The 57,671-nt window shown below is 53.1% G+C and carries 54 protein-coding genes; 29 read left to right on the top strand and 25 right to left on the bottom strand.

The window, feature by feature from the left end; all coding sequences use genetic code 11:
- The first annotated feature begins 74 nt into the window (after nt 1-74).
- The 4 genes from PsAD37_RS10895 (at nt 75) to pobA (ending at nt 4,431) form a co-directional block, all read left to right on the top strand.
- A complete protein-coding gene (locus PsAD37_RS10895; protein WP_063292848.1) occupies nt 75-1,109 on the top strand; it encodes a TRAP transporter substrate-binding protein in 1,035 nt (344 codons plus the stop codon).
- A 2-nt stretch (nt 1,110-1,111) separates the two neighbouring features.
- Entirely contained in the window at nt 1,112-1,624 is a 513-nt protein-coding gene (locus PsAD37_RS10890) for a TRAP transporter small permease (RefSeq protein ID WP_057461489.1), read from the top strand.
- Nucleotides 1,624-2,979 (top strand): TRAP transporter large permease, encoded by a 1,356-nt coding sequence (locus PsAD37_RS10885; protein ID WP_063296168.1) that lies wholly within the window; start codon nt 1,624-1,626, stop codon nt 2,977-2,979. Before PsAD37_RS10890 ends, PsAD37_RS10885 begins: the two co-directional genes overlap by 1 nt.
- Nucleotides 2,980-3,213: 234 nt before the next feature.
- Nucleotides 3,214-4,431, top strand: coding sequence for a 4-hydroxybenzoate 3-monooxygenase (gene pobA, locus PsAD37_RS10880; RefSeq protein WP_063296167.1), 1,218 nt, complete (start codon nt 3,214-3,216; stop codon nt 4,429-4,431).
- 55 nt (nt 4,432-4,486) lie between these two features.
- Here the strand turns inward: pobA and PsAD37_RS10875 are convergent, their stop codons facing one another.
- The 6 genes from PsAD37_RS10875 to PsAD37_RS10850 all read right to left on the bottom strand — a co-directional run bounded on the left by PsAD37_RS10875 (nt 4,487) and on the right by PsAD37_RS10850 (nt 9,697).
- Nucleotides 4,487-5,380 (bottom strand): alpha/beta fold hydrolase, encoded by an 894-nt coding sequence (locus PsAD37_RS10875; RefSeq protein ID WP_063296166.1) that lies wholly within the window; start codon nt 5,378-5,380, stop codon nt 4,487-4,489.
- 134 nt (nt 5,381-5,514) lie between these two features.
- Nucleotides 5,515-6,186, bottom strand: coding sequence for an HAD family hydrolase (locus tag PsAD37_RS10870; protein ID WP_063296165.1), 672 nt, complete (start codon nt 6,184-6,186; stop codon nt 5,515-5,517).
- 143 nt (nt 6,187-6,329) lie between these two features.
- Nucleotides 6,330-6,887 carry a hypothetical protein gene (locus PsAD37_RS10865; protein WP_063296164.1) on the bottom strand — a complete coding sequence of 186 codons (558 nt, stop codon included), beginning with the start codon at nt 6,885-6,887 and terminating at the stop codon, nt 6,330-6,332.
- A gap of 120 nt (nt 6,888-7,007) precedes the next feature.
- Nucleotides 7,008-7,814 (bottom strand): gamma-glutamyl-gamma-aminobutyrate hydrolase family protein, encoded by an 807-nt coding sequence (locus tag PsAD37_RS10860; protein ID WP_063296163.1) that lies wholly within the window; start codon nt 7,812-7,814, stop codon nt 7,008-7,010.
- Nucleotides 7,815-7,881: 67 nt separating this feature from the next.
- A complete protein-coding gene (locus PsAD37_RS10855) occupies nt 7,882-8,856 on the bottom strand; it encodes an amino acid ABC transporter permease (protein ID WP_063296162.1) in 975 nt (324 codons plus the stop codon).
- A 4-nt stretch (nt 8,857-8,860) separates the two neighbouring features.
- Nucleotides 8,861-9,697 carry a transporter substrate-binding domain-containing protein gene (locus tag PsAD37_RS10850; RefSeq protein WP_063296161.1) on the bottom strand — a complete coding sequence of 279 codons (837 nt, stop codon included), beginning with the start codon at nt 9,695-9,697 and terminating at the stop codon, nt 8,861-8,863.
- Nucleotides 9,698-9,822: 125 nt separating this feature from the next.
- Between PsAD37_RS10850 and PsAD37_RS10845 the strand changes: the two genes are divergently transcribed.
- From PsAD37_RS10845 to PsAD37_RS10805, 9 genes are all read left to right on the top strand, one after another.
- Complete coding sequence (locus PsAD37_RS10845) at nt 9,823-10,758, top strand: LysR substrate-binding domain-containing protein (protein ID WP_063296160.1); 936 nt, start codon at nt 9,823-9,825, stop codon at nt 10,756-10,758.
- 655 nt (nt 10,759-11,413) lie between these two features.
- Complete coding sequence (locus PsAD37_RS10840) at nt 11,414-12,346, top strand: LysR family transcriptional regulator (RefSeq protein WP_063288028.1); 933 nt, start codon at nt 11,414-11,416, stop codon at nt 12,344-12,346.
- 182 nt (nt 12,347-12,528) lie between these two features.
- Nucleotides 12,529-13,227, top strand: a complete 699-nt coding sequence (locus PsAD37_RS10835) for a glutathione S-transferase family protein (protein ID WP_063296159.1) — start codon at nt 12,529-12,531, stop codon at nt 13,225-13,227.
- 414 nt (nt 13,228-13,641) lie between these two features.
- Nucleotides 13,642-14,292, top strand: a complete 651-nt coding sequence (locus tag PsAD37_RS10830) for a hypothetical protein (RefSeq protein ID WP_063296158.1) — start codon at nt 13,642-13,644, stop codon at nt 14,290-14,292.
- Entirely contained in the window at nt 14,273-14,707 is a 435-nt protein-coding gene (locus PsAD37_RS10825) for a thioesterase family protein (protein WP_057461502.1), read from the top strand. Before PsAD37_RS10830 ends, PsAD37_RS10825 begins: the two co-directional genes overlap by 20 nt.
- A 32-nt stretch (nt 14,708-14,739) precedes the next feature.
- Nucleotides 14,740-15,936 carry an acyl-CoA dehydrogenase family protein gene (locus PsAD37_RS10820; RefSeq protein WP_063296157.1) on the top strand — a complete coding sequence of 399 codons (1,197 nt, stop codon included), beginning with the start codon at nt 14,740-14,742 and terminating at the stop codon, nt 15,934-15,936.
- 61 nt (nt 15,937-15,997) lie between these two features.
- Nucleotides 15,998-16,546, top strand: a complete 549-nt coding sequence (locus tag PsAD37_RS10815; RefSeq protein ID WP_063296156.1) for a hypothetical protein — start codon at nt 15,998-16,000, stop codon at nt 16,544-16,546.
- Nucleotides 16,543-17,214 (top strand): M23 family metallopeptidase, encoded by a 672-nt coding sequence (locus PsAD37_RS10810; RefSeq protein ID WP_063296155.1) that lies wholly within the window; start codon nt 16,543-16,545, stop codon nt 17,212-17,214. The genes PsAD37_RS10815 and PsAD37_RS10810 overlap by 4 nt, the downstream gene beginning before the upstream one ends.
- An 80-nt stretch (nt 17,215-17,294) precedes the next feature.
- Nucleotides 17,295-17,846: a gamma-glutamylcyclotransferase gene (locus PsAD37_RS10805; protein WP_063296179.1), complete on the top strand. Its 552-nt coding sequence runs from the start codon at nt 17,295-17,297 to the stop codon at nt 17,844-17,846.
- Nucleotides 17,847-17,884: 38 nt separating this feature from the next.
- On the opposite strand, the gene PsAD37_RS10800 is transcribed toward PsAD37_RS10805, so the two are convergent.
- Genes PsAD37_RS10800 through tsaA form a run of 5 tightly spaced genes read right to left on the bottom strand, consistent with a single transcriptional unit; the run spans nt 17,885 to nt 23,348 of the window.
- Complete coding sequence (locus tag PsAD37_RS10800; RefSeq protein ID WP_063296154.1) at nt 17,885-19,384, bottom strand: ABC transporter ATP-binding protein; 1,500 nt, start codon at nt 19,382-19,384, stop codon at nt 17,885-17,887.
- Nucleotides 19,371-20,255, bottom strand: coding sequence for an ABC transporter permease (locus tag PsAD37_RS10795; protein ID WP_208991825.1), 885 nt, complete (start codon nt 20,253-20,255; stop codon nt 19,371-19,373). Before PsAD37_RS10795 ends, PsAD37_RS10800 begins: the two co-directional genes overlap by 14 nt.
- A complete protein-coding gene (locus PsAD37_RS10790) occupies nt 20,221-21,279 on the bottom strand; it encodes an ABC transporter permease (protein ID WP_244272515.1) in 1,059 nt (352 codons plus the stop codon). Before PsAD37_RS10790 ends, PsAD37_RS10795 begins: the two co-directional genes overlap by 35 nt.
- Complete coding sequence (locus PsAD37_RS10785) at nt 21,272-22,834, bottom strand: ABC transporter substrate-binding protein (protein WP_063296152.1); 1,563 nt, start codon at nt 22,832-22,834, stop codon at nt 21,272-21,274. The genes PsAD37_RS10790 and PsAD37_RS10785 overlap by 8 nt, the downstream gene beginning before the upstream one ends.
- A gap of 55 nt (nt 22,835-22,889) precedes the next feature.
- Nucleotides 22,890-23,348: a tRNA (N6-threonylcarbamoyladenosine(37)-N6)-methyltransferase TrmO gene (tsaA, locus tag PsAD37_RS10780; protein ID WP_063296151.1), complete on the bottom strand. Its 459-nt coding sequence runs from the start codon at nt 23,346-23,348 to the stop codon at nt 22,890-22,892.
- A 263-nt stretch (nt 23,349-23,611) separates the two neighbouring features.
- Here tsaA and PsAD37_RS10775 point away from each other — a divergent pair, with 263 nt between their 5' ends.
- The 3 genes from PsAD37_RS10775 to PsAD37_RS10765 all read left to right on the top strand — a co-directional run bounded on the left by PsAD37_RS10775 (nt 23,612) and on the right by PsAD37_RS10765 (nt 27,116).
- A complete protein-coding gene (locus PsAD37_RS10775) occupies nt 23,612-25,063 on the top strand; it encodes an SLC13 family permease (protein ID WP_063296150.1) in 1,452 nt (483 codons plus the stop codon).
- A 113-nt stretch (nt 25,064-25,176) separates the two neighbouring features.
- Entirely contained in the window at nt 25,177-26,442 is a 1,266-nt protein-coding gene (locus PsAD37_RS10770; RefSeq protein ID WP_063296149.1) for a vanadium-dependent haloperoxidase, read from the top strand.
- 143 nt (nt 26,443-26,585) lie between these two features.
- Nucleotides 26,586-27,116, top strand: a complete 531-nt coding sequence (locus PsAD37_RS10765; protein WP_063296148.1) for a DUF2938 domain-containing protein — start codon at nt 26,586-26,588, stop codon at nt 27,114-27,116.
- Nucleotides 27,117-27,191: 75 nt separating this feature from the next.
- Here the strand turns inward: PsAD37_RS10765 and PsAD37_RS10760 are convergent, their stop codons facing one another.
- A complete protein-coding gene (locus PsAD37_RS10760) occupies nt 27,192-27,791 on the bottom strand; it encodes a flavoprotein (RefSeq protein ID WP_063296147.1) in 600 nt (199 codons plus the stop codon).
- Nucleotides 27,792-28,117: 326 nt separating this feature from the next.
- Between PsAD37_RS10760 and PsAD37_RS10755 the strand changes: the two genes are divergently transcribed.
- Nucleotides 28,118-29,131: an NAD-dependent epimerase/dehydratase family protein gene (locus PsAD37_RS10755; protein ID WP_208991824.1), complete on the top strand. Its 1,014-nt coding sequence runs from the start codon at nt 28,118-28,120 to the stop codon at nt 29,129-29,131.
- 7 nt (nt 29,132-29,138) lie between these two features.
- On the opposite strand, the gene PsAD37_RS10750 is transcribed toward PsAD37_RS10755, so the two are convergent.
- Nucleotides 29,139-30,167, bottom strand: a complete 1,029-nt coding sequence (locus PsAD37_RS10750) for a LacI family DNA-binding transcriptional regulator (RefSeq protein WP_063288016.1) — start codon at nt 30,165-30,167, stop codon at nt 29,139-29,141.
- A 152-nt stretch (nt 30,168-30,319) separates the two neighbouring features.
- Between PsAD37_RS10750 and PsAD37_RS10745 the strand changes: the two genes are divergently transcribed.
- The 4 genes from PsAD37_RS10745 to PsAD37_RS10730 are packed head-to-tail and all read left to right on the top strand — an operon-like array spanning nt 30,320 to nt 35,490.
- A complete protein-coding gene (locus PsAD37_RS10745) occupies nt 30,320-31,345 on the top strand; it encodes an ABC transporter substrate-binding protein (RefSeq protein ID WP_063296146.1) in 1,026 nt (341 codons plus the stop codon).
- A 58-nt stretch (nt 31,346-31,403) separates the two neighbouring features.
- Nucleotides 31,404-33,614, top strand: a complete 2,211-nt coding sequence (locus PsAD37_RS10740) for an iron ABC transporter permease (RefSeq protein WP_193775937.1) — start codon at nt 31,404-31,406, stop codon at nt 33,612-33,614.
- Nucleotides 33,611-34,672: an ABC transporter ATP-binding protein gene (locus PsAD37_RS10735; protein ID WP_057461516.1), complete on the top strand. Its 1,062-nt coding sequence runs from the start codon at nt 33,611-33,613 to the stop codon at nt 34,670-34,672. The genes PsAD37_RS10740 and PsAD37_RS10735 overlap by 4 nt, the downstream gene beginning before the upstream one ends.
- Nucleotides 34,669-35,490, top strand: a complete 822-nt coding sequence (locus PsAD37_RS10730) for an inositol monophosphatase (protein WP_063296145.1) — start codon at nt 34,669-34,671, stop codon at nt 35,488-35,490. Before PsAD37_RS10735 ends, PsAD37_RS10730 begins: the two co-directional genes overlap by 4 nt.
- 76 nt (nt 35,491-35,566) lie before the next feature.
- On the opposite strand, the gene PsAD37_RS10725 is transcribed toward PsAD37_RS10730, so the two are convergent.
- The 3 genes from PsAD37_RS10725 to PsAD37_RS10715 all read right to left on the bottom strand — a co-directional run bounded on the left by PsAD37_RS10725 (nt 35,567) and on the right by PsAD37_RS10715 (nt 39,264).
- A complete protein-coding gene (locus tag PsAD37_RS10725) occupies nt 35,567-37,324 on the bottom strand; it encodes a TRAP transporter fused permease subunit (protein ID WP_063296177.1) in 1,758 nt (585 codons plus the stop codon).
- Nucleotides 37,325-37,393: 69 nt separating this feature from the next.
- A complete protein-coding gene (locus tag PsAD37_RS10720) occupies nt 37,394-38,347 on the bottom strand; it encodes a TAXI family TRAP transporter solute-binding subunit (protein ID WP_063296144.1) in 954 nt (317 codons plus the stop codon).
- Nucleotides 38,348-38,565: 218 nt separating this feature from the next.
- Nucleotides 38,566-39,264: a YafY family protein gene (locus PsAD37_RS10715; RefSeq protein WP_063296143.1), complete on the bottom strand. Its 699-nt coding sequence runs from the start codon at nt 39,262-39,264 to the stop codon at nt 38,566-38,568.
- Between the two features lie 113 nt (nt 39,265-39,377).
- Between PsAD37_RS10715 and PsAD37_RS10710 the strand changes: the two genes are divergently transcribed.
- On the top strand, nt 39,378-39,746 hold the full coding sequence (locus PsAD37_RS10710; RefSeq protein WP_063288009.1) for a VOC family protein: 369 nt from the start codon (nt 39,378-39,380) through the stop codon (nt 39,744-39,746).
- A 174-nt stretch (nt 39,747-39,920) separates the two neighbouring features.
- Nucleotides 39,921-41,405: a metallophosphoesterase gene (locus PsAD37_RS10705; protein WP_063296142.1), complete on the top strand. Its 1,485-nt coding sequence runs from the start codon at nt 39,921-39,923 to the stop codon at nt 41,403-41,405.
- Nucleotides 41,406-41,475: 70 nt separating this feature from the next.
- Here PsAD37_RS10705 and PsAD37_RS10700 read toward each other — a convergent pair whose 3' ends face one another.
- The 4 genes from PsAD37_RS10700 to PsAD37_RS10685 all read right to left on the bottom strand — a co-directional run bounded on the left by PsAD37_RS10700 (nt 41,476) and on the right by PsAD37_RS10685 (nt 45,103).
- Nucleotides 41,476-42,771 carry an amidase family protein gene (locus PsAD37_RS10700; RefSeq protein WP_208991823.1) on the bottom strand — a complete coding sequence of 432 codons (1,296 nt, stop codon included), beginning with the start codon at nt 42,769-42,771 and terminating at the stop codon, nt 41,476-41,478.
- A 204-nt stretch (nt 42,772-42,975) separates the two neighbouring features.
- Complete coding sequence (locus tag PsAD37_RS10695; protein WP_063296141.1) at nt 42,976-43,287, bottom strand: hypothetical protein; 312 nt, start codon at nt 43,285-43,287, stop codon at nt 42,976-42,978.
- Between the two features lie 224 nt (nt 43,288-43,511).
- Nucleotides 43,512-44,726 carry an HlyD family secretion protein gene (locus tag PsAD37_RS10690; protein WP_063296140.1) on the bottom strand — a complete coding sequence of 405 codons (1,215 nt, stop codon included), beginning with the start codon at nt 44,724-44,726 and terminating at the stop codon, nt 43,512-43,514.
- A complete protein-coding gene (locus PsAD37_RS10685) occupies nt 44,723-45,103 on the bottom strand; it encodes a hypothetical protein (RefSeq protein ID WP_153039717.1) in 381 nt (126 codons plus the stop codon). The genes PsAD37_RS10690 and PsAD37_RS10685 overlap by 4 nt, the downstream gene beginning before the upstream one ends.
- 193 nt (nt 45,104-45,296) lie before the next feature.
- Here PsAD37_RS10685 and PsAD37_RS10680 point away from each other — a divergent pair, with 193 nt between their 5' ends.
- Nucleotides 45,297-46,304 (top strand): AraC family transcriptional regulator, encoded by a 1,008-nt coding sequence (locus PsAD37_RS10680; RefSeq protein ID WP_208991822.1) that lies wholly within the window; start codon nt 45,297-45,299, stop codon nt 46,302-46,304.
- A gap of 70 nt (nt 46,305-46,374) precedes the next feature.
- On the opposite strand, the gene PsAD37_RS10675 is transcribed toward PsAD37_RS10680, so the two are convergent.
- The 4 genes from PsAD37_RS10675 to fucU form a co-directional block, all read right to left on the bottom strand.
- Nucleotides 46,375-47,319, bottom strand: a complete 945-nt coding sequence (locus tag PsAD37_RS10675; RefSeq protein ID WP_057461523.1) for an ABC transporter substrate-binding protein — start codon at nt 47,317-47,319, stop codon at nt 46,375-46,377.
- Between the two features lie 112 nt (nt 47,320-47,431).
- Nucleotides 47,432-48,442 (bottom strand): ABC transporter permease, encoded by a 1,011-nt coding sequence (locus PsAD37_RS10670; RefSeq protein ID WP_063288001.1) that lies wholly within the window; start codon nt 48,440-48,442, stop codon nt 47,432-47,434.
- Entirely contained in the window at nt 48,439-49,965 is a 1,527-nt protein-coding gene (locus PsAD37_RS10665) for a sugar ABC transporter ATP-binding protein (RefSeq protein ID WP_063296138.1), read from the bottom strand. Before PsAD37_RS10665 ends, PsAD37_RS10670 begins: the two co-directional genes overlap by 4 nt.
- 218 nt (nt 49,966-50,183) lie before the next feature.
- Nucleotides 50,184-50,603, bottom strand: a complete 420-nt coding sequence (gene fucU / locus PsAD37_RS10660) for an L-fucose mutarotase (RefSeq protein WP_063296137.1) — start codon at nt 50,601-50,603, stop codon at nt 50,184-50,186.
- A gap of 485 nt (nt 50,604-51,088) precedes the next feature.
- On the opposite strand from fucU, the gene PsAD37_RS10655 reads away from it, so the two are divergent.
- Nucleotides 51,089-51,379, top strand: coding sequence for a DUF1330 domain-containing protein (locus PsAD37_RS10655; protein WP_063292884.1), 291 nt, complete (start codon nt 51,089-51,091; stop codon nt 51,377-51,379).
- Nucleotides 51,380-51,454: 75 nt separating this feature from the next.
- On the opposite strand, the gene PsAD37_RS10650 is transcribed toward PsAD37_RS10655, so the two are convergent.
- Nucleotides 51,455-52,099 carry a GntR family transcriptional regulator gene (locus PsAD37_RS10650; RefSeq protein ID WP_057461538.1) on the bottom strand — a complete coding sequence of 215 codons (645 nt, stop codon included), beginning with the start codon at nt 52,097-52,099 and terminating at the stop codon, nt 51,455-51,457.
- Between the two features lie 547 nt (nt 52,100-52,646).
- Here PsAD37_RS10650 and PsAD37_RS10645 point away from each other — a divergent pair.
- The 4 genes from PsAD37_RS10645 to PsAD37_RS10630 all read left to right on the top strand — a co-directional run bounded on the left by PsAD37_RS10645 (nt 52,647) and on the right by PsAD37_RS10630 (nt 57,234).
- Complete coding sequence (locus PsAD37_RS10645; RefSeq protein WP_063296136.1) at nt 52,647-53,999, top strand: FAD-dependent oxidoreductase; 1,353 nt, start codon at nt 52,647-52,649, stop codon at nt 53,997-53,999.
- Between the two features lie 48 nt (nt 54,000-54,047).
- Nucleotides 54,048-54,425, top strand: a complete 378-nt coding sequence (locus PsAD37_RS10640; RefSeq protein ID WP_063296135.1) for a hypothetical protein — start codon at nt 54,048-54,050, stop codon at nt 54,423-54,425.
- A gap of 146 nt (nt 54,426-54,571) precedes the next feature.
- Nucleotides 54,572-54,913 (top strand): enolase C-terminal domain-like protein, encoded by a 342-nt coding sequence (locus PsAD37_RS10635; protein ID WP_208991821.1) that lies wholly within the window; start codon nt 54,572-54,574, stop codon nt 54,911-54,913.
- 728 nt (nt 54,914-55,641) lie between these two features.
- Entirely contained in the window at nt 55,642-57,234 is a 1,593-nt protein-coding gene (locus PsAD37_RS10630; protein ID WP_063296134.1) for a M10 family metallopeptidase C-terminal domain-containing protein, read from the top strand.
- Nucleotides 57,235-57,671: the final 437 nt, after the last annotated feature.

The raw sequence follows: 57,671 nt of genomic DNA, 5'->3' as shown, positions 1-57,671 counted from the left end.
ATGAGACTGCCCCAAGTAGCAGGATCAGGAAGGCTTGTCTGGTTTCGACCATTCTTCAGGAGGGTCACATACTTATGTTTGGTAATTTCAAAGGCTTCTGCGCTTCTACGGCACTTTTGCTTGCCAGTGTTTCCATGGCAGGTGCAGCAGAATACACATTTAAGCTCCACCACTTTCTAAGCCCCAAAGCGCCAGCGCAGACCAAAATGCTGGAACCATGGGCAAAGGCCGTTGAAGAGAATTCCGGCGGCCAGGTCAAAATCGAGATTTACCCGTCCATGTCACTTGGCGGTCGCCCACCAGAGCTGGTCAACCAGGTTCGTGACGGCGTTGTTGATCTCGTCTGGACCCTGAACGGTTACACACCGGGCTTGTTTCCACGCACTGAAGTGATGGAACTACCGTTCGTATTCCTGGATGATCCACGCGCGGCAAACCTTGCACTGTACGACATGTTCAAGAGCGATCTTGAAGTTGAATACAAGGGCTTGGAAGTCATGTTCCTGCACGTACATGCAGGTGCAGGCCTTCACACACGCGACAAGGAAGTCCGCAGTCCGGCTGATATGGCAGGTATGCGCATTCGTACGCCATCGCGTACCGGTGCATGGGTTATTGAAGCGCTTGGCGCGTCTCCTGCAGCGATGCCGGTTCCTGAGCTGCCGACAGCTTTGCAAAAAGGCGTGATTGATGCGGCGTTTATTCCTTGGGAAATCATTCCACCGCTGAAAATTCAGGAACAGACCGAGTATCAGATCGAAGGTGCTGGCAAAGCGCGCTTTGGTACTTCTGTCTTCCAGGTTTCCATGAACAAAGAGCGCTGGGAAGGGTTGCCTGAAGACATTCAGAAAGCTTTCCGCGATGCATCTGGTCCTGAATGGTGGGCAAAGGTTGGTGAAGTTTGGCGTGCGACAGATGACTTTGGCATCGGCCTCGCTGTAAAGTCAGGCAACAAACACATCACTCTTTCTGAAGAAGAAACAGCTGTCTTTAGAGAAGCTCTGGCTCCGGTCGTTGACAAATGGACCTCAGAAGTCGCCAAAAAAGGCATTGATGGCAACGCGATTGTTGCAAAAGCACAGGCATTGATTTCCAAGCACAGCGAGTAGCTATGGGCGCCTTTCAAAAACTCGGACGCACCGGCATTGCCGGTGCATTCGAAAAACTTATTGTAGCATGGGCACTTACCGGCGGCGTGGTTCTGCTGGCGGTGGTCGCGATAAACATCTACTCCACCCTTGGCAACATATGGGCAGCTCCCTTTCCCGGAGATTTCGAGCTCACTGAGATCGGCGTTGCTATTGCAGTCTTTTCCTTCCTGCCCTTCTGTCAGATCACTGATGCCAATGTCACAGCGGACATATTTACCAGTAAGGCTGGACCTCGTTTGAAAGCGTTTCTGGCGTTGATCGCATCACTGATTGCGTTTGGGTTTGGGTTGCTGCTGTTGTGGCGGATGTACCATGGTATGTCTGATCAAAGGGAATACGATTACACCACCGCAATTTTGCAGATTCCCGTTTGGTATGCGTATGTGCCTGTTTTGATTTCGCTTTTTCTGTTGAGCATTGGAGCAATCATAACGCTGAGTGAAAACACCAGAGATCTGACTCGGAGAACCTGATGGCGGCAAGTCTTTTCATGGGCTTTGGAGCCCTCGCCATTCTGGTGTTCCTCATTGTCATCCGTATCCCGATTGCCTACGCGATGATCCTTGTCGGCGGCATTGGAATTGCGCTCGTCAACGGCCCAATGCTGCTGCTTAGTCAGTTGAAAACATTGGCGTATGGTCAGTTCGCCATTTATGATCTCTCCGTCATTCCGCTGTTTATTCTGATGGGTGCGCTCGCCTCTAAAACCGGCTTGAGCCAGTCCCTGTTCAGAGCAGCAAACGCATGGCTTGGCTGGATGAAGGGTGGCACGGCCATGGCAGCGATTGCCTCCTGTGCCGGGTTTGGCGCTGTTTGCGGATCATCACTCGCGACCGCCTCAACCATGGGTAAAGTCGCTCTGCCAGAGCTGAAGCGTTATAATTATTCAGGCGCTTTGGCCACCGGCACGCTCGCAGCTGGCGGAGTTCTGGGCATTCTCATCCCTCCAAGCGTTGTTTTGATCATCTATGCGGTGATTGTGGAGGCGAACATCGTTACTATGTTCGTTGCTGCGTTTATTCCGGGTATTTTGGCCGTTCTTTTGTTCCTCGCGGTGATCGCGCTCTACGTTTTCGTCAGTCCCTCATCTGGCCCTGCAGGTGGTGCCGGAACGCGAGAAGAGTTCCTCGCAGCCTCCCTCGGCGTGCTGCCTGTACTGACCGTTTTCGGACTTGTCATCGGCGGCATTTATTTCGGCTTCTACAATCCAACACCAGCAGCTGCTGTGGGTGTGTTTCTCGTCATGCTGTTTGGACTGCTCCAGCGCAATCTGTCCCTCAGCGATATGATCGAAGCGTTGAAGGAGACAGCAGCGACTTCCGGCATGATCTATCTGATCCTGCTGGGTGCGGAGCTGCTCAAGATCTTCATGTCTCGCATTGGCTTGCCGCAGGAGACAGCGGCGTGGATTGCAGGCTCCGGTTTGGAACCCATGACCGTGATGCTGCTGATCCTGCTGGCACTCATTGCGCTTGGTTGTTTGATGGACAGCATGTCCATGATGTTGCTGGTCATCCCGTTCTTCTGGCCTGTGCTTATGGAGCTGAACGGCGGCATGTATCAGGGAGCAGATGGTGCCGGGTATGGCATGAGCACCGAAGACCTGAAGATCTGGTTCGGTATTCTGGCGCTGATTGTCGTCGAGCTTGGGCTGATTACGCCGCCAGTGGGCATGAATGTCTTCGTGATTTCAGCCTTGGCAAAAGACACGCCAATGATCCAGACCTTCAAGGGGGTTGCGCCATTCTTTGGCGCCGAGCTGGTGCGTGTCGCCATTCTGGTGAGCTTCCCAGCGCTAACCCTTTGGCTGCCCAGAGTGCTTTCCTAAACGCAAAACAACAGGTTGTCTTGGCAGGACTGATTGCTGAGACAACCGAATGGATCAAAGCGCTCACATAGCAGTTTTGCTATAATTTCTGCCTATAAATCAATTTTACATATCAATCATAAACAGCAACACTGAACACCATTCAAACGTGTATTCGCAATCCATTTTACTTCTGACTTAGCGCATACCCCATTGCCGCGATCTGCCAGATGTTTTGAACCTAAGGAATTTTTCATGACCCACCATAGAGATCGTACTCAGGTTGCGATTATCGGCGGCGGTCCTGCTGGTTTATTACTCTCTCACATCCTGAGCGAAAACGGCGTGGACAGCGTTGTCCTGGAACAGCGCAGCAAAGACTATGTTCTCTCTCGCATTCGTGCTGGTCTTTTAGAGACCGGCACAGTCCAACTGCTCCGCGATTATGGCCTTGCGGAGCGTATGGATAAGAATGGTAAGAGCAAAAAAGGCTCATGGATTACGCGGCAGGGCTTTGAAAGTCATTTCATTGATACGCACAAATGGACTGGCAAGGAGATGATGGTCTACGGCCAGACCGACATTACCGAAGATCTGTATGAGGCCCGGAAACGCGCTGGCGGCAACATCATCAACGAAGCAACTGATGTAACCCTGCATGATGTGACCTCTGACAAGCCTTCTGTGACCTACGTGAAGGACGGGCAGACCTGTCATCTGGACTGTAACTACATTGCTGGCTGCGATGGCTTCCACGGTGTCAGCCGCAAGACCATTCCTGACGACATTTTACGCACCTACGAGCGGGCTTATCCGTTTGGCTGGCTTGGCATCATGGCAGAAGTGCCACCCCTGCCGGATTTGGTCTATGCCTATCATGAACGTGGGTTTGCACTTGCTTCGCAGCGAAACCGCCTGCTCAGCCGCTATTACATTCAGTGCCCGTTGACAGACAGCGTTATGGACTGGTCCGATGAGCGGTTCTGGGAAGAGCTGATCGCCCGTTTCCCTGCGGATGTGGCGTCAGATATCGTCACCGGACCCTCTATTGAAAAATCCATCGCACCACTCCGCAGCTTCGTGGCTGAGCCAATGCAATACGGACGTATGTTCCTCGCAGGCGATGCTGCTCACATTGTGCCACCAACCGGAGCGAAGGGGCTCAATCTCGCAGCCTCTGATGTGTTCTATCTCTCACGCGGATTGATTGAGCAGATCAAGAGCAATCAATCCACTCATCTGGAGCGTTATTCCGAGCTAGCTCTACGCCGTGTGTGGAGCTCTGAGAGTTTCTCGTGGCGGATGACGCAGTTGATGCACGTCTTCCCGGACATGAACGGGTTCGATGCTAAAATCCAGCAGAACAGCTATGAGCTTCTGCTGCAAAACGAGACCCAGCAAAGAGCGCTGGCAGAAGAGTATGTAGGCTTGCCGTTTGAAGAGCTGGACGCGCTGACCCTGTCAGCCGCTTAATCCAGCGATTGGAGAGAGGCCCTTCCCTCTCCCCCCACCACGTGAACGCGGCTGACTATTCTGTTTTGTCAGCAATTTCAATAATTGCTGCGGCAAAGGCCTCGGGGTTTTCTTGCGGCAGGTTATGTCCTGTACCCTCGACGAGACGCGCCTCATAATATCCGTTGAAGTTTGTTTCGTGCCCTTTGTTGTGCCACGGTGGGCTTACGCCATCATTGGCACCAAGCAATGCAATGGCTGGCACATTGATCTTCGGCTGTGCGGTGAGCAGAACCTCGATCTTCTCAAAAGCGGGATCTCCCTCAACCAACCCAAAACGGTGTCTGTAGGAGTGGATGACAGTCTCAACGAAATCAGGATTGTCAAAGCTCTCGGCGGTTTCGCGGAAGGTTCGGCGAGAAAACTCCCAGGTGGGTGACCATTGCTGCCAGAGCATTTTTGTCAGCTCTTCGCGGTTCTCAGTCAGGCCATTGCGGCCACGTTCACTCTGGAAATAGTACTGATACCACCAGAGCTGTTCCTCCTCAGGCGAGGCAGGTCGGTAGGCTGCAGGGATGTTCTGGATGTTGTAGGCCACCCCGCCACTCACAAGCCCCCTCGCCTTTTCCGGCCAGAGGGCTGCGGCGATACAAGCTGCCCGGCCACCCCAGTCATAGCCCGCAACAATCGCCTGCGGCAGCTCCAAAGCCACCATCAGTGACCGCAGATCAAAGGCCAATGCGCCTTGCTGACCGGAGCGCGGCGTTTGCGGAGACAGATATTGGGTTGGCCCGTAGCCACGCAAGTAAGGGATGATACATCGAAAACCGCGATTGGCGAGGATAACGGAGACTTCGTCATAGCTGCGCACGTCATACGGAAAGCCATGAAGCAGAACAGCTGGAACACCTGATTTCGGCCCAACATCCATATAGGCGACGTTTAGCACCCCGGCTTCAATAAACTTCATATGTCCAATCGCGCGGTCCCTTGCGCAGCACTATAGATCAGGCCTGCTATGAGAAAGTAATAAACTTTCATACTCAAAAGCCTCCGAACAGCCAAAATCGCCTGTTCGGTATGCCGAAAGACCCGAGCTGATATTCAAAAAGCCTTCAATACTCCAATTAACTCTGACAAAGACTGTATTTCTGCAACAGCTCGTATGGGAAGATCTTTGGGCCAGATAGCACCATTCGGAAACCAAACGGATTTCATTCCAACTGTTTGGGCCCCGGAAACATCAGCCGTTGGAGAGTCGCCAACAAAGACGCAATCCTCAGTCCGAACTGATAGATTTCCAGCTGCAAGTTGAAAAATCTTCGCATCTGGTTTTCGCAACCCAACCGCCTCTGAGATAATGTAGTCGTCGGCGAGCCGGTCCAAATTTAGAGCCAGAAGAGACCTCAACTGTATGTCGGTCCTTCCGTTAGTGACAATTCCGATTTTTGCACCCAAGGCCCTGATTTCACTAAACGCCTCGTTAAGCCCCTCAAACGGCATCGCAAATCGCCATGCGTTTCGCATGTAGTGATCGTATAACTCAGCTGCGAGATTTTGGTCGTCTATTCCAAACTCTTTGAATAGCGTTTGGTACACTTTATATTTTGACGACTTCCCGCGATTGTCGAGCTCCAACAAACGAGCCACGACATGAGAAGGAGTCGGGAACACGTTCGGGTACTGGTTGTTTAACTGGTCTTCTGCGAACGCCTTCAATGAAGACGTGCGAGCAAAAAGCGTTTCATCAAGATCAAATATTACTGCAGAAATCATAGCTGGACTGTGAACACCTTAACGGCAGTTCGTCAAGTTCCGCTTTGGCCACACTCCGCCTGCCCAAGCATACCAGTTGTTGGAGATGGTCAATTCAGGATGACGCTTTATTACTCAGTGTGAGATTTTTTGGCTTCGCAACATCAGCAAGGAGAAAGCCATTCTGCAAACTCACATTTAAGGCGGGCAACTTCTTCTGCATTTTGCATGAAGCAATCGAAGCCGCCGTCATAGGGTGCAAATATGCGCGATGTTTCCCGGTTCATGAGTAGAAAACGCTCTTCATCCTGTGCTGCATCTTTTAGGGCTTCGCGATAGACCTCAGGAAACCAGCGCACCTCGTTGCCGTAAAAGCCTATGGTTTCCTCTTCGCCCCATGGGTCATCCTCATACTTCCATTTGAACCAGTATTTCAGACGAAACTGATCAAGAAGCTTGTGACTGTAAGGGAGAGGATACTTATCGAAATTCGGGAAATACGAGATGAAGAGGCAATTCTGCCCCTCCTTTAAAATCCGATTGGCCAATACTCTGCCTCTGTTAAAGACAATTGCGGCTTCTTCCGGCGTTTCTGCGTATCGTCTTGTATCCGGCAGTGCATGGAACCTGACCCACCTTTCGGGCAGTACATCACGGAGGTAATGGCTATAGGGAGGGAGGTCTCCAAAATAGCCTTTCCATTCATCAATGAACCTTTTCACAATGATACAACCCTGTCTCAACCACTCAGCGGAACCATTGAATAATCAGAGGACACTTAGTTGAGATTGGTTCGAATTTTCCTAGGTAAATAGCTGCAATTCGTTTTGAATTGAGAAGAATTACAGGAACGCCTTCACATCTTCTATGCTCTGCATGGCCTTAGAAAAGGCCGCAAAAATGCGGGTGGAAACGGGATTACTCACGGCTTCAAATTCCGCATGCCACTGAATGCCAAGGAAGAACGCTTTGTCTGGATGATGAAAGGCTTCAATCACGCCGTCCTCAGAAAGAGCATCAAGCACCAGCCCGTCTCCAAGCGTCTCAACCGCTTGTTCGTGCAGAGAGTTTACCTGATGGTCGCCTTCACCAAGGATAGAGTTCAGCAGTCCATCCTCCTCAAGGATGAGCTGATGAGCTGCCCCGTATCTTTGTTTTGGTGGCAGCGTGTAGTCGATAGGGTGGTGCAGCGAAAACTCATGGTTCGCATAAAGGTCATTTCGGATGGTGCCGCCGAAAGCCACATTCATTTCCTGCATGCCGCGGCAAATTCCAAGCAGTGGCAGGTCATTTTCAAAAGCGGCACGGATCAGCACAAATGCAGAGGTGTCGCGTTTGTCGTCAAAAGGGCCATGGCTCTCAGAGGTGCCGTCATTGTTGTAATAGGCCGGCTGAATGTTGGAGGCATCACCTGTCAGAATGAGCCCGTCAACCAAGGACAGCACATGGGTCAGTTCTGCGTCCTTCAAGAGCGTTGGGATGATGAGAGGGATTGCCCCAACAGCCTGTAATGCGGCTGTCAGGTACTTATCATCAATGGTTTGCGTTCCAAGGCCCGCATCTTCAGAGGAATTCGCCAAAATTCCGACAATGGTTCTTTTATCAGCAGCCACGCTCTGCGGCGTGGTTTTGCCAGTATTGCTTGTCATAAGCGTATCCCTTCAGGGCACGAAAACTCGTGGCGCACCCATGCGCTCAAAATCAATGGAAGAATAATTATCGCTTCAGCGACTTTGCGTAATGCGTCTCAATGCGCTGTTGCACAAATTCCAGCATGACCGACATGACCCAGTAGATGATGGAGGCGGTGATCAGCATCTCCAGAATCTTGAAGTCAGATCGTCCCTGCGTTCGTGCAATGAACATGATGTCCCAGACGCCGACGACCGAAACCAGCGAGGAATCCTTGAGCATCGCGATGAACTGGTTGCCCGTTGGCGGCACAATAACCCGCATGGCTTGGGGCAGGATGACTTTTCGAAACGTCAACAAACGCGGCAAGCCCAACGCATCCGCAGCTTCCCATTGCCCAAGTGAGATCGACTGGATGCCGGAACGGAAAATCTCGGTCATGTACGCCCCATACACCAGCGACAGCGCGATGATTGCTGCTGGAACGGGCGAAATGACATAACCAATCTGCGGCAGGCCGAGATAGATCAAAAAGAGCTGCACCAGCAAAGGCACGCCGCGAAAATACGAGGTGTAAAATGCCCCGACACCCTCAACCACACCAATGCCAGAGAGCTTTGCAGTGGCGCCCAGCAAGGCAAAGATGAAGGCCAGTGTGATCGCGATCGCAGAGACATAGAGCGTGGTGAACGCCCCTGTCGTTATCAGAAAGGGCAGTTTACGCCCGATAAACTCAAAGCTCAGCTCAAAGCTCAGGAAGAACCCGAAAGCACCTGCTGCAAGCAGAAGCCACACAGTAATCAGCTGAGCGCGCCGGGACAGGCTGAGGACGAGAAACCCCAGTCCTGACACCAGCAGGAAAATCACCATGGATACAGAAAAACGCCCCCACCAGCTGGCAAGTGTTTCTTCACTCATCGCAGGGCGAAGGAATGACCCGATCACGCCTTGATTGAACGCGAGATAAAACGCGATCACAAAGGCCAGTGATCCAAGCGTTGCTGCAGCTTTCAGGCGGGCTGGACCCTGCCTGAAAGCGCCATTGGTGAGTGTGACCATGATCTTACTTAACGCTCACGAGGTCCGCGCCGTGCCATTTCACGGAGAGCTTGGTCAAAGTGCCGTCACTCTTCATGTCCTCAACAATGGAAGCCAGCTTGTCGCTGAGCTCTTTGTCGCCTTTATCAATCGCAATCGCCAGCGGTTCATAAAAGATCGGATCACCCAGCTGTTTGATCGGCAGACCCTTCTTCATCGCCTGCTGAATAACAGGAACGGACTGCGCCAATGCATCAAGGCGCACGCCGTCGCCAAGAGACAGCTCGTCAAACTCGTTGATATCGCTGTAAAGTTTGATTTCACCCGGTGTCACAGCATATTCGAAAGCCGGTGCGCCAACCGCATCAATCTCAAGCTTGTGCTCCAGGTACTTGTGGTAGGTGGACGAGCCCACAACGCCGATCACCTTGCCGTCCAGATCCTTAAGCGATGTTGCCTTGGAGTTTTTGTGAACCGCAAAAGCTGCCGGGGTGTAGTAATACACGGCAGGGAAATCCAGCACCTGTGCGCGGGCTTTTGTTGGGGTCATGGACCCGACAACCATATGCCATCTGCCAGACCAGCGGCCCGCAGTCATGATTTCCCAACCCGGCGTTACAAACTGCACCTCAACACCAAGACGCTTTGCGATCTCTTTGGAAACGTCAATGTCAAAGCCCTGCAGCTGGTTGTCGTCTCCCATAAACGCGTTGGGGCGATAATCAGAGTTAGAGCCCACGAGCAACGTCTTGCTCTTCATGATCGCATCCAGAGCCTCTCCCGCCTGAGCACTCATGCCAACAACGCTTGCAGAGACAAATAATGCAGCCCCTAAGATAGCTTTTCCGGTATTTTTAAACATCCCAACCCCCAAATTCGTCATTATGACGGATATTTCTCAAAGTTTTGGGCAGTTTATAAGTGCGGGTCAGAGCAAGACAAATCAGTCTGATTGATCCATGTATAGAAGAACTCTATACATTACTCATGGCTATCTCTCGACGTTTCGTCCCGACCCTTCAGGAATTACGCGCACTCGCGGCAGTTGCACGGCACAAATCCATCTCCGCTGCCGCACGGGAACTGAACGTCTCGCAACCAACAGTATCCTATCATATCAAGCAGTTAGAAGAGCGTTGGGACGTTAAGCTGTTCCGCATGAACGGGCGCAATCTGGAGCAGACGGAACTGGTTCAAGATATCCTTTCGGAAGTTTCTGCAATCAACAATGGTATAGAGAACCTCTCATACCTCCTCGCCAGCCAGACCGCTCGAAAGCAGCTCACAATCGGCATTGCGCCCTCTCTCGCCTCCATCATGCTGGTGCCACGTCTGGCCCAGTTCTCCGCCTTGCATCCTCATGTGGCAATCCGGATCAGTGCAGCCAATCGCTTCGTTGATTTTGCGGAGGAAAAGCTCGATGTAGCACTGCGCTTGCTTCCCAAGCCTGAGGGCGATCTCGGCGCATCTCCGCTTATTCCCCTGCCGCAAGAGCGGATGCGTGTGGTGTGCTCACCAAACTATCTGGAGACCATCGCAGGAGAGCGTCTGGCACCGCATTCAGCGCCAGTTGAGCTCTTTGCCAAAGCTGATTTCATTCATGAAGACGAGGCCTTCCACTGGCAGAAGTATCTGGAAGCCAGTTGGCCTGACTTTTCCGGCCAGATGGAGCAGCAGCTCACCTTCAACAACACGGACTTAATCCTGCAAAGCGCTATTGCCGGACGTGGCTTTGCCATTCTCAGAGACCTCTATGTCATAGATGCATTGAATGCAAGCACGCTTGTAGAGCCGTTTGCTGAGACGCTCCCTTGCCAGCGTGCTTTTCAGTTTGTCTTGCCAGAAACATCTATCCCCTCAGCCCCGGTTTGGGATTTCATCAATTGGCTGAGCAACGAGATGACTCAGATGCAAATTCGCTAAGCAACTTGCCCCCAAAACCAACTGGATAAGATAATCAGACTGACACTCATGCTCCCGACACATTGTCAGCTCACCCTCACGGTTCCCGTCAATGTGCCAAGGAAGTAATCATCTTTTGCCCCATCTGCTCAAAACATCGTCAAGCAAACAAAATTCTAACTCTAAGTGATTATCAATAATTCACTTTAGCACTATACAATATTCATTGGTTATGTATTGTCATATTAAATAAATATAATTCATATATTCATGAAAACAAATTCTCACATCAATAAATATAACAAAATTAAAATCACTAAACCAAACCACGGAAACAAATTAATTATATGATGACGAGCAATCAAATTATTCATCGAACCCTCAAAATAATTTACTTATCGCGTTTACTTATCGCGGCGGAATCAAACATCGCTATCACAAGGATTTCAGGAGCGCAGCGTCCGGCCCGACAACATGACCGGACATGCATCTCTCAGAAGGACAGGCCTTCGAAAGTAGACTTGGTCTGACTGCAGAGATATCGTAGGGTGATAGCAGGGCATACCCGTTAACCGGGTGCCAGCACACTAGCCCAAAGCCAACGGCTGAGCATAGTTATTGTCCTTTTCAGAGCCGAATACGTTCAAGAAACTCTTTTCTTATTGGAAGGAAAAGGATGGACATTCATCAACTCAAAACCTTCGTGACGGTCGCGCGCGAAGGTAGCATAACCAAAGCTTCAGAATTGCTCTTTCGCAGTCAGCCAGCTGTCAGTGCGCATATCAAAAATATGGAAGAGACATTGGGATTAACGCTCTTTCAACGCACACCGCGTGGAATGGCTGTTACACCCGACGGGCAACGCCTCCTCACGGAAGCACACCAATTGCTGGATCGGCACCAGAAATTTCTGGAAGAAGCATCCCGCTTGCGCGGCAGTCTTGCTGGTAGCCTGACCCTCGGCGCTGGCCGCAACTCAAGCACAGGCGTTGTGAGCAATCTGCTTGCGGCTATGTCTCAGGAGTTCCCCGAGGTTGAAGTTGAGCTGCAACACCGCCCCTCTGTGAAGGTGCTGGAAGGCATTCGCAATGGCAGCCTCGACGCCGGATTTTACACGGAAACAGGTGAGGATGACGCCGGACTGTCTACCTTGGAGATCTCCAATTTCTGCGTTTACCTCGCAGCCCCTGCGGATCTTGTGCCCGTTGCGGCTGAGGTGAACTGGAAGGCACTTGAAAGCGTGCCGTGGATCTACCCAAGTGGCGACTCCTGTTGCGGGCGTGTGGCAAGGGATCTTCTGGACACGCACGGTATCAGGCCCAAGCGGGTGATCAATGTGGATGATGAGGGGGTTACACGTGCTTTGATTGCCAGCGGTGTTGGTATCGGGCTCGTTCATGCCAACTCAACAAACCCACAAGAGAACCAGGGTGATATCGTCTTGCTCTCTCAGGTGCAAAAATCAGCCCGCGTGTTGTTTGCGCACCTTTCCTGCCGGAAAGAAGACCCGGTGATTGCGGCGGTTCGCTCCATTCTGGCGACAGACAATTGCACCAGCCTTTCGTTTCAAGACGACCGAACACTAGAGGCGGCGCTCATCGCCTCCTGACACTTTCAAAAGAACCAGATTTACAAGACTTCAGCTCAGCAATGGGCTGAAGTCTTGTACTCTGCTTTCCAGTTGGGCGGATGGCTGCTCTGCCCAGTTGGCGTTAAAGACAAAAACAATCCGGAATACTGAGGAATTTTTTAGCGCAAACCCATTGTTTAATTCTCATCGGGAGAAGCCACATGCAAAGACTTCTTTACAGCCTCAGCGGAGCCTCCGGGCAACATTACTCCCCGCATGTCTGGAAAATTATGATGTCCTTGAAGCACAAGGGCCTCGATTTTGACCTGAAGCCAGTTTCCTTTGGCGACATTACCAATATTGAAGACGGATCTTTCACCAGCGTTCCTGTGCTCAACGACCAAGGCACGCTTTTAGGCGATAGTTTTGAGATCGCCGAGTATCTGGAAGAGACCTATCAGGAGGCACCCAGCCTATTTGATGGCGCTGGTGGTCTTCAGCTTTCCCGTTTTGTGGAGAGCTACTGCAAAACCGTCCTGCACCCGACTTTGGCTGTGATTGCTGTGATGGATATGTACAACATCATGAGTGATGCCGACCGCGCCTACTTCCGGCCTGCACGTGAAAAACGGTTCGGAAAACCTCTCGAAGAGGTCTACGCAGGGCGAGACGCTGAACTGAGCACTTTGCCGGAGAAGTTGAACCCTGTGCGCGACCTGCTCACCAACCAGGATTGGTTCGGTGGTGAGAGAGCGATGCATGCAGATTATGTTCTGTTCGGGACCTTGCAGTGGTGCAAAGTGTGCTGCCCTGATCCAATTCTTGCTCCGAGTGACCCCGTCAATTTGTGGTTTGAACGCATGTTGGATCTTCATGATTACATGGGCCGCAAAGCTCTCAGCGAAGCTGTTGCCGCCTAGCACTGTCTATATTTCGCGCAGCTCCAAATTACTAAGCCCTTCAGAAGGCATCGCATTTTTTTGCGGTGCCTTCTTTTTATGCAACCTCTTGTATTATCAATAATTTAGAAGTGATAACTTCCGCTGAGGCATTCCTCATCTATCCTGAGGGAAGCCATCAGTTTTTTCAGCTTGTTCAAAGCAAACCTTTCCGGCTCCATAGGGTTACACGAAAAAATATTACTGGACGCGAGGAACAAAATTCACCTCAAGACCGACAGAGCAAACGGAGATTCATTGGAGTCTGCGCGTGTTACCGCTCTGCCATGCATAAGAACAACGACAAGCCACGCAGTTTGTCAGGGGGTGCGCCTCGCGCAAATCCTGCATCGGCATTTTTCAGTCTTTCTTCCCAAGTGAAGGATCAGAGAATTTATGGATGCACATATTGAAGCTTCGGACTATTTGGCCAAAGGAATAGACCCACTGTCCTTTGACTGGGTCCGACAAGTTCACACTCTGGGGCCGACTGGCACGAACTGCGAGAGAGCAGCTCTGACATGGGTACAACGTCACTGCAAAACCACCGAAGTCTTTCTTCACCCGACCATGGAAATTGCAGCGCAAGCCGTTGCTCAATGCCGCAAGTCCGTTTTGCTGAGTGTCGTTGCCTACCCGCATCTTCATTCGATTATTTACGAGCACATCGGCCAACTGAAACTGATGGACGTGTTCATCATGAACACCGACAACATGGTTCTGGCCTCTTCTACCGGCAAAACACCTGCCCTTTGCGCAACGCATCCGGCACCGGAAAAACTGATCCCGGCCTCTATTGAGCGCAAGTACGTCACCAGCAACGCGCAAGCCGCGGCTGTGTGCGCCAAAGGCGAGGCTGATGGCTGCATCACCACGCTGTGCGCCGCCAACGAGTTTTCTCTGACAGTCCTGACAAAGCACGGCCCCGTGCCTATGGGCTTCACCATTCATGGCCCGTTGCAGGCCTCAACACAGACCCAGCCTTCATTCACCAATGATTTTCAAAACCCCAACAGGAGGGAATTTCATGACACAGAAAGCTTATGAAACACCAATCGACATCCGCTACCGCGATACAGATTCAATGGGTCATGTGAGCAGCCCGATCTACTACGATTACATGCAGTCCGCTTACCTGGAATACATGCATGATTTGCTCAAGCTGCCTAAGTCTGAAAAGCTGCCGCACATCATGGTGAAGACCTCTTGCGACTACGTTTCTCAAGCTCTTTACGGCGACCATCTGGTTGTGCTGAGCCGTGTGACGAAGTTTGGTGGCAAAAGCTTTGAAATGCAGCATGAAATGCGTCTTGGCGATGCAGATGGCCGCGTGGTTGCCAATGCAGCGTCCACTCACGTGATGTTTGATTACGAAAAGCAGGCAACCTATCCGGTGCCGGATGAGTTCAAGACTGCAGTTGCAGCTCTGCAAGAACCTGCCGCACATCATCAGCCAGCTTAAGATCCGTCACTTTTGAAATCTGGAGATCTCTGATGGATCTACAATGGAATGAACGTCAACGGGCTCTGCGAGCAAAGTATGCTCAAATTGGCAGCCAGATTGACCACTCAGAGCTTCACGCTGGCAAGCAGGCATTTGATCAGGACACATGGGACCGGCTTTTAGAAGCCGGTCTCTGGAAGATCATCGTCCCGGCTGAGTATGGCGGCGCAGGCACAGACTGGTGGGACTTCACCGCTGCGCTGGAAGGTCTTGCATGCTCTGTGCGCACGCCGGGTATTCTGCTTTCTGTCATCGCACAGGCAGGCATGGTTCATGCACTCAACCTGTTCGGCACGGAAGCGCAGAAGAAGGATTATCTTGGCCGTATCCTGAAAGGGAAGCTCAGCGCAACTGCGATTGCGGACCCTGATACGGGCACAGATGTGCGCTCTACCTCCTCTGTGCTGACACCGGGACCAAATGAGACGTTCATGCTCAATGGTGCCAAGTACAACATTGCCCATGCGCCCGTGGCGGACTTCACGCTTGTGGTGTGCAAGCTGGATGGTCATGCGCGTGACGGTATCTCGCTCATTTTGCTGGATGCAGGCACCAAGGGCCTTGAAGTTGGCGACTACGACCAGAAGCTTGGCAATCTGGATTTGCCAACCGGGCCGATGAAGTTCACCAATATCCCGCTGCATTACGGTGATCTGCTTGGCGTTCCCGGCAAGGGCCTGCGCAACCTGATCACCTTCGTCTCCCTCGGCAGGCTGTATTACGGTTTGGTTTCTGCATGGATGATTGAGCCGATGCTGAAGGAAGCGATGCGCTACGCTCAGGAGCGTCAGACCTTCGAAGTGCCAGTGCTTGAGTTCCAGTACGTGCAGAAGAAACTCACCGACATGCGCATCTCCGCAGAATCCGCCAAGTGGACGGCCTATGGCGCACTCCAGCAGCTTCTGTCCGGTGCGCCGGAAGCCGGCATGACCTGCTCCATTGCCAAGCTGGTTGGGGCTGAAGCGATCACCAGTGGTGCGATTGACCTGCTCAAGCTCTACGGCACCAAAGGCTATCACCAAGGCGAGGTTTCGACCTTCCTGCGCGATGCACTGGCGTTTTGCGCTGTGGGCGGCACTGAGGAAATGCACCGCCGCAACATCATCAGCCAGATGAAACGGCTGGAGGCGAAAGCGGCAAAAGAAGCAGCGCCCGTGCGCGAAGAACGCTTGCTTGAAACAGCATGATTTGATGAAGGCCCCGATATTGCCGGGGCTTTGCACTCTTTTGCATTTACAGGAGACTTTTATGGAATTCGCCAAAGTCGCATTAGCGGCCACTCTTCTGGCAGCAACAACCGCCGCTCCCACTCTGGCAAAGAATGGTGTTGAGCGTGTGCCAACCAAGATCGATTGGCAAGCAGCCAAAACCGCTGCAAAGCGGTCACTCGCGCGGGACCCAGCCGCCGTGGAGAAGTTCGTCGCCGCTACAACTGGCAAGCTCAGTTACATTGAGCTGCCTGTCCTGATTTTCGGCAGTGATGCGAAGATGGAGACACCACAGTTCGGAAGCCAGAACTCATCCTATGCCGCGTTCTACACTCTGGAAGGTGCGCAGATCAGCATTCTGGGGTCTCACAGTGTGCTGACCGGAACGGAAGATCTCACCGAACATCATAAGGCGACGGCGCATGAGTCCATCGGCAACGGGGCAGACTACAATCTGAACCGTTACGGGGCGCATTACACAATCCGCCTGACCTGCGACAACCCGATCAAAGACACGCGCTGCCGTAAGTCTGATTTTCTTCAAAGCGTCGTTCAGACCCTCCTTGTTGTGAATGGAGCAAACCAATGATGCGATTTATCTATCTCTGTCTGGCCCTGACCTTCGGCTTCTCCGCTCACGCAGATGACAGCTCCCGTTTTATGCAGCCGGGAGACCTGATTGAAAACACCGGTAAAGGTGTTGCAAGCCACGCCACCTTCTTTCCGAACATGCGTTTTCCGGTGGAATCCGGCCCAGCCTATGCCAACTCTCACGCTTATGCACCGGGCGGGTTCAAAGCTGACGGTGGGTCCGAGTGTGATCCGGTGAACTATTCCTACCCATGGCGCGATAACTTCTGCGAGTTCCGCAGGGCTGATCTGCCAGTTTGCGCATCTGGCGGCCATCAGGGGCAGGACATTCGGCCAGCATCATGTGAAGCCAGCAAGCACTGGGCTGTTGCAGCAGAAGACGGCATTGTTGCTCATGTAGGTCGTTTTGGTGTGACCATCCAGAGCGCCACCGGCACGCTGTATCGCTATGTGCATCTGGACATGGGCACACTACAGGTGAAGCCAATGGACAAGATCGTCAGAGGCAACCGCATTGGCAAGATCTCCAACAACTGGCTTGGACCGCTACCAATCCATCTGCATTTTGATGCAAAAGACACGGTGATGCTGAACGGCGAACCAAAATCGGTTTTCCTACCTCCTTACACCAGTCTCGTGGCGTCCTATCAACTGATTATGGATTGATCAGCTGAGATTTGATCGCAAAGGGCGCCTTTCACGGTGCCCTTTTTGCTTTTCAATATTCTCCTGAAAAGGGAAAAGAAATGAAAGATATTCTCTGGGTCTTTGGCTACGGCTCGCTCATCTGGCACCCCGGTTTTGAACCCGTTGAGCAAGTGCCCGCCCGACTTGATGGTTGGAAACGCCGGTTCTGCCTGTGCTCCCTGCGCTACCGTGGCACCTTCGACAAACACGGTCTAGTTTTGGCACTGGATGCAGCACCTGATGCTTATTGCAGCGGTGTTGCTTTGGGCATTCCCCGCGATGGGCAGGAGAAGGTGCTGGAAGATCTACGCAAACGAGAGCTGTTTAATCCGGCGTATAGAGAAATCATCACCACGCTTAAACTGCAGGATGGACGCGAGGTTGAGGCGCTCACTTATGTGGTCAACCGCGAGCATGAGCAATACGGTCAGTTCAACGCCGAAGAGCAAGCTCAGATCATCGCGACCGCTGCCGGTGAGCGAGGCCCGAACTGTGACTACCTCTGGAACACCGCAGACCACCTGACAGAACTCGGCATCGCCGATCCGGATCTGGATTGGCTCTCGGACCGCGTGCGTTCAATTCGGTCAAGTGAAGCAGCCCCAGCCTAAGCAAACCAGCACGTTGCCAAAACGTGCTGGCCCTTTTTTCAGCTCGCAGCGTTTGTTTCCGGGGCTTGGTTGCAAATGAGTTCGCCCTGCTCCAAATGACAGACCTTGTCTGCCAGCGAACGGGCGGCGGCGTGATCGTGGGTGAAAAGCACCAGAGCCATCTTCTTGCTGCGCATCACACTGCGCAGGATTTCCAGCACCTGACTGCGGGCCTGCATGTCCAGAGCTGAGGTCGGTTCATCAGCTACCAGACACTGAGGCCGTATTGCCAGCGCCCGTGCAATCACCAGTCTTTGTGCTTCACCGCCGGAGAGCTTTCTGGTTTTGCGGCGCAGGAAGTCTGAATCCGTCGGCAACCCAACCCGCTCCAGCAACCGCGTGAGTTCAGACTGATCTCCACCAGACAGCATCAGCGCTTCTTTCAGGACCTCATAGACCGTAAAATGACAGGCCATGGCGCGGTGCGGGTGCTGTGGTATCAACGCCACCACGGACTTGGCGCGCCCTTCCTCGTTCTGCCAATAAACAAAGCCGTCCTGCACAGTTTCATAGCCGCTCAACAACCTCGCAAGCGTGGTTTTGCCGCTTCCGCTTCCCCCCAATATCGCAAGACACCGGCCAGCTGGCACGAATGCTGAAATGTTGGAGAGCAAGGCTCTTCCATCAAAGCTGTGATGCAGTTTATCAAGGGTCAATCCATGACCACTACGTGCCTCCAACTCCGGATACCCCCCTTCTCCAATCGCCAGGATCGGGGCTGAGTTATGCGCGTTTCGCCTCAGTTTCAGCAATTGCTGGGTGTAGATGCTGCGCGGCCTGTCGAGCACCTCTTCAGCTGTCCCGATCTCAGTCAATCTGCCTTTGCGCAGCACAGCCACATGGCTTGCCAGGCGGCGTGCCAGTTCAATGTCATGCGTGATCAGCATTTGGCAGCGGTCCTCACTCCCGGCCTGAAACGAGCGAATAGCGATTTCCCGATTGAAACTGTCCAACGCGGCAGTCGGTTCGTCCATGATCAAAAATTCAGGCGAGTTTGCCAGCGCAAGCACCGTCAGCACACGTTGAATTTCGCCGCCGCTCAGAGCCGAGGGGTAACGATGTAAAAGACGCTCTGGAATATTCCCTCTGGCACATTCCTCAAGTGCATCCCGCTCATAAAGCCCATGTGCCTGCAGCATCTCCTGCACATGTTGCAGAACGGTCAAATGAGGGTTCAATGCATCCGACAGCGCTTGTACGATCAAGCCTGCAGAACATCCCCGCATGCCTTGCAATTGTGCGCGTGATGAACGCAGGACATTCATGTCTCCCAGCCAGGCCTCTCCATTCCAGCTGAAATGACTGGAAGCCAATGGCTGTTCATCCGCTGCCAGCCTGCGCCCTTGAATGAGACCCATAAGAGAGCGGGCGAGGCTCGTCTTGCCACCGCCGGGTTCTCCAATGACCGCCAGAGTTTGCCCTTTGTGGATCTCAAAAGAGACGTCCTCAAGCAGAGGTTGGCGACCATAGTAAAGATTAAGCTGCTCAACGCGGATCATGATGTTCCTTTCCGCTGAGGCTGCCGTTTGACATGTAGCCTTCACCAATAATCAAAATGCCAACGAGAAACAGAGAAAGTGCACCCGCTGGCGGAAGCAGGAGCCAGAGCCATGCCTCCGTATAAAGATAGTCCATTGAATCCTGTATCATACTGCCCCAGGTCAGCAGCCTTGGATCAGTCAGACCCAGGAACCCGAAACCTGCAGTTTTGAGGGCTGCCTGCCGTACATTTTGCAAAAACAAACCAACGATTGCGGGCCAGATCGCGGGTAGGATGTGGTGGCGTAGACAATATCTGCGACTGGCCCCCATGCGCCGCGCAAAATGCACGTTCTCGCGGGTTAGCTCCCTCAGTAAAATCGGCAGTGCAACGCGCACATCTTCATGCCAGCCAGTTAGCGACAAAAGCACCACAAGCCCAAGGAAACCGGGCTGTATCCAGGCCGCCAACAACAGCAGCAACAGGATGGACGGGATCACCTGCAACACGTCCACCAGTCGCAAGATCGCGCTACGAATGCGCGACCCGCCAAACGCAGCCAGACTGGACGCAGCCAAAGCCAGCACCAACGCCGCGGTGGCTGTGATAAGAGCAAGAAAAACTGTGATTGGTGCAGCTCTTACAAGGCCGACAAAGACATCCTGCCCGATCCCATTTGTACCAAGCCAATGCTCCATGCTCGGAGCCTGCAAGACATCGGGGCTTGTTTTGTATTGGGGTAAACTCTCTGACAAAGCAAAGCCTGCCATAACCAGCACACCCGCAGCAGCAATCGCTCCCCGTGAGATAAAGCCAGTACTTTGCGTGATAGGTGACCAATAACCAAGCATAAGATCACCCTCTACGCGCCAGACTTGTTGCGACTGCATCAATGATCCAGTTCAACAGCAGAACCAAACCAGCCATAACTATGACCGCGCCCTGCAACAAAATGTAATCACGATCCAAAATCGCATTGTAAATTAAGTGCCCCGTTCCGGGATAGGAGAACACAATCTCAACGAACAGGACGGCACCAAACAAACCAGTCAGCGCATCACTCATCCTTGCCAGAAAAACCGGAAACAGGCTTCTCCCGTAATAAGTCGTGCGCAGGCGCCAGCCTTTGATGCCACGCCCGCATGCATTGAGAATGAAAGGCCGCTGAGACAGGGTGATCGCCTCTCCTCGTGCCAAAAAATAGAACCGGGATATTTCGTGCAGCGACAGTGCCAGCACAGGCAACACAGCGTGGCGGGCAATATCAAAATCCCGCTGCAAAGGGTTGCTGCTGGGAAAAAAAGGCTCTGATCCACCGGAAGGCAATACGGGCCACAAAATGCCGAAAGCAAGCAGCAACAGCACGGCAGAGGTGAATGGCGGAATGCTGGCGACAACCATCACTACACCAGTCGCAATCCTGTCAAAGAAAGCCCCTGGCGCCTTGCCAGCTTCAATACCTCCGGCAGCGCCTACAAAAAGAAAGATCGGCGCAGCGCAGGAGATCAGAAGCAAGGTCCATGGAATAGACGCTCTGAGCAGTTCCGAAACAGGTGCTGCATGTGGAACTGAGTATCCCAGATCACCCCTGATAAGATCCCAAAGGTAAACGCCAAGCTGCTGCGGCCAATCACCCGCTAAGCCGAACTGAGCGCGGAGCTCAGCACTCTCAGCACCGTTGAGGTTGCGTGAGAGATCAGAGGAAAGAAACACCTCAACAGGATCCCCTGGAAGCATTCGTGGCAGAAAGAACACCAGCAAAACCAGCAGTGCAAACACCAGGAGGCGAACGCCAAGGCCAGACAGCATGTTTAAAATAATCGGAGGTACCACAAGAACGGCCTGCCTGTTTTTGGTTGTCTCGTGCCAGCCACCCGGAGGCGGCTGACAATGGGTGTCCAGCTGATCAATCAACCAGATAGGATTTATGCAGTGCTGAAGGCACGCCTATCGCCACTCCCCCTGGCATAAACTGGAGGGAGGAGAGCTTGTCATTGTAGGCAGTCACCATATGAGGGTTTGCGATGGCGTAGGCAGGAAGCTCCTGAGAATAAACCTCTTGAAATTTATCCAGAATTTCCTGCCGTTCCTTCAAGGTGGTCGCAACAGACTGCGCTATCACAAGCGCCTTCAACTCTTGGCCGTCATAACCATCACTCGCCCACTTGCTTCCAAAAACACGGCGCATAATTCCATTCGGATCACCAAGAGTACCGGAGGAGTAAAGGGCCAGATCATAATTACCCTCAGACAGACTGTCCTGAAGCGCGGCTCGCTCTAAAATGCGAACCTCCAGCTCTATGCCAAACGTCTCAAGCTGCTCTGCAAGAACTTTCGCTGTTTTGCTCTCACGTCTGCTGGCAAGAAGGCGCAATGCAACCTGCTCTCCGTCACGATACCACAGCCCATCTTCTCCTCGATCCCAGCCTTTGGAGATCAGAAGATCGGAAGATCGTTGAGGATTAAAGGAATACTCTGAATGCTTCTCCTGAGAATGCCAGGGCGACTCCTCCTGAATGAAGCCAGTATCTGCCACCTCTGCCGTTTTTTGGAAAACTGTTTGGATGATGGCAGTCCGGTCAATTGCATAAGCAATCGCATGGCGAAGTGACTTGTCGTTAAAGCGTCCGCTATGGTTGAAGCCAAGCCGCAGGGAATGGTGGCTATACGCCTTGGCAACATTCAGACCAATCGCCTCGGCCTGTTCCAGACGATCAGGAGGCAAGTAGGAAATCACGTCGATGTCCCCGGCCTGAACCGCCCTCAACGCCGCATCTGTCGCCATCTTCACAATAGCAATGCGCTTAAACTTTGGTTTGCCCAGATAATAATCCGTATTCCCTTCCAGCACATAGCGCCCTTGCGCCTTACTGTACTCAACAAGGCGGTAAGGCCCACTGCCAATAACTGCATCCGGCTCCGCAAATCGCTGTGGTTCCACCACGCCCTGATAGACGTGTTTTGGCAGGACTGGCATGGAAAGCAGAAGCCCGTTCAGCAACCCGGCATCAGGCTTTTTGAGAGAGAGCTTAAGGTGACCAGGGGAGACAACCTCGGCTTCTCTCACATTATCGACGGAGACAAAGACGTAAGGATGCTCCTTCATATAACTGAAGGTGAAAGCTGCATCTGCCGCTGTAACCTGCTGCCCATCATGCCAGGATGCCCGCAGGTCTAGATACACATCACAGGTCAAACCATCCTTAGAAACAGTCCAGTGCCGTGCCAGAGCCGGGACCAGCTCACCGTCTTTCGATTGGCTTAACAGACTATCAAAAACATATGTGGTGTAGAGATAAGCAATACCGTTTCTGCCATGAACATAAGGCGCCAGCATCCCACGGTCTCCGCGGGCATCGGTTATAACAAGCTGGTTTATGGGACCAGCAATCCCTGCAGCAATTGTCAGCAGCAGAGCCGCGACAGCTGCGATTGCAACGCGCACAAGGGGTTGGTGAAAGATGTGCATGTCTCAGACTTTCTGAGCGGGACGCACGGCAACATGCGCATCCTCAGGTTCCGGATCATGGCTGCCACGCAATTTGCGCAGTTGGCTGGTGGTCTTCTATAGGGACATAGGGTTTGAGATCCAGAATTGGCGTGCCATCAATGCAATCCAATCCACTCACTGTCAAAACGTTGCCGTCCCGTCTGATTAATTCAACCGAGCTCAAACCAATCGGGTTCGGGCGGTTGGGTGAACGGCTGGCAAAAACACCACGCGCCGCTTCCTCTCCACGGGCGCGCCGAACAAGCGCGGTTCCGTCAGAGTGGTGCAGCCAGTACATCACCCAGAGATGAGAGGCCATCGTGATGTTCAAAAGCGCATCCGCATAAGGAGAGGCAATTTCCAGTTGGCTCTGGGCAGGGTTGCGACGACTGGATTTCGGGCATTCGCGCGTTTCTGAGAAGCCTGAGCGCACAAAGCCAATCGGGTTCATGATGATGCCTGAAGACACCGTGGTTTCCTGCTGATTATTCATTTGTGAAGCCGTAATAGGTTGCAAAATTAAACACTTAACGTCTCCAAAGCCAAAATCTACCTCAACTACAGATCGATACTTGGAGACGATATCCGAGTAAATTCGATTTATCGAATGGAGCACCTCAGTTTTTCTGAGGTCTCCCTGATCAGCATATTCGAAAATGCTGAGGCTATGCCTCTGATAAATCGATTGGATTATTGGCAAGTGCAAAAATCATAGTTCTGGCACCTCATTTTTCAAAATCAGAATCACAGGTCGCTATGACAGATCACACCCAGCACGACACAGCTCCGGCCTCCGGGCTCAGTCCCACGCCCGAAAAAATAAAATCCTCCTTTAACACCAAACAGACCTGGCAGTTTCTTGGAGTGGCGATTGCCGTCACAATCGCGGGCCTTCTGGCCTCCGCTTATCTGCCTGCTGGCATGGCCGTTGCTGCGGTCCTATCCGTTGGTTGTCTCGGCCTATGGGCAACGGGTGTGGTGCCGGAATACTGGACCGCGCTCGCCTTCTTCTTCGTTGCCATCGTAATCGGAATTGCCCCGCCGGAAGTGGTATTCTCCGGCTTCCAGACCTCAACCTTCTGGCTGCTGTTCGCAGGCCTCGTACTTGGAGCTTCCATCAAGCACACCAAGCTGGACAAACGAGCCGCCGTGCTGCTGATGCGTTTGCCGCTCAACAGCTATGCCGGGTTGGTCTCCAGCATTGTTGCCTTCAGTGTGGCGCTGGCGTTTGTGGTGCCCTCTTCCATTGGCCGTATCATGATTTTGCTGCCGGTGATCTCCGCCCTTGCTGCGCAGATCGGCTTCAAACCCGGCTCCAACGGGCGTACGGGTATGCTTTGTGCGGCGGCCTTTGCGACCTTCGCTCCGGCGTTCACCATTTTGCCTGCCAACGCCCCCAACATGATCCTCGCGGGGATGAGCGAGAGTCTGTATGACCTCAGCATTTCCTATTGGGATTACTTGCGTCTGAACTTCCCGGTTCTGGGCATCCTGAAATCACTCATCCTTATCGGTCTGACACTGGTCCTGTTCCCGGACAAGCTTCCTCAGGACGCGCATGAGACCACAGAGGAGGTACCACCAGTTAGTGCTCCTGAACGGCGCCTGATGATCATTCTGGCCCTGTGCCTTATTTTCTGGCTGACGGACAGCCTGCATCCAATTGGCCCGGCATGGGTTGGCCTTGCGGCGGCTCTGGCCTGCTTCTGGCCCAATGCCAAGCTGACCTCCAAAACCTGCATCAATCAAGACCTGAGCTATGGCTCCCTGATGTTCGTCGCGGGCATCATGGGGCTGGGGGCTGTCATCTCAGTCGCCGGACTGGGTGAGGCTTTGGTTCAGGCTGTTGGCGGCAAAGCAGGTTTTGCGCAGGACACTCCAATTTGGAACCTCTCCGTTCTCACTGGCCTATCAACGCTGGTTGCCATGGCAACAAACCTGCCGGGTGTGCCAGCTGTGATGACACCGGTTGCCGGGGACTTGGCCGATGCCACTGGCCTGCCCTTGCAGACTGTTTTGATGACGCAGGTTATGGCGTTTTCCAATGTGTTCCTGCCGTTTCAGGCGCCGCCACTGGTCGCCGCCATTCAGGTTGGAAACCTGCCGCCGAAGGCCGTGATCAAACTGTGTCTGACGCTGTTTGCGATCAGCCTGTTCCTGCTTGTCCCGATCGACATGCTGTGGTGGTACCTGCTCGGATTTCTTTAAGCATCTTCAGACGGGCCCACACAAATTCTGAGGCCCGCCTTCCATTCTTTCGATTTGTGCAAAGCGAATTTCCATTCCTAGCTATAACCGTTTTCAAATTGCGAGGTTTTAGTATGACGACCCGATTTACTTGGTTGAAGACAATTGCTTACAGCGGCGCTCTGGCGCTTGTGATTACTGGTGGAGCCGCCAAAGCAGAATTGGCTGCTGACTGGCAAGGCACCGCTATGGGCCTTTTCAACGCTGAAAAGTGGCCAGGTGCCAAACGCCAGCGCGCCCTGACAATTTTGCATACTGCAATGTTCGATGCCGCAAACGCAGTCGAGGGCACCTACGCTCCTTACGCTTACACTGGCTCAACCAATCCGGATGCATCTGCGCAAGCAGCCGTCACTCAGGCCGCCCTGCATGTTCTGTCGACCCTTATGCCAGAGCGTAAAGCGGAGTTGGAAATTGCAGCAAAGGAGCGCCTTGCAAGCCTGAAGAGCCCTCAGTCCGGCATTGCTCTGGGCCAAGCTGTTGCGGAGCAAATTCTGGCAGCGCGCGCATCAGACAACGCAAACTTTTCGACAGATTACACGCCGGGTCCAGCAGAAGCGGGTGTGTATCAGCTAACGTCTAAACGCCAGATGGTTGCACCGAAAATTCGTGAGATGAAGCCATTTGTTCTGTCCTCTGCAACGCATTTCCGTGTGCCGCCACCTCCGGCTCTAGAGAGCATGCAGTATCAGCGTGGTCTGAGTGAAGTCGTAAAGTTGGGCGGCAAGGAAACACAGACTAATGAGGCCAACGTCTTCATCGCCAAGCTTCATGCTGGCTCCGGCTCCGGTGCCTGGAACCAGATCGCCCGCAAAAGCAGCGCGTCCTGTGACCTGTCCATGCTGGAAGAAGCCCGCACACTGGCGCTTCTCAACCTTGCACTGACGGACACACTGGTTGCTGGTTTCAACGCAAAGTATGAGTACGCGTTGTGGCGTCCGCAAACCGCAATGGAAGCTCTGGGCAAGACCTATAAGCACCCAACTCTTAAGGCCGATTTGGAGTGGAGCTCTCTGGTGCCTGCGCCAATGCATCCTGAATATCCATGTCAGCATTGCACCAGCGGTAGCGCGGCTCAGGAAGTCATGGAAGCCGTCTTCGGCGACGGCAAAATGACCTTCACCTTCAACGGCAAGGGCGGTCTTTCCAAAGACTATGTCAGCTTCCAGCAATTTGCTGAGGAAGAGTCAGAATCCCGCGTTCTCGGCGGCGTTCACTACCGCCGTTCCAACGCTGTTGGCGACATGTTGGGCTACCAGATTGGCTCTTACGTTGCAGAGACCTCTTTGCAGCCTCTGAAGCAAATCAGCGACATCAAGAAATGTGCAGGCAGCCGCTAGGTCAGCTCCTCCTGACTTAGCTTGCACTTGCAGGCCGCACTCCAATCCCCTCGCGGCCTGCTTTTTTTTATCACCCCAGAAAAGGGAGCACTTGCAAGCGCCACTTCCGGCAAAGCACCCGCAGGTCTAAAGGAACAGGTACTATGGAAAATCGAACTGGTTTAGCACTCCGCATTCTCTTTGTTGGCATTGGCGCAACGCTCTTCATGGATATCTGGGCCATCGCAGCAGATAGCCTCTTTGGCATTCCGCAGAGCAACTTTTCAGTGGTTGGCCGCTGGCTGGGGCACATGCTGGACGGACAATTCACGCACGAAAGCATCCGCCGCGCTGCACCTATCGCAGGAGAAGCATCCATTGGCTGGACGGTGCATTATCTGGTCGGAATCATCTTCGTTGCAGCCTTCGTCATGATTTTTGGAAACCGTCAGTTGCAAAAACCATCCCTGATCCTTGCGATCTTGTTTGGTGTTGTGATGATCGTGTTCCCATTCTTCGTCATGCAGCCATCTCTTGGCGCTGGCGTTATGGCCTCCAACAGGCCAAACCCGGACTTCGCACGTCTGAAAAGCCTGATGACGCACTTCTCATTTGGCCTGGGCATGTATGTCGCGCTTTGGGTTCAGACCAAGATCTTCAAACCAATTGAAGCACCGGTTTCCTCCGCATCCTGATTGTTTCAGGATCACGAGAAAGCCCGCCGTTCATCTGAGCGGCGGGCTTTTTGTCGGTCGGGAAAGCTGCTTAAATTAGCTCAGCTCAAGCTCTCTGCGAACCTGATATTGAGGCAGATGTTTCTTGATCTGCTCCACCACAACCTCAGGGTCTGGCAAGGACTGGTGACCGTGGATCTTGCCCATATGCGGGTCAAAATTCTCACGCCACACCGGATCACACACCTCGTAACCATCCTCGCGGATCTGCGCCACATTGCGTCTGACGGAGGCTTTCTTCCACATGGGTCCGCCCATCACCGGAAAGAAGAGCACCGGAAACTCAGCTGCCAGAATGACGGTGGTCAGTCGGTTGAGTGAAGATCCATTGGCAACACCAGACAGCGTATTGGCCGTTGCTGGCATCACGGCGAGAATATCGTGCTCGGCTGCGATACGTCCCGGTTTGTCGGTAGACCAGTCCTTCGGATCATCTCCGCAGATCACCCGGTCCACGAACAGCGCGATGCTGTCCATGTTCACAAAGTTGATGGCATTGGGTGTGAACATGGCGGTGAGAGTGCAATCAATCGAATTCTTGATCTCGCGCAGATAGTTGGGCAGCAGAGTCGCATCCAGAGATGCGCTCGCCCCAATCAGAATGCGGGCTTTGTCGGGAGTGTCATTGGTGACCATGGAAAAATCCTCTCTGTAAAATCCATTTCAAGATGATGGAGGTGCCGCGCGATTGGCGCCTTTGGATGAGCGACGGAACCCTAGGGGAGGTTGTTGACTGCACCTTGGCCCGCTCATCGCGCGGTGTCTTTTTCTGGTGGTCAGATGACCTCAAATCATGCCCCACATTCCAATTGTTTCTTTGAAATGCTCTCCTCAGGTTTGCTGAGGACGACCTCTCAGATTTACTGAGGGTATGCCTCAGAATTTCCGATGTGCAATGAGAATGTACTGCTGGCATGGTTCCATTCAGATGAGCCATCAGGCTGCTGGAACTGGAGGGATTGATGAGGGGTACTGAAATCAAAACCATTTGCGTTGCAGGAGCCAGCGGGCTGGCAGGGGCTTACATGGTCAAAGAAGCCCTCGCCCGCGGCTATCGCGTCAACGGCACCATGCGCGACATTTCCCAGCTTGATAAAGTTAGTGGCCTGATGCGTTTGCCCGGCGCAGCAGAACGGCTGCACCTGTTTTCAGCAGATACATCCAACTCTGAAAGGTTCGATGCGCCGATGACACAAGCGAAGGCTGTGTTCATCGCCTGCATTCCAACAATCAAACACGGTGTAGACGGGACGCCCGCTGCGGAGCTGGATCGTGAGCGCGGCTTGAAAGAGATCATCCAACCTGCAGAACAAGCTTGTCTGAACATCCTGAAAGCAGCACATCGGCAAGGCGTTAAAACAGCAGTGCTCTGTTCCAGCACAGCCTCCGCAGAACCAACCACACCCTCCTTTGAAAAGCAGGAGAACAAGGACATTTCAGATGCCGAAATACAGATTCAGCAAAAGAAATATGCGCAGGCACAGAAGACACGAATGGAAGCAGTGGCAGAGGAATTCTCCGAGCAACATGGCATGAAGCTTTGCACTTTCTTGCCAAGTATGATGGTGGGCGCGCCCCTCCTGCAGTCGCATTTGAAAGGTCATGTCCTCAGCTTTCTTGCAAAACTGCGGCACGGCAAAACAGGCTGGCACAGCACAGTTCCAGCCGGATCCATGTCCCTCACCTCCCCGCAGGATCTTGCAAAGATGTCATTGGCTGCATTGGAACAGGCAGAGGCCTCCGGACGATATTTTGCTGTGAGCGGCAGTTGGAGTTGGCGTCGGATTTATCAGGAAATTGCCGAGTACGTGCCGCTGGAGGCGCTGCCTGCCCCACTTGGCAGAGATCCGGAACCGTCAACGCGCTTTGACTTCAGCAAGCGCGACAGCCTTGGTGTTCCCATACGAGGCATTCAGGAGATGTTTGCAGAGTTTTATGAGGCCTATGAGCAGGTCAGGCTCGTTCCTCAAGCCTGATACTTTGCTACTTCATCGGCACACGTGCTTTTTGCACGCTGTTGCGCCACACAAACTTGGCGGGCAGCTTCACCGTTTCACTGGACGGTTGCTCCGTGGTGCACCATTCAAGGCACTTGTCGATGATCTGATCCGTTGGCTGCGCAAAGGTGGTCAGGTCATACCCTTCCCATTCTGCCTGTTGGATATTGTCAAACCCAATCACTGAAAGATCATCTGGTGTGCGCAAGCCAAATCGTTGACGCGCAGCATCAATGACACCGCACGCAATCAGGTCTGTGGTACAGAAGATGCCATCCGGACGGTCTTCACGATCAAGCAGTGCCGTTCCCAGCTCCAAACCTGCCTGATAGGATGTGAAACCATCCACCTCACACAGAACATCAACTCCGGCTTCTTCAGCAGCGGCAAGGAAACCCTTCTGTCGTTCCACAATGCTCCAGGTCGCATTTGCAGAGTTTGCAAGGGCGATTCGCTTACATCCTGCACGCAAAAGAGCCTTTAGCGCGGTCTTGCCAGCAGCCCGGTTATCCGGCCCAATCTGTAGAGAACCCGGGAAATCTTCCTCACGATTGATCAAAACCAGCTTCATGCCATTGCTAAAACATGTGTCGGCTAAGGAAGGATCGGGCGCACCGGACAAAATAATCGCGGCTTCTGTGCGAAAACTGATGGCCTGCAGCAGTGCATCCTTCACACGCTCCTCATATCCACTGGTGTTGATAAGCATTGTTACCTTACCAGCAGCCTGTAGCCTTTCGGAGAGTTCAGCGATCATCGCAGCGCGGTGCGGCGTATCAATCTCAGCAGCGACAAGCGCCACGATACCACTTTCAGAGCGGTTGAGACTGCTCGCGAGGCGGTTGACGCGGTACCCTAGTATTTCTGCGGATTTCAATACTTTAGCGCGCGTCGCGTCAGAAACACTGGCCCCCGGAGTAAAGGTTCTGGAGACAGAAACACGGGACACGCCAGCGTGGCGCGCGACGTCCTCAGCCCTGACCTGTTGCTTTCTTGAAGACACTTTTTCCGACATCAAATTTCGCTGATTATTGTACACGTTTGCATCTGCATATCAGGAAATATCCAGAAAATAAATTAGTCTTTCTTGGAATAAAGTTGACATTGCAAAAATTTAGCCGACTATATTATGTACACGTGTACACAACGTGTTTGGGAGGAGTAAACATGAAATCCATTAAGACAGCTTTGTTGGGTGCAACCCTCATTGTGGGTGCTGGTGCAAGCGCAGCGTCTGCAGATGAACTCAATGTCATCTGCTCCGCTGACAACGCTCTGTGCGAAAAGCTCGCAGCAAAGTTTGAAGAAAAGTCGGGTGCTGACGTCAGCATGATCCGTCTTTCTTCAGGCGAAGCTTATGCAAAGATCCGTGCAGAAGCTCGCAACCCGCAGACGGACGTATGGTGGGGTGGAACCGGAGATCCGCATCTGCAGGCAGCAAACGATCAGCTCTCTGTCGCTTACAAATCGCCAATGCTGGAAGAACTTCTGCCATGGGCTGTTGCTCAGGCTGAAACTTCCGGCTACCGCACAGTAGGCGTGTATTCTGGCGCACTAGGCTGGGGCTACAACAAAGAGATCCTCGCGGAAAAGGGCATCGAAGGCCCTAAATGCTGGTCTGACCTGCTGAATCCTGCGTTGAAGGGCGAAATCTCTATTGCAGATCCAAACTCTTCAGGCACCGCATACACCGCACTTGCTACTCTCGTTCAGTTGATGGGTGAAGAAGAAGCCTTCGAATACCTGTTGGCTATGGGCAAGAACGTATCGCAGTACACCAAGTCCGGTTCCGCTCCTGTTAAGGCAGCGGCCCGCGGTGAAGCAGGTCTCGGTATCGTGTTTATGCACGATGCAGTGAAACAGGCTGAAGCAGGCTTCCCAATTGAGGTTGTCGCTCCATGTGAAGGCACCGGTTACGAAATCGGTTCAATGTCTCTCATTGACGGTGCGCCAAACCCAGACACTGCAAAAGTGTTCTACGATTGGGTGCTAACCCCAGAAGCACAGAACCTGATGGCGGAAACTGGTTCCTACCAGATTCCATCCAACAAGGGTTCTACCCAGCCAGAAGCTGCTCCTAAGCTCGAGAACGTACGTCTCATCGACTACGATTTCGCAGAATACGGAAGCAGTGACCGCCGCAGAAACCTGCTGGCACGCTGGGACATGGAAGTTGGCGCTGCTGCAAACTGATTGAGATCGGGGCGAGTTAACGCTCGCCCCGTTTCCCCAAAAAATCTGGTTTTTCCAAATGACAAATGAAAATCGTCGGCTGGACCTCGCACTCATATGCGGCGTCCTTGGGTTGTTTATACTGCCTTGGTTCCACATTCGCAGCGGCTTTTTTGGCGGCGAATGGGTCTTGGATCTACTGAGCAAAGAGCGTTATTGGCCGGGCTTTTTCCAGCTCTTCCTTGGAAAGCTGCAACTGCTCCCCGTGTTTGCTCTTGTTGGTGCTGCCGGATACCTGCGCCTGAAATCTGCGCCCGGCCACCGTGGCAAACTGATTGCTATTATCGGTGCTCTTGGCTTGTTCTGGATGGTGCTGGAAGGCCTTTCCATTGGCCTGCGTGGCTGGAACTGGAGCCTGCTGGAAGCAACATTTGGCCGTGTCGATGGTCAGCCCGCATTTGGCGCTGGTGCCGTGTTGCTCGCACTCACGTTCACCACCTTCATTTCATTTGGCCTGGCTGAAAAGGGCGCTCTCAAAGGCGACGCGATTGTCCTCACCGCCGTCTCGCTTTTGATCCTGCTTGTAGCGACCTTTGTATTTTACCCAATTCTGTCCATGTTCGCTGGCGCGTTTCAGGATTTCCGTGGCAACTTCACCACTGAAGGTGTCATGCGGAACATCACCGATCCGCAAATCTGGAAGCTGAACTGTCTGGTTGGCGGAAGTTGCGGCATTGCATGGCGCACCATGTTCCTCGCGATTGCAACAGCGGCAGGCTCCACCCTCCTTGGCCTTGCGTTTGCGCTGATCGTAACCCGCACGCAGATGCCATTCCGCAAAAGCCTGCGCACCTTGAGCATCCTGCCAATCATCACGCCTCCCTTCGTGATTGGTCTTTCTCTGACCCTGATGCTGGGCCGTACAGGCTTTGTCACCGAGGCCATTGAAGCTGCAACAGGTCTTGAGCTGGGGCGCTGGATCTACGGTCTTCCGGGGATCTGGATTGCACAGATGCTCAGCTTCACACCAATCTCCTTCCTCGTGCTGGTTGGCGTTGTTGAAGGCATCAGCCCGTCGCTGGAAGAAGCAAGTCAGACCATGCGTTCTGGCCGCTGGAGAACCTTCCGCAAAGTGTCACTGCCTTTGATGGCACCGGGTCTGGCAAACGCCTTCCTGATCGGCTTCATCGAGTCCATGGCTGACTTCGGTAACCCGATGGTTCTGGGTGGCAACGGCGGCGTGCTCTCAACAGAGATCTTCTTCGCGGTTGTTGGTGCACAGAGTGATCCATCCCGTGCAGCCGTTCTGGCGATGATCCTTCTCGGCTTCACACTCTCTGCCTTCTTTGCGCAGCGGATGTGGCTTGGTAAGCGGAACTTCGCGACTGTAACCGGTAAGGGTGATGGTGGCCGTTACTCAAAACTGCCACGGCGTATTGCAATCCCGGTCGGCACCATTGTTGCTCTCTGGAGCTTGTTCACCGTTGCTGTGTACGGCCTGATCCTGTTCGGTGGCTTCGTGAAAGTCTGGGGTTTGGACCACAGTGTCACGCTGGCGCACTACATCACCGCGTTCTCCATCTCATTTGAAAACGGCTTTGCCTTTACCGGCGTTGCGTGGAACAGCTTCTGGACCACAATGTGGATCGCTCTAGCCGCAGCCCCATTGACGGCAGCGGTTGGCATCCTGTCCGCATGGCTCATCGTTCGTCAGGACTTCCCGGGCAAATCCGCCTTTGAATTCGGCCTGATGATGAGCTTCGCAATTCCGGGCACCGTGATTGGTATCAGCTACATTCTGGCGTTCAACCTGCCACCACTGCAGATGACGGGCACCGCACTGATCCTGATCTTCTGCTTCGTGTTCCGCAACATGCCAGTGGGTGTGCGCGGCGGCGTGGCGGCGATGTCTCAGCTGGACAAGAATCTGGATGAAGCTTCCCTGACACTGGGTGCAAACAGCGCGCGTACATTGAAAAAAGTGATCCTGCCGCTGCTGCGTCCGGCCATTCAGGCGGCACTGGTCTACAGCTTCGTGCGTGCGATCACGTCCATCTCTGCGGTCATCTTCCTTGTGAGCGCGAAATACAACATGGCGACGGCCTATGTGGTCGGTCTGGTTGAGAACGGCGAATACGGCGTGGCGATTGCCTACAGCTCCGTTCTCATCTTCGTGATGGTCACCATCATCCTCATCTTCCAGCTGCTGGTTGGTGAAAGAAAACTCCGTCGTCCGGAAAACACTCAAAAATCTCCTGCTCAGGGTAAACTGAAGGAAGTCGCAGCATGACACATTCCAAATTTGGTCAGGTCCGCTTCGAAAATGTCGGCAAAAACTACGGCGACTTTACTGCAATCCCGAACCTCAATCTTACGATCGAGCCGGGTCAGCTGGTTACCCTGCTGGGGCCATCTGGGTGTGGCAAGACAACAACCCTGCGCATGATCGCAGGGTTGGAGACCCCAACCTCTGGCCGCATCATGATTGGTGGAGATGACGTTACCCGTCTGCCACCGAACGAACGTGACGTGTCCATGGTGTTCCAGTCCTACGCTCTGTTCCCGCACATGAGCGTGCTTGAGAACGTGAAATACGGCTTAGAATCCAGTGGCTTCAAAGACGCAGAAGATCTGGCTCTGAAAGGTCTCGACCTTGTCGGCCTGCGCGAAAAAGCACCGCGTCTTCCTTCCGAGCTGTCCGGTGGCCAGCAGCAGCGTGTGGCAGTTGCCCGTGCACTGGTTCTGGAGCCGCAGGTTCTTCTGCTTGATGAGCCGCTCTCCAATCTGGACGCCCGTCTGCGTCGTCTGGTGCGTACTGAAATCCGTGAAATCCAGCAACGACTTGATTTCACTGCAGTTTACGTCACCCACGATCAGGAGGAAGCGCTCGCAGTTTCTGACCGCATTGTTGTGATGCGTGATGGCCTCATCGAGCAGGATGGCACGCCTTATGAGCTTTATGAGAGCCCTGCTTCCGAGTTCATCGCTGACTTCATCGGCGAAGCAAACATCCTCGACTGTGACATCAGCGACGTAAATGCAGAGACCGCAAACGTTCAGATTGGCGGCAAAGGCTTTGACTTGCGCAGCCGTAACCACAGCATTGGCAAGGGCAAACTGGCTGCGCGTGCCAACTCCATCAAGCTCAGCAGAGATGTCAATGGCGGTCCAACCGGCAAGATCAAATCCGCGGCTTATCTGGGTGATCATTTCCAGTACGAAGTGATGAGCGACCTTGGTCTGCTGTTTGTCATCGACAACCACACAGACGAATTGCTGGAAAACGGCACCTCTGTTGGCATCGACTTTGATGCACGCGGTCTTGCACTGATTGGCGGTAAAAAATGATCACTGAAACAGTTCTGGACCAAGCAGCCGAGTTGGAGCAACGCTTCAACGCTGCCCAAAAGATGGCTGATGAAGCGGCGGCTCTCGCCCTTGAGCACTTCGCCAATCGCGATGATCTGAACATCGACACAAAACGGCATCCGCAGGATGTCGTTTCTGAAGCCGACAAGGCTGTAGAGCAGAAAATCCGCAGCCTGATCGCCGAGCACTTCCCTGAGGATGCGTTGCTTGGTGAGGAATTTGGCTTTGTGGAAGGGACGACCGGCTACACCTGGGTCATCGACCCGATTGACGGAACAGCCCCTTTTCTCAATGGCTTACCAGGGTGGTGCGTGTGCATTGCTGTAACCGACAAAGACGGTGCTGCCATCGGTATCATTGATGTTCCGGTCCTCAAAGAACGCTTTGCTGCGCTGCGCGGTAAAGGCACCACACTCAACGGTTCCCCTGTTCGGGTGACTGATCGATTTAATCTGCAGACCGGCATGCTGGGCGTTGGCGCGAATGATCGTGTTGCTCCTGCGCAGGTCGGAAAAATGTTCGAAGACCTGATGTCCGCAGGCGTGAGCTACACTCGTTATGGCTCCGGTGCATTGATGTTGGCATGGGTCGCTGCGGGGCGCTTGGTTGGCTACGTTGAGCCGCGCATGTCTGCCTGGGACTGCATGGCTGCATACTGCCTTATCACTGAAGCTGGCGGGAAAATTCTCCCATTTCCGATGGCTGAGAACCCAAGTGCCCCGTATCCTGTTTTGGGCGCTGCCCCGCAGGTGTTCGATGAGGTTCTTGACCTCACAAATCTAACCCAGTTTGCCTAGTCTCCCGAGTAGACAACGGGTTAGATCAAACTTGCAGGCGCTGTTCACCCAGAGCAGCGCCTGTTTTTTTATGCACTCAGATGAAGAGCAGCACACCGCCACCGGCGATCAGACCACCGCGGATAAGTGGTGAGAATGGTGCGATGACACCGTAGGAAATTGCAGAGAGCGCAAGGCCCACCTTCACCGTTGCCAACAGCGACCAAACAGGCGAGCTCACAAGCGTGATCAGTGTCGGATTTGCTATCATTCCCAAAGGGATAAGGTAGAGGCCAATCCCCAGCGCCATGGCGAACAACGCGACCTTCAACCAGTTCTCATTGACCATGCCTGCAGCAATAAACACCGCTCCGCACACAGGGGGAGTAATGGTGGAGAGCAGCGCGAACCAGAACACGAACAGGTGTGCCTGAAGCGGTTCTAATCCGATATCAATAAGCGCTGGCCCTGCAACAGAAACGCAGATCACATAAGCTGCAGTTGTTGGCACTTCCATGCCCAGAACCATGCAGGCGAGTGCTGTCAGCAGCAAAGCTGGCCACAACATGCCGCCGGAGCCGGAGAGGATAAGTGAGGTAATCTTCACCCCAAGGCCAGTCACCCCAAGCGTACCAATAATGATGGAGGCACAGAGGATAATCGACGCGATCATTGCCACCTGTTTGCCGGAGTTCATCAGCGCCTGCTCATAGCGCCCGCCGATTTTCCGCAGGTCTACCTTGAAGTTCTTGTCGATCAGCAGCAGCACAACCGCTGCCATAATCGCCAGACATGCCGCGTATTGAGGGGTATAACCCAGCACAAACATCGCCCAGAGCAGCACCGTAAACGGCACGAGGAAGAACAGCGATGTGATGATAACTGAACGCGTGTCCGGTTGATCCTCCGTTGCCAATCCTTTCAGCTCATAGCGGCGCGCGAACGCGTTGATGCCCATCCAGACCGCGAAGAAGTACAGAAATGCAGGCAAGATCGCAGCAGCCATGATGCCGGTGTAGGGAACGCCGGTCAGTTCCACCATAACAAAAGCGCCCGCTCCCATCAGCGGCGGCATGATTTGTCCCCCTGAGGAGGCAACGGCTTCCACGGCGGCGGCAAGTGCACGCGGGTAGCCCAGTTTGGTCATGGCGGGCAGCGTAATCGCCCCGGTAGAGGCTACGTTGGCGGAAGCAGAACCAGAGATGGAACCGAACAAAGCCGATGAAATCACAGAGACTTTCGCCGTTCCGCCTTTCAGCTTACCTGCGGCAGCGGCAGCCACATTCATGAAACCAGCGCCTGCTTCACCAGCATTCAAAAACGCGCCGAAGATCACAAAGATCGCGACAACACCAACGGATACTCCCGTCAGCTTGCCCCATAATCCCCCTTCAGCAATGGTCATGGTGCCGAGGAAACTTTCCAGCGGAACGCCTGCATAGCCGAACTCACCGGGGATATATTGCCCAAACATGCCATAGGCCAGAGCAATCAAAGCCACCAGCGGCAGCGGCCAACCGATGGCCCGGCGCGCCATTTCCAGCACCGTGATCAGCAGACCAAATGCCAGATAAAGCTGAAAATCATCAATAAGATAGCCGTATTGATCCGACAGGTCCGAGTGGTTCCATGCAATCCAGCCAGCGGCAAAAACACCAAAGACTGTGAGCACATAACCCGTCACCTTCTCAAGGGGATTACGCGCCATCAGGATGAGCGCCCAAGGCAGCGCGAGAGCCATGTGCAGCGGACGGCTGACCAGATTGGGAACCAGACCAGAAAAGATCAGCCCAAGATGAAACAGAACAGTGGCCGCGCCGAGAACGAGCCAGATGGAACGATGAATTCTATTCAATGAAACAACCCAGGAAGAGAAAGGCCCGAAGATCACTCCGGGCCCAAGCAAGTGTGTTAAATCGTTGGCTTAACGCTGAGCGTCGGTAATTGTGTAGCCAACTTCATCATAAAACTTTAGTGCACCCGGATGGATTTTGCCGCTGATGTTGCCAAGCAGATCTTTGCTCACACCATTCCACCATGCAGCGCCCTTACCCATTTTTTCCTTCTGGTCCCAGAAGCTTTTGGTCAGCGCGTACGCGGTTGCATCATCCATCTGTGTTGTCGTGTAAGCCACAACGGGCAGAGAAGTCGTTGTAATGTCAGTGTCTTGACCTGCGTAAGTGCCAGCTGGGATCACCAGTTTGGTGCGCTTGGTCTGGGCGATCTGATCATCAGAAAGAGACAGAACATCTACACCGGTACCAGCAGCAGCCTCAATCACGTTTGGCGCCGGGTAAGATCCGGCGGTCACGAAACCATCAATCTGACCATTCTTCAGCGCAGGCACAGCGTTGGAAAGCTCTACATCCGCCAGTTCTACTTCACCTTCAAGGCCAAACAGTTTCAGATACTTAGCACCTTCGCGGGCGCCAAAAGAGCCTTTGCCGATGAGGATTTTCTTACCCTTCATGTCCGCAAAGCTCTCAATGCCACTGTCTTCACCAACAACAAAGTGCATGGTCAGAGACGGGATCGGGAACAGTGCACGGATTTCACCGAACTTAGGATTTGCCCGCTTCTCGAACATCGCCTTGCCGCCTTTGGCGAGTTTCACCAACACTGGCGGTGTGGTGAAAACGTAGTTGCCCGGGCGCACCGCAGATTCCATCACGTTCTGAACAGAACCCTGACTTTCTTCAACGGTTACAATGATATCTCCACCTGAGGCTTCTTTCATTGCTTCCGCAATCTGTACTGCCATCTGGTAATAGGAGGATGAGGTTTTCGCTGATTTATAAGTGACGCGGGTTTCCGCCTGCGCGCTAAACGAAAACGCAACAAGAGCTGCAGCAGCCACGCATGAGTGTAATAGTTTCATGGATCATCCTCTGGAACGACAAATACTTAAAATTGCTGAGAGATTTTATCGAGTATGTGAGGTGTTTCAAGTAGGGGGATCAGCTTACCGCTGATCTGAGGCGGAAATTTTCTCATGAATGCATGACAGAACGAACAGCTTGCGCGATTTTGCGTTCTTTACGTGAAATCTGCGTTACTCGCGTTTTGCCTGCGTTGAAATGAGTGTTTGTACCGCAATCATATCAGAAGGCCGTTTTTGTCTAAAGTCTCCTGAAACCCTTCCTTCGGTAACAGCCGGAAATGATCTCCCGTCATCTCCGCCGTCAGAATTCGATCACACCGAAATGTGCGCGGCGCATTGCGCAGATGATCAAATGCGATCACGTACCAAACAGGATAATTCAACATGAGGTAGTGAGGCTCGATCCGCCGTTCGGAACTTGCACCGTCCTCTCGCTTATATCCGATTGTGAGCGTCACCTGATCGATGAAGGCCTGATGCAGCGCCTGCACGACATCTTTGGGAGGCGCATTGATCGTCCGTTGCACATAAGTTGAGGCGGTGGACCCAATCAGGATACGAGACTTCAGGCGGTTTACCTTATGACGTTTTTCAGGTGAGAACGAAGCCACCAGTTGTCGGCGAACGGAACCGAGGCTCGCCAGAAACATGGGCGAGTCCATTTGCTCTGAGACCGCGATGCTGATCAGCAGATCGACCGCTTCCGGGTACGCTAGGTTCATGCGCCCAACACCCCAGTTACGATCAAGGCGGACACCACCACCGCGACCACGATCAGCATCAATAGGCAGGCCCTGCTCGCGCATCAGCTGAAGGTCCCGAGTGATCGTGCGTTCGCTGACATCATGCTGAAGGGCCAGATCTTTGACTGTGCAAAGCTCTTCCTGCTTCAGCTGAACAGCCAGCAATTCCATCCGTCTTAATCTGCCATTTGAATTTGTGCGCGCCATAGAAAAAATAGGACATTAAATGTCCTATTTGTCAATACAACCGAGGTGACCCGAGTTCAACACATGGAGATCACACGATGAAAATTGGCTATTTCACTGTCGGAACAAACAACAGAGAAGCCTCCGCCAAGTTCTATGACTCACTCTTCGAGCAAGGCGGACCGAAGCAAGTTGCGGCCAATGAAAGGCTGACCTATTGGCAAAATGAAAATTTTGCATTTGCGACTGCCTTGCCCATTGATGGGAAGCCTGCAACGCATGGAAATGGCGCGATGGTTGGCTTTGGCGTCGACACTGTCGAAGAGGTCAAAAGGCTTCATAAACTGGCCATCGACCTGGGCGGCACCAACGAAGGCGATCCAAACCAGCGAGGTCCTTACATTTCAGCTTATGTGAGAGATCTCGACCACAACAAACTCATCTTCTTCACAGAGGCAATGAGCTGAGCACCCAGCCCACACCTCAGACTGTCTTCATCCCCCAGAAGCGGTCATGAGCTGTGAGAATGCAGGTATTGCAACCTTTATACATAGGTCGCCTAATGCCTGCGGGAATGATGCTCATGTGCAGCGGTTTCGACGCGAGATCGCTGCACGTTTCAGCTTCAGTTGGGGGATAATATGAACACGCCAAACGCCGATCTGCAAAACAAGATCAACCAAATCAGAGAGCAACTGCAACATCTGAAAACGACCGATACAAAGCCGAAAGTCGTCGCAGGGCCTAGCCTGAACCAAGCCTTGCAAGCCAGCGAGCGAATGCTGTTTGGCGAGCTCAACAAGCAGGGTGTTTTGAAGTCTTCGCCTCCACAAATCGATCTGGAAGGCGGAAACATTGAGTTCGGCCTTTCCCTCTTCTGGACCTTCAATCCACCCGAAGATTACGAGGATGTGTTTGCAGTCGTAAAAGAGTTTCTGGAGTGGGAAACAGGCGGACGATTACAGGCTCCTCTGCTGGATGATTACAGCACCATCAAACAGCAAATCGACCTTGGCGGCATTGTCATGTCAGACGGCTCAATTTTGGGCTTCGGCAAATATGAGATGGCCGATGTTGGGTGGGCCGTCTGCCTCGTCTATGTGATTTACTACAGCCTCTTCCCGAATAAAAAGGCGCCCTTCAACACCGCGCCAGCAGGCGTCATCGATCTGGTGGCGGGGACCTATCAAAACGAGGTGAGTATCGCGATCCTTGGAGATTGGGGGACTGGTGATTACACCAGCGACGGCGGCCCCGCAAAAGCTGTGATGGACGCGATCAGCAAGAGCGCTACGATTGATAATCCTGACTACATTATCCATCTCGGGGATGTTTATTACGCTGGCACGGAATCCAGTGAAGAGAACGATAACCTCCTCCAGATGTGGCCCGCAGACCGCTTTGCTGGTGGCAAAATGGCCGGAACGTCCTTCACACTCAATTCCAACCACGAAATGTATGATGGAGCGAACGGTTACTTTAAGATCGCTCTGACACCTGCAAACACGCCTTTCAACGAGCAGCAGAAAGCCAGTTTCTTTGCGCTAAAGTTTGGCGACTGGATGATGCTGGGCCTCGACAGTGCCTACTACTCGTCCGCCTCAACACTCTTCATGGACGGCACCTTGGGCGGCAGTAAATCGAGCGTCCAAAAAGACTGGTTACAGCAAGTCGTTGGAGGTAGAAAAGGCAAGGATGTCATTCTCCTGACCCATCATAATCCGATCAGTTTCGACGGCCTGAAACAAGAACCATTGTGGAATGAAGTGCTGACTGATCTCGGGGGAACACCAGACTATTGGTACTGGGGTCATGTTCATCTGGGTGTTGTCTACGGCGACCAGCTGCCAGCTGCGAAAGGCCCAGATGGACGGTTTGCGAAAGTAAGATGCTCTGGCAATGCAGCGATCCCGAATGGAGCTCCCTCCGGTCTGGATGGCAAACCAAACATAGATTACTACTCGCATACGCCATTGAAAAATAAGGAACCTCGGGTTCGCAACGGGTTCGCGGTCATTACACTGTCTCTTGATGGGCAGATTAAAGAGCGCTTCTACGAAGTCTCTGATGGTTCAGAAGAGCCCGTCGAGGTCTGGAAGTCATCACATCAGAAAACAACGGTATAAATGTAGTATCAGCCTCCATGTTCAGGTGGCAAAGCAACCTGCGTGAACATGGAGGCTTATTGGTTGAATGCTATCTCAGCACGTGCTCCACTGCGCGCCCTGCCGCCAGCACCTGCTCATCATGGACCGCGGCACCACAGATGGAAATGCTATGAGATGGCATGCTCGGATCAACCGGCAGAGTGAGCGATGGCATGTTCAGGAAGGCGGTGATCATGGTCAGTCGCAAAGCCTGAGCGTTCGCCTGCTGGAAGGCCTCAATGCTTTCCTCAACCTCAGAAATGAGAGGCGGCAGATCAGGAACAGTCGGCATCAGCAGCAAATCATCTTTCAGCTGTGCTTCCACCTCTGACTGAAGCACAGCTCGTTGCCGACGCAGGTAAGCCAGCTTCTTTGGCGTCATGGGCATGGCATGTTCCAACCGGGCTTTGATCTGAGGATCGATCTTAGTATCACCTAGATCGACGAACTGAGAGATCTGGTCCCGCGCTTCGACGCTGACCAATGTCCCGTGCTCCGCAAACAGCAGGTGCGATTTCAAAATTGGTCGCAAATCACGTCGGACGATATGGATACCAGCTGCAACAAGCGTATCAATGCAATGCTCAAACATCTCCATAATCTCAGCGGAAATGCCAAGGCCTTCCAGATCAGGAACAACAAGACGGAATGCTCGTTCCTCTACATCCTTGTTTTCAGGCAAGGTTTTGCCACTCATCACCGCATCAAGTGCGCAGATGCCGTCAACCGTTCGCGCCATCGGCCCCAGCACATCAAGGCTCGCCCCAAGCGGCACAACACCTTCCATGGGATATCGCCCCATGGTCGCCCGGTACCCGCAAATGCCCTGAAAGGCTGCAGGAACCCGTGTAGAACCGGAGGTATCGCTGCCAATCGCCAGATCACAAATGCCGTTGGAGATCGCTGCTGCACTGCCAGAGGACGAGCCGCCCGGAATAAGCGCGGCATCCAACCCGTTGGGTGCATTACCATAATGGGGGTTGAGCCCGATACCAGAAAACGCAAACTCGGTCATGTTGGCAGGCCCGATGGGAATGCCCCCTGCCTCAATCACCTGCTGCACCACCGCTGCATTCTCAGCTTCAATCTCGGTGGCATAAACAGCAGAGCCCGCCGTCGTTGCCCGCCCTTTCAGCGCAATATTCCCTTTGATCGCAACAATCTGCCCATCAATAGCACTCAGCTTCTGCCCTGCCACGCGCCGCGCATCCGCCGCTGCAACCAACTCCTCAACCTGCTCCCGATTGAGCCCAATAAAGATGCCCCGGAGTTCCTCCCCCCCAAGCCGCTGCCAAAGCCCCGCAAGATCACCCAGTTCCACCATCCCAGAGCTCCATCCAACCATTCACCCCACCCATACTAAAACCAGCAATTCCAAGGTGTCAAAGCTGGAATGTGGGAGAACAAGTCAACTTTACGCAATCCATCAGCCTGCACTCTCACCACTAGCCGCAAACAGAAAAAAGGCCTCTCGTGATGAGAGGCCTTTTGTGGTTGGTCACCCATGATGCCAGGACGGTGGGACATCTGGGAGGGACGGTAATCTCCCTTATGGATTTACAACCACATAAACTGTTGCGCCGTTTTCGACGACGGCTTGGTAATAGACGCCACCGCAGTTGTAGTAAGCGTTGTAAGGTGTGCAGCCTGCGATGTCTTGGCGACGATTGACACGGCGGGATGTGCGGCGTGCGGTCCGGCGGGCTGCGTTGCGTTCTGCTGTCTGGGCATTTGCCTCACCTATCTTGAAGGAGATTGGTGAGATGGATTTGGTGCCAGGCTGTGAAGGTCTTGGGTTATAGTCAACTGTGTAACCAACGGAGAGGGCAACTGCTGCGATTGTCAGGGCTTTAATAGACATTTTTCTTCTTCTTTTTATTGGTGGTCGTAAGGCTTTGCTTCGGCTTTCAGGGTTTCCGCCGTTGGTCCTTACTGCTCTGACCACTGGGTTGCTTTGAAGAGAACTGATTGCTCAGATTGCCAGTTGGGGCTGGCATGGTACTCCCGAGTGGAACCAGTCCGGATCCTTGAGTTCTTGATCGGTTTGCTTTCCGACTTCGGGAGAAACTTTTTGAAACTGCGCTCTTAGTGAGTAGATCCTGCAAGGCCAATTCCGATTGCAAGGCCGAGCCATGCTTTCACTCGAAGACCGACTGCTTTGATGACGCCGAGGGCTGAGATCACGTGGGCTGTTACACCGCCTGCCATGTCATCTTTCAGGTCTGTTGTGTAAGTCTGAACAACACATCCACTGCCAGGAACGAGATACTTCTGGTGTTCCGGGTAGACCAGATCGAGGTGAGCTACGACCTGACCACGTTTCGCACGTTCTCCTGGTTCCATCAGCCGACCTGTTGGTGCCATCTGGCCTGAAGAAATAGATTCCTGAATGCGAGTGATCCGTGCTGGAAGAACCGTGTGGTACATCGCAATGTTGAAGTTGCTTTCACAAGCGATCTCAGCAGCCATGCCTTCGTAAAGTTCTGTGCGAGAAACCTGAGAGAAACCTGCAACCACTCGGGAACCTTCACGCTTTGTCCGGTCCGGGATGATGACCATTGCGGGGGCCATTGCCGCCTGAGCAGCTCGTGCTCCAACATGCAGGGTCACTTGCTCAACCACACCATCAACCAGGCTGTAAACTTTTGTTTTCTTAAGCTCAATTTCTGCCTGCTCCAACGTGGCTTTCGCACTGGCTAACTGAGAAGGAAGCGTAGAATGGGCCTGAACTTTAGCTGCTTCCAGCTTCGCTTTTGCCGCTTTCACATCAGCCACGCTTGTGTCTCTTTGAGAGATTGCACGCTCATGTCTGCCACGCTGAAATGCGGCGGAGTTCTTCAATTTAAGCTCTTCGTGGTCCGCTAGTGTCATTTCAGCCTGTTTCAAGCCAGTTTTGGCGGCATCCAGGGCTGCATCAGCTGTTTCCACTTCAAGATGCGCTGTTTTAATGGCGCTCTTGATTTCATCAATCTTGCGGCTGGCATGCTCAACCTTGGCTTTTTCCATCGCACTTTCAGTGGTGAACAATGGATCACCCACTTTGACGTGGTCTCCACCTTCTACGAAGACCTCGGTAACTGTTCCGCCATTTTCGGCAACGACAGGAACCGTTTTGAAAGGCACGATGCCGGTGAACGACTTCGGGTAGTAATAGAACACCGCAAAGAAGACGGCGAGAGCCATAAACACCCACAAAACCAAGGCATAATGCACATTGTAGAGAGTAATCGGCATGCCCTTCCAGCGCAGGTACCATACCCGCAACACGAAGGGAAAAGAGGTTACAAGAAGCTCAATCATTTGTTTGCCTCCTGCATTTTAGGAGTCCACCACAGCATAAAATCGCGAGCGATCGCTGTGAGGATCAAGGATGCCGGAAGCAAAATGCTGAAATGAGACAGTGCCGGCATAACTTCATAGGCAAGGGCCACAGTCAGCATCACCGGCACTGTTGTGCGAAGCGGTGTTCCCTTTGCCTTGTGTTCCGCGTAGCGGTCAAAGCGGGAATAAAGATGCACAATCAAAAGAAAGGCCAGAAAGAAAACGATAAGACTGACAATGGAATAACTGTCAGATTCTCCTGGTGGAACCCACCAGCGTGGTTCACCACCTGCTGCTGAGGCTTCGGTGGTTAATGCGCCAACTACCATGACGCTTGAAAGGATGATCGACTTCACGGTGAATGTCCTTTGCTTTGATTAGAAAGCTACCGTCCTAGGCAGCACCGTTTGTTGATCTCAGTAAATTAACGTATGAGCAAAGGACGTTCTTTAGAGTTCTGGCCATCGATTTTTGATTTCTGGACATTTGAGAGGCTAATCGACGCAAAAGAATGTCGAGGCGCCCCTCTCAGACAGAGTGGAAGTCAGCATGACACGCATAAGCGCCTACCGATTGCGCCATGCGGCGCAAGTATACGGCCGAGAGCCAAACGCGGCTCTCGGCTTCGACAAGATTCTGGAGGCTGTCGGTGTTTCAGTGGAAGAGCTGAGCAACGCAACAGCCAGAATAGACCTGCAACGAGAAGCCGCTGCGCTGGAAACAGCCTGCGAGGCTTTGGAAGACCCAAGCTTTGCTGCGCGAGCCGGACTGGCTTCCCCTGGCGCAAAAACACTTCTGGCCTATCTGGCGCAGGCCAGTGACAACATCGGACAGGTGTTTCGCTTCGCGCAAAAATACTACGCATTGGAAGACCCGGATCTTCGCTTTGATCTGGATGGCAGTGAAGCTGAGCCCACCATTTGCCTGAGCAGTGATATTCTCAGCGCTCATCAGTTTCCGAGGCATCGTGAGTTTCTGGTTTTTGGTTTGCTCAAACGCACAGAACAGATTGCAGGCGATGATTTTGGGAAGATGTCTGTTTTGCTGGAATGCGAAGATACGGAGCACTGTGCACGGCTATCTCAACTGGCAGACTGCGAGGTTACAGGCGTTCAATCAATCAACGGCGTAAGATTGCCCACTGGTGGGTTCGAGTTTCAGATCGCGACTTCCGACACAGCTTTGCGAGAGCATTTGCTGAAGCATGGAGAGGAACGACTGAGCCAGCTGCCGAAAAACCGAACCGGCCTGTCTGCCAAAGTCATCAAACTGGTGCGCTCCCGCTTACCCGGCAGCCTGCCGAGCGGCGATGAAGTTGCCAAAGAACTCTGCATGACCCGCCGGACCCTGACGCGCAAACTCTCCGAGGAAGGCACAAACTTCAAGTCTCTGGTGGAATCTGCCCGCTGTGATCTGGCAAAGCGCTTGCTGGTGGGAACAGACAGCATCGCCCAGGTCGCTTTCCTGCTCGACTTCGCCGACCAAGCCGCCTTCTCCGTCGCCTTCAAACGCTGGACCGGCGCCACCCCCGCAGTATTCCGCAAGGCGAAGATATAAAACACGGCCACAAAAAAGGCCTCTCGTGATGAGAGGCCTTTTGGTTTTGTGTCAGATAACCCGGAGATGCTTAGTCGTAGAGGACTGCTGCGATTTCTGGGTCGTCTATGTTGGAGGCGTCGTAGTAGTAGAAGCCGGTGTCGATGTTGGATGGGACGTCTTTGCCCTGTGAGGCCATGACGGCTGCTTTGACGGTTTCATAACCGATACCGACCGGGTTCTGGGTGATCGCACCTGCCATCAGGCCGCTGCGGACAGCATCTTTCTGGGCGCGGCCAGAATCGTATCCGATGATCACAACATCTTTGCTGCCCATTTCACGTACGCCGTTGGCAACACCGATTGCAGACCCTTCGTTGGTGCCGAAGACGCCTTTGATGTCCGGGTTAGCTGTCAGGATCGCTTTGGTCAGCTCGGTGGACTTGAGCTGATCGCCGCCGCCGTACTGAACAGTAACCACTTCGATATCCGGATAGTTCTTCATCTGGTTGAGGAAGCCATCGCGGCGGTCGATGCCGGTGCGGCTGGTCTGGTCATGGGCAACCACGGCCACCTTACCGCTTTTGCCGATCAGCTCTGCCATTTTATCTGCAGCAAGACTTGCTGCTGCAACGTTGTCAGTTGCGGCCAGCGCCACAGGAATTTCGCTTTCCACGCCGCTGTCGAATGCGATGATCGGAATGCCAGCGGATTGGGCCTGACGCAGCAGTGGAATAGCGGCCTGACTGTCCAGCGCGGCAAAGCCGATTGCTGCCGGATTCTTGGCCAGTGCTGCGGCTAGCATGTCGATCTGGCGATCAACCATAGCTTCACTGTCCGGGCCCTCAAAGGTGATTTCAACGTTCAGCTCAGCCGCTGCATTGTCGGCACCTGCCTTCACAGCTTGCCAGAACTGGTGCTGGAAGCCCTTGGAGATCAACGGGATGTAAACCTTATCCGCTGCGAATGAAAGCGAGCTGGTTGCAAGCAATGTTGCTGAGGCCAAGGCCCCAATCAAAGTACGACGTGTAAACATAATATTTCCTCCCAATGAAATAATTTAGAGCGTGTTCCGTTGGATTGGATTCAATCAAACGATAAGAATTCGCTCCACTAAAGATGCTGGGACAAAAGCGCCCCAACCGCTTTTAAGCATGAGCTTTTTTCTTGCGGGCCATATCCGCATAGACGGCCAGAATGATGATCGCGCCGGTCACCACGGTCTGCCATTCCTGAGCAACGGAAAGCACACGCAGACCGTTGGTCAGCACCGCCATGATCAGTGCTCCGATCAGCGTTCCCATGATGGTGCCGCGACCACCGGCCAGAGACGTTCCGCCAATCACCACAGCAGCGATTGCTTCCAGCTCATAGCCAAGACCAAGGGCTGGCTGAGCGGAATTGAGGCGGGACGCGATGAGAATTCCCGCAATGCCGCAGATCCCACCTGCAAGCGCGTAAATTCCCATTTTCCAGGCATCCGTGTTGACGCCGGACAGGCGCACGGATTCCTCGTTGGAGCCAAGTGCGAAGGTGTAGCGGCCCAGAACAGTTCTTCCCAGAACGTAGGAAGCTGCAATCGCAACAAGGAACAGGATCAACACACCATTGGGGATCTGAAAGCCCGGAAAGACAGCACCGATCACGGAGCCGCGGGAAATGAGATCAAACCCCGGCGTGTCGTTGAAATAAATTGGGCGTGTGCCGGAGATGACGAGGGACAGGCCCTTCAAAATCAGCATCATGCCAAGCGTTGCGATGAAGGGTGGCACCTTCATTTTGGCAACGAATGTGCCGGAACACAGGCCACAGAGTGCACCAGCGCCAATGGCAGCGACAACACCAAGCGGCAGGGGCAGGCCCCAGTATGTGAGCACGACTCCGGCGATCACGGCACAGAAGGTCATCATGGTGCCGATGGAAAGATCAATACCGCCGGTGATGATGATAAGCGTTGCTGCAATGGCCAGAACGCCGTTGACCGATGTCGCCTGCAAAATGGCGATCATGTTGGACATCTGCATGAAGTTTGGCGAGGCCAGACCAAAGCCGATGAGCAGCACAATCAAGCTGGCAAAGGCGAGCAGTTTCTGGTGCGCGCCGGAGCTCACAAAACGACCGATAAGGTTCTTTTGCGGGGTTAAGGTGGTGTCTGTCATTGTACTTCACTCACAATTTGCGCTGCTGGGTCGCGTTGTGTTGCGAGGCGCATAATGTCTTCTTGCGATGTTGAACTGCCACCCGGCAAAATGCCTGTCAGGCGGCCTTCGCACATCACCGCGATGCGATGGCTGAGGCGCATAACCTCTGGCAGCTCGGAGGAGATGACGATGATCGCGCAGCCCTGCTCTGCCAGTGAGTTCAACAGCTTATAAATCTCGGATTTTGCCCCCACATCAATGCCGCGTGTGGGCTCATCAAAAATGAGGATGTCGCAATCGTGCAGCAGCCACTTGGCAATGACCACCTTTTGCTGGTTGCCTCCAGACAGGAACTGAAGCTCCTGCTTGTCAGAGGGCGTTCTGATTTCCAGCTGCTTGATGTACCTGGCGGCGACCTCTGCCATGCCAGCTTCATTCAGCACGCCAAGGCGATTGCAGAACTGGTCCAAACTGGCCATAGCTACATTGGCACGCACATCCATGCCTGTTGCCAGGCCGAAGTGCTTGCGGTCCTCTGACAAATAACCAATGCCAACCTGCACGGCATCTGACGGGCTGTTGATCTTGCATTTGTGGCCATCCACCCAGACTTCACCTGAATCCAGCGGGTCTGCGCCAAAGATTGCACGGGCCACTTCTGTGCGCCCCGCCCCCATCAGGCCAGCAAAGCCGAGGATTTCGCCTTTTTTGAGCGCAAAGCTGACATCACGGATCTCAGTGCCGCGGTTCAGGCCTTTCACTTCCAGCGCAACGTCTGCCGCTGAAAGGTCCGGCACCTCAACGGCTTCCTCTTTCACCTCACGGCCAACCATCATGGAGATGATCTCGTTGACCGGCGTATCAGCAGCAGGGACGGTGCCCACATACTCGCCATCACGCATGACGGTGACGCGATCGGAGATCTGTTTCAGCTCGTCCATCTTGTGGCTGATATAGATGATGCCCACGCCTTCCGCTTTCAGACGGCGGATGATAGTGAACAGCTCGGCGATTTCCTTGTCGTTCAGCGCGGCGGTCGGCTCATCCATGATCAGCACCTGCGAGCGATAGGAGAGTGCCTTGGCGATCTCCACCATCTGCTGCTTGGCAATGGTCAGGTTGCCAACCAGCACGTCAGGCTGCAAATCCAGCGCCATGCTCTGAAAGATGTCGCGGGTCTTCTGGTTGAGCGCAGCCTCATCGAGACGTCCAAACCTCAGGCGCGGCTCGCGGCCAATGAAGATGTTCTGCGCTGCTGTCAGATCGTTCATCAGGCTGAGTTCCTGATGGATGATGCCTATTCCGAGGTCTTGCGCTTCTCGCGGCCCTTTTGGGTCAGCCGCTGTACCGTTGATTTCAATCTTGCCGTCGTCACGGGTGTAAACACCGGAAAGAACTTTCATCAAGGTGGATTTGCCAGCTCCGTTCTCTCCCATCAGGGCGTGAACTTCGCCGGCACGCAAGTCAAACTGCACATTCTTCAGGGCGTGCACACCCGGAAACGTCTTTTCAATACCCGTCATCCTGACGATGGTATTCATTTTTTTCTCCCCCCAATACTGGCCTGCAAACCTCAGTGAGAACGCACAGATCCCGACTGGTGCTGCGCTTGCAGATCAGCAAAATGAAATGGTTGAGACACCCGTTTGATACCTGACTGCTGGCGCTGCTCCTCCCAGAGTTTTGCCGCAGTCACCGTTGTCTCATTTGCACGCATCCCCCCAATCCGAACACCGGACCCACTTGGCGGGGAAGCGCTTTAGCTCTGGATCACGCCCTTCTTGATAATGACGTTGCCATACTTGCGTGTCGTGCCTGTCACCACAACGCAGGTGGCTTTCTTGGCTTTTTCATAGAACGCAAACCGCTCAACAAAGGTGATTTCAGCTCCTGCAGGCAGAGCGCTCTGGTAGTCGTCCACCAGTCCATCCGGCAGTTGGTCGCCTTCCACGGCGGCCATCATCATCACGTTTTCGGGGTCATACTGGTCCAGCTCCCAAAGCGGCATGACGGCTTTGAGCAGATCTGTCGCTTCGCACCCATCAGCACGCAGCACGGTGTCGCAAACGGAATAGGCCGGAAAATGCGCATCGCTGAACACGATCTCATCTCCATGTCCCATCTCGTGCAGGATCTTTAACAGGTCCGGGAAAATGATCGGGTTGATCCCTTTAAGCACTTAAGCCCCCATTCACACCATGTGCCCGCCACCACCGGGCGGGTCAAACAAACACCCAGACTTCCAGCAGGGTTGAAGAAAGCTCAGAAGTCCGCCGCGAATAAATGTACTATGAAGAACCAGAGAGGCTGCTCGCCTCGTGATTCCGTCTTCAGGCTGATGCCGTCGTATTCCGACAAACGCTCTCAGGCCAGCCCTTTGCTTCCCGGAAAAGGCAACATCAATCCATTGCTAATTCGTGTTAGCAAACTAGCAAAGCTCGCCGTTTAATCAAGAACAATTTTCTATTTTGCCTATTTTGAGCGCATTTTAAGAAACGGCCCTAGCGTCAGATTCACTTGAATTTTTGGTTGGTCAAAAGCCGGTAGTAACGCCTTCAGGCAAGCGCTCTATAATGCACGAACGACAATGATCTGGCTCCCGTGAGACCCAAAGATTATGGTCTGCCGCCGGTCAGAAACCTTTGATTCAGGAACAAAAAACAGATGCCAAAAGCCTATTGGATTGCCCGCGTCAATATCAAAAATCCTGATATCTATCGGTTCTATATCGAGGCCGCTCCAAGCGTTCTGCGAAAACACACTGGCCGCATCCTTGCGCGCGGCGAAAGGGCGGAGCAACTCGAGGGTCAAGAATACCATCGTCATGTCATCGTGGAGTTTGACAGCATGGAAGACGCGTTGAACTGCTACAACTCCCCCGAATACCAGACCGCCCGCGAGTTTCGAATTGGCATCGCTGATGTGGAAACCGTGATCGTCGAAGGCGTGGATTAACCGCATATTGGCACGAAAAAACGGGCAGGTCTTGCGACTCACCCGCTCTCAATTCAATGCTTAGATTGCATCTGCTCAGCCCAGTTTGGGGGCTTTGAAAGCAGATTCGGTCAAGTGCTCCAGCAGCAAGCCGGATTGCTTGACGGCTTCGTCCTCATTGCCCATGGCAACCGCGCGCATGATTGCTTCATGATGATACGAGCACAGCAAGTTGTCTGATTTGTCTTTGTTGGCAAACCAGAACCGGCGTGACTGGCTCTGCACGCGAGCGAGGCTATGGTGGAAGTATGGGTTGTTGGTCGCTTCCGTCACGATGCGGTGGATGTCCTGCAGATTGGACAGCAGCGACTTCTCATCCTCATCCTTGGCGCTTTGCACGATGAGTGACCCGAGCGCCAGCATCTCGCGGCGCTGGTCGGTTGAGGCGCGCATGGCTGCAAATCTCAGGCAGATCGGCTCAATCTGCTTGCGCACTTCCAGCAGCTGCAATTGCTGCTCTGCGGTGATGGAGAGGAATTGAACCCCTTTGCGCGGATGGATGGCCAGCATCTCATCCTGCTCCAGCGCCTGAAGCGCCTCACGAACGGGCGTTCGGCCCAGATCCAACAGAGAGGCGAGTTTGTTTTCAGAGTACAGAGCTGAAACATCAAGCTCGTTGAAAAACAACTTTCTCTCAATTTCCGTGCGCGCAAGCTCAGCCTGAGTTTTCTGGTGAGCCACGGTTACCCCCTGTTTTAAAAGCATTATTTCTGCGTCAGTTGTATCACAGTGTAGCACAGTGCATTCCCGATTTGCCAGCGGTCTCTTCTTTTCTTTTGCTGCTATGTCAGCCGATTGGATCTTGTTTGGCGGTTTTTCACTTGGCTGCCATATCAGTTCTGGACCCCTCCTAAATAATGTAACCTATCAGTCTTCGGCATTGTGTCATTCTGTCACGCAAAAACCACTTGGATTTCATGGAACCTCTGCGCTTTGCGAATTTTAGATAAACTAAAAAAGCTAAAGTAATTAGGGCTTTATCATGAACCGATACTCTGAAATTCACTGAAACTAACTGACATGTCAGTACATCATTATCGGCATCCCAGAAGCCAATATTTCATGATATTTATCGATTTCTAAGGGTTATTACCATTGCTCTAGCCGCCAGTTTTTGCTTTTAAGGTTGCTAATATGTCAGTTTTGAAGATATGTTTCCGAAAACTGTCCTCATGGACTCAGAACTAAAGCAAACAGCCATAAATTGTGGCATACAAGGTAAGCACCCATGAAAAACTGGAAAGAGACTGCCCTAGCAGAAACCGCATCTCCTGTTCTTGCTGAAGCAGATGTTGTTGTTTGCGGTGGTGGCCCATCTGGTGTTGCTGCGGCTGTTATGAGTGCCCGCAGCGGTTTGAAGACAATCCTCATCGAGAAAAACGGGTTTTGTGGCGGCGGTGCAGTTGCCGGCCTGTCAGGTACTATCTGCGGTCTGTTCCTCACCCAGGACGACATCGAAAGCAAAGACGCCAAGCAAATTGTTTTCGGTTTCGCAGAAGAGTTTCGTGCTCGCCTGCTGGCCAAAGGCGGTGCCACCGCCCCACAAATCTACGGCAACACCCACGTGGTGACTTTTGATCCGCTGATCTGGCGCGAAGCAGCGGACGATCTGCTTGAGGAATCCGGCGTTCAGTGCCTCTACCACACCTACATGACCGAAGTAGTCCGCGATGGCGATGAGATCACCGCGATCCGTGTAGACTCTAAGGCAGGCAGCACTTTCCTCAAAGCAAAAGCATTCATTGATACGTCAGGAGATGCGGCTCTCGTGACGAAAGCGGGGTGTGAGTACAGCTTCGGCGATAAGGGTGCCATTCAGAACCCGACCATGATCTTCCGTCTGTCAGACGTGGTGGAAAGCGATTTCTACGATTACTTCGGCAAGAACACCATCTGCCCGCCTGACATGATCGAACAGCTAAAAACAGCTTTCGAGAGCAGAGAGTACGACACACCCCGCAACAAGGTCTGGGTGTTCCCAACCCCGCAGAAGGGCGTGTTCCTGATGAACTGTACCCGTCTGGCAGGTCAGGACAACCGGTTGCTGAACGTGGTGGACCCTGCTGATTTCACATACGCGGAAGTCTATGGCCGTCGTCAGGCGCGCGCGTATCACCGCTTCTTCAAGGACAAGATCAAAGGCTTTGAAGAGTCCCAGCTGATTGACATGCCACCGGAAGTGGGCATTCGCCAGACACGGACCATCAGCGGCGAAACCACCCTGACAAACGAGCATGTTGCAAACTGCGACAAGCCTGAGGACGGCGTGGTCCGCTCCTCCTGGCCGATTGAGATGCACGCCGGTGAGAAGAGCAAACTGCACTGGCTGATGGAAGATTACTATGAGGTTCCATACGGCACACTGGTGCCGAAAGAACTGGACAACGTGATTGTCGCGGGACGGTGCCTGAGCGCCGAACACGAAGCGCTCGCTTCTGCCCGCGTTACTGCCCAGTGCTTTGAGCTGGGACATGCGGCGTCTGTGGCGACAAAACAGAAAATCGACAAAGCGATCAACTACAGAGATGTCGACACAAAAGAGCTGCGCGAGGCGATGCGTGCGGCTGGCAGCGCTCTGTAAAAAGTCGGGCAATAAGGAAGGTGCCTCAAGGCACACTGGGAGTTAAAAATGGAAGACTGCAGAATTAGCCGGGTCGAGCTTTATGCTTTGGCTGATGAGAATGCGCCCCCTATTCCCTGGGCGGATAATCAGGAACCTCTGCTGTACACCAACAACATTGTACGCCTGTTCACCGAGGATGGAACCGAGGGTCTTGGCGCAACTATGAGCTACACAGAGAACTTCTTTGATCGGTGCATCATTGAATCTCTGCGTACCATCGTTCCTGGTCTCATCGGCAAAAATCCGCTGATGACTCAGGAACTCAACAACTGGCTTGGAGCACGCTGCACCTGGGGTGGACTGCCAGCGAAGTCTCCAATCGACATTGCAGCATGGGACATTAAGGCCAAAAAGGCCGGAATGCCGCTTTACAGACTGGTATGACGTTGCACGCCTGCTCAATTCCATTGAGGATCTGAAGCTGTACTTCGCAGAAGCGACTTTGCAGCACGACGATCTGAGCGGCCACGCCAAACTGGTAGAAAACACCCGCTCCCGCATTTGCGGTGCGGAAATGAGCACCACCCGCTTTGAGGATCACCAAAGGCAAGGTGCATCTGCTGCAGTCTGGCTATAACCGTTGCGGTGGCCTGACAGAGCTGCGCCGGATCACCGAGATGGCGACCGCGCACAATGTGCAGGTGATGCCGCACAACTGGAAGACAGGCATCACCTCAGCGGCAGCGATCCATTATCAGTTCGCAGTCGGCAACGCGCCTTACTTTGAGTATGCGCATCCGGACTTCTGTGACGGGGAGCTGCGCAAGTATCTGGTGACACCAGAAGCCGAGCTGGTGGATGGTGGCTTTGAAAAGCCAACCGCACCGGGCTACGGAATCGACCTGAACCAGCAATTTATGGCGAACCTGTGACGACACTCTTCGCTCTGCACCCCTCCGCCGGCTGAAGATACTCACAGGAACGTTCTCCGCCCCGCCTCCATCTCGCTTTCCAGCCTCGCGTATCTGTAAAGCGTACCCAGGGGCGGAGAATCTCCTCCTGAGCCATTCAGGAATATATTTCCCCTGGGTAGAGACGTACCCTGCCCGCAACTCACCCTGGTCAAGCCCCATTGACCGGGGTGTTTTATGAGCTCACTTCAGCATACTCACTTACCTAAAGGTCAACTTGCCGGATGAATTCCGTTAATTTGATAAAACGTTCCACCAAAATCACGCATTTTCACGTATATACAGGCATGTTGCCAGCAATCTCACAGTTTCGTGAATTGATAAATTCTTCGAATCAACAAATATATTTAAGTATTAAATATCTCTTTATTAGAATAGATCAGAAGAAAAACATACTACAATTATTTGATCAACTGGTCAGTTTTTAGAATTATTTATCAGTAGGCAAACTTATTTTATCCAAATATATTAAGATATTGAATTGATATATTTGAAATATTCAAATGTTTTATACCTAAAATAATATATTTTGTATTCTATTCACACACAGAGGGCTCGTCAATGATTCAACCAGTAGATATGTTAATACTACTTTCTTCTGTGAATCTAAAGATCATTTATATTGCCTTTCAGTGCATCCCTCATACGTTTAGGTGGTTTACTACTACTATTACTCTAGGGGAGATAATATGTTTAGAGATAATCACGTTGAAGAGGCAAGAGTTATTGAAGGAGGTGATGCGCCATATAGCACGACCACTCCATACTCTATTTCATCGGGTGACACTTTTGAGGGAACGCTGAGTTTTTCTGGCGATAAAGATGCAATTAAACTCGAGGTAGAGGCCGGAGTAACTTACACCATTTCAATGGATGGCATCGGAAGTGGGGGCGTTTCCGATACATACCTGTACCTTTTCGATTCCAACACAAACGAAATTGCAACAGACGATGATGGCGGCAGCGGACGCAACTCCGAAATCACCTTCACCGCAACATCCAGCGGCACCTACTACATCGGCGCAGCATCCTACAATGACCGTTACACCGGGGACTATAGAATCTCCGTTGACTCTGACGGTGGCCCAACTGACCCGCCGACCGATCCAAACGCATTCACTAACGACCAGATCGCAAACCAGCTGACCGACGGTTACTGGAACAGCAATGGCCGTGGTCGTCGTGCGTTTGACGTAAGCCCGGGCGAGTCCCTCACCGTGAACCTCAACGGTTTGAACTCAGCAGGCCGGGAGCTTGCAACCAAAGCTCTGGAAGCCTGGACAAAAGTCACTGGCATCGAGTTCCGGTCCGTCAACTCCGGTGCTCAGATCACATTTGACGACAACGACAGTGGCGCGTATGCCAACTCGAGCACACGCGGCAGCACTATCGTTTCTTCAACCGTGAATGTGAGCACCGGTTGGGTTGCTCGTTACGGCACCGGCCTGGACGGTTATGCCTTCCAGACTTACGTACACGAAATCGGTCACGCTCTCGGTCTGGGTCATGCTGGCAACTACAACGGCAGCGCGACTTATGGCGTGGACAACCATTACTCCAACGATTCCTGGCAGGGCACAGTCATGTCCTACTTCGATCAGGTGGAGAACACCAACGTGGACGCAAGCCGCGCTTACGTCGTCACGCCAATGATTGCAGACATCCTTGCCATGCAGGACCTGTACGGCACAGCAACCGATCTGCGCACCGGGTCCACCGTTTACGGTGAAAACTCCACCGCTGGCGGTTACTACGACGACATTGCAGACCTGAATCCGGCCACGTTCACCATTATGGATAATGGCGGCAATGACAGCATCAACTTCAGTTCTGTCCGCGCTGACCAGAAAATCTCTTTGGTGGAAGAGACTTACTCTGACGTAAACGGCCTGACCGGCAACATGACCATCATGCGTGATACCGTGATTGAGCATGCTTATTCTGGTTCAGGTAATGATGAGCTGATTGGTAACGATGCCGACAACGGTCTCTATGCCAATGCTGGTAACGATACCCTTGAAGGTGGTCTCGGTGATGACACCCTTTCCGGCGGTTCTGGTCGTGATACCTTCGTGTTCAACATCAACTGCGGTGCAGACACGATCGTTGACTTCTCCAATGGTCTTGACTTTATGAGATTTGAAAGCGGTGCAGACAGCTTTGCAGACCTTACGATTCAGGACACTGGTACAGACACACTCGTCAGCTACGACGGTGGTTCCATCTCCCTTTCAGGTGTTGATTCCAGCCTCATCAATGCAGACGATTTCACGTTTGTATAAGAGGTAGAAAAATGTGCGACCTGCCGCGATGGCAGGTTGCATAATTATTTAATCAAATCATAAGTTTGCGGTATTTCCCTCATTTTCAATGCATGAGCAAAATTAAGCGTCTTACCCCTTTCAAATAGTGTGCGATTTACATACTATGGAGACCACAATTTTTATTGGGGCATACCACGAGTTTTGTAGCGTAACAGGCGTCCTATCGTTCTTTGGGAGGACGTGACGCGCACTGAAGTTTGGGGCCAGGTGGTTTCGGGAGTATCTATGAGTACATCGAAGAGTGGGCAGCCAAAGCGCCCTATGGTTTCTGAGGCGTTTGCGGCGTCTCGGTCCGGGTATGCGGGCGTTGGGGTCTTGAGTCTGGTCATCAACCTGTTGATGCTGACAGGTCCGATGTTCATGCTGCAGATCTATGATCGCGTGCTCGCCAGTCA

Source organism: Pseudovibrio sp. Ad37, from assembly GCF_001623075.1.
Lineage (GTDB): Bacteria > Pseudomonadota > Alphaproteobacteria > Rhizobiales > Stappiaceae > Pseudovibrio.
This window is presented reverse-complemented; position numbering and strand designations above follow the sequence as displayed.

Coding starts and splice junctions, on each gene's coding strand:
- PsAD37_RS10895 (WP_063292848.1), top strand. CDS start 75: ATGTTTGGTAATTTCAAAGGCTTCTGCGCTTCTACGGCACTTTTGCTT.
- PsAD37_RS10890 (WP_057461489.1), top strand. CDS start 1,112: ATGGGCGCCTTTCAAAAACTCGGACGCACCGGCATTGCCGGTGCATTC.
- PsAD37_RS10885 (WP_063296168.1), top strand. CDS start 1,624: ATGGCGGCAAGTCTTTTCATGGGCTTTGGAGCCCTCGCCATTCTGGTG.
- pobA (WP_063296167.1), top strand. CDS start 3,214: ATGACCCACCATAGAGATCGTACTCAGGTTGCGATTATCGGCGGCGGT.
- PsAD37_RS10875 (WP_063296166.1), bottom strand. CDS start 5,380: ATGAAGTTTATTGAAGCCGGGGTGCTAAACGTCGCCTATATGGATGTT.
- PsAD37_RS10870 (WP_063296165.1), bottom strand. CDS start 6,186: ATGATTTCTGCAGTAATATTTGATCTTGATGAAACGCTTTTTGCTCGC.
- PsAD37_RS10860 (WP_063296163.1), bottom strand. CDS start 7,814: ATGACAAGCAATACTGGCAAAACCACGCCGCAGAGCGTGGCTGCTGAT.
- PsAD37_RS10855 (WP_063296162.1), bottom strand. CDS start 8,856: ATGGTCACACTCACCAATGGCGCTTTCAGGCAGGGTCCAGCCCGCCTG.
- PsAD37_RS10850 (WP_063296161.1), bottom strand. CDS start 9,697: ATGTTTAAAAATACCGGAAAAGCTATCTTAGGGGCTGCATTATTTGTC.
- PsAD37_RS10845 (WP_063296160.1), top strand. CDS start 9,823: ATGGCTATCTCTCGACGTTTCGTCCCGACCCTTCAGGAATTACGCGCA.
- PsAD37_RS10840 (WP_063288028.1), top strand. CDS start 11,414: ATGGACATTCATCAACTCAAAACCTTCGTGACGGTCGCGCGCGAAGGT.
- PsAD37_RS10835 (WP_063296159.1), top strand. CDS start 12,529: ATGCAAAGACTTCTTTACAGCCTCAGCGGAGCCTCCGGGCAACATTAC.
- PsAD37_RS10830 (WP_063296158.1), top strand. CDS start 13,642: ATGGATGCACATATTGAAGCTTCGGACTATTTGGCCAAAGGAATAGAC.
- PsAD37_RS10825 (WP_057461502.1), top strand. CDS start 14,273: ATGACACAGAAAGCTTATGAAACACCAATCGACATCCGCTACCGCGAT.
- PsAD37_RS10820 (WP_063296157.1), top strand. CDS start 14,740: ATGGATCTACAATGGAATGAACGTCAACGGGCTCTGCGAGCAAAGTAT.
- PsAD37_RS10815 (WP_063296156.1), top strand. CDS start 15,998: ATGGAATTCGCCAAAGTCGCATTAGCGGCCACTCTTCTGGCAGCAACA.
- PsAD37_RS10810 (WP_063296155.1), top strand. CDS start 16,543: ATGATGCGATTTATCTATCTCTGTCTGGCCCTGACCTTCGGCTTCTCC.
- PsAD37_RS10805 (WP_063296179.1), top strand. CDS start 17,295: ATGAAAGATATTCTCTGGGTCTTTGGCTACGGCTCGCTCATCTGGCAC.
- PsAD37_RS10800 (WP_063296154.1), bottom strand. CDS start 19,384: ATGATCCGCGTTGAGCAGCTTAATCTTTACTATGGTCGCCAACCTCTG.
- PsAD37_RS10795 (WP_208991825.1), bottom strand. CDS start 20,255: ATGCAGTCGCAACAAGTCTGGCGCGTAGAGGGTGATCTTATGCTTGGT.
- PsAD37_RS10785 (WP_063296152.1), bottom strand. CDS start 22,834: ATGCACATCTTTCACCAACCCCTTGTGCGCGTTGCAATCGCAGCTGTC.
- tsaA (WP_063296151.1), bottom strand. CDS start 23,348: ATGAATAATCAGCAGGAAACCACGGTGTCTTCAGGCATCATCATGAAC.
- PsAD37_RS10775 (WP_063296150.1), top strand. CDS start 23,612: ATGACAGATCACACCCAGCACGACACAGCTCCGGCCTCCGGGCTCAGT.
- PsAD37_RS10770 (WP_063296149.1), top strand. CDS start 25,177: ATGACGACCCGATTTACTTGGTTGAAGACAATTGCTTACAGCGGCGCT.
- PsAD37_RS10765 (WP_063296148.1), top strand. CDS start 26,586: ATGGAAAATCGAACTGGTTTAGCACTCCGCATTCTCTTTGTTGGCATT.
- PsAD37_RS10760 (WP_063296147.1), bottom strand. CDS start 27,791: ATGGTCACCAATGACACTCCCGACAAAGCCCGCATTCTGATTGGGGCG.
- PsAD37_RS10755 (WP_208991824.1), top strand. CDS start 28,118: ATGAGGGGTACTGAAATCAAAACCATTTGCGTTGCAGGAGCCAGCGGG.
- PsAD37_RS10750 (WP_063288016.1), bottom strand. CDS start 30,167: ATGTCGGAAAAAGTGTCTTCAAGAAAGCAACAGGTCAGGGCTGAGGAC.
- PsAD37_RS10745 (WP_063296146.1), top strand. CDS start 30,320: ATGAAATCCATTAAGACAGCTTTGTTGGGTGCAACCCTCATTGTGGGT.
- PsAD37_RS10740 (WP_193775937.1), top strand. CDS start 31,404: ATGACAAATGAAAATCGTCGGCTGGACCTCGCACTCATATGCGGCGTC.
- PsAD37_RS10735 (WP_057461516.1), top strand. CDS start 33,611: ATGACACATTCCAAATTTGGTCAGGTCCGCTTCGAAAATGTCGGCAAA.
- PsAD37_RS10730 (WP_063296145.1), top strand. CDS start 34,669: ATGATCACTGAAACAGTTCTGGACCAAGCAGCCGAGTTGGAGCAACGC.
- PsAD37_RS10720 (WP_063296144.1), bottom strand. CDS start 38,347: ATGAAACTATTACACTCATGCGTGGCTGCTGCAGCTCTTGTTGCGTTT.
- PsAD37_RS10715 (WP_063296143.1), bottom strand. CDS start 39,264: ATGGAATTGCTGGCTGTTCAGCTGAAGCAGGAAGAGCTTTGCACAGTC.
- PsAD37_RS10710 (WP_063288009.1), top strand. CDS start 39,378: ATGAAAATTGGCTATTTCACTGTCGGAACAAACAACAGAGAAGCCTCC.
- PsAD37_RS10705 (WP_063296142.1), top strand. CDS start 39,921: ATGAACACGCCAAACGCCGATCTGCAAAACAAGATCAACCAAATCAGA.
- PsAD37_RS10700 (WP_208991823.1), bottom strand. CDS start 42,771: ATGGTTGGATGGAGCTCTGGGATGGTGGAACTGGGTGATCTTGCGGGG.
- PsAD37_RS10695 (WP_063296141.1), bottom strand. CDS start 43,287: ATGTCTATTAAAGCCCTGACAATCGCAGCAGTTGCCCTCTCCGTTGGT.
- PsAD37_RS10690 (WP_063296140.1), bottom strand. CDS start 44,726: ATGATTGAGCTTCTTGTAACCTCTTTTCCCTTCGTGTTGCGGGTATGG.
- PsAD37_RS10680 (WP_208991822.1), top strand. CDS start 45,297: ATGACACGCATAAGCGCCTACCGATTGCGCCATGCGGCGCAAGTATAC.
- PsAD37_RS10675 (WP_057461523.1), bottom strand. CDS start 47,319: ATGTTTACACGTCGTACTTTGATTGGGGCCTTGGCCTCAGCAACATTG.
- PsAD37_RS10670 (WP_063288001.1), bottom strand. CDS start 48,442: ATGACAGACACCACCTTAACCCCGCAAAAGAACCTTATCGGTCGTTTT.
- PsAD37_RS10665 (WP_063296138.1), bottom strand. CDS start 49,965: ATGAATACCATCGTCAGGATGACGGGTATTGAAAAGACGTTTCCGGGT.
- PsAD37_RS10655 (WP_063292884.1), top strand. CDS start 51,089: ATGCCAAAAGCCTATTGGATTGCCCGCGTCAATATCAAAAATCCTGAT.
- PsAD37_RS10645 (WP_063296136.1), top strand. CDS start 52,647: ATGAAAAACTGGAAAGAGACTGCCCTAGCAGAAACCGCATCTCCTGTT.
- PsAD37_RS10640 (WP_063296135.1), top strand. CDS start 54,048: ATGGAAGACTGCAGAATTAGCCGGGTCGAGCTTTATGCTTTGGCTGAT.
- PsAD37_RS10630 (WP_063296134.1), top strand. CDS start 55,642: ATGTTTAGAGATAATCACGTTGAAGAGGCAAGAGTTATTGAAGGAGGT.